Raw genomic sequence first — 54,478 nt, 5'->3', positions numbered from 1 at the left:
CGAGAATCCCTCGAGAAGCGCAAGCGGTGTCCGTACACACCGAGCATGACCCATTTTTCGGCATCAATCAAGGCGGCCGATTCGCATGCCCCGAAGTTGATTTCCGGTTGGCCGGATAGGCTGTGCGAAGGCGAATTACCGGGGAGGGGACAGTGCGGGCGTACGGGTTTGTCCGAGTCGGTGGACCGGAGCAGCAGGCGTTCCTGGACGTGGAGGTGCCGGAGCCCGGGCCGGGCGAGCTGCTGGTGCGGGTGCGGGCGGCCGGGGTCAACCCGGGCGACTGGCGGGTCCGGGAGGGCTCGTACGGCACCGCCGGGCCGGCCGTGCTGGGGCGCGAAGTGGCCGGCACGGTGGTCGCCCTCGGCGCCGGGGTGACCGGTTTCGCCCCCGGTGACGAGGTGTTCGGCGGTTGCCCCGGGATGGTCGGCGGCTGGGCGGAGCAGGCGCTGGTCACCGCGTCGTTCGCGGCGCATCGGCCGGACGGGGTGAGCCCCGAGTCCGCCGCCGTGCTCCCGGTGGCCGCCGGCACCGCCTACGACGCGCTGGACAACCTGGCCCTGCCCGCCGGCGCGACCCTGCTGGTCAACGGGGCCGGCGGCGGAGTGGGCGTCCCGATGCTGCAGCTCGCCCGGTCGCGCGGGCTAAGGGTGGTGGGCACGGCCAGCCCGGCCAAGCGGGACCTGGTCGCCGGCCTCGGAGCCGTGCCGGTGGCCTACGGCGAGGGTGTGGTGGAGCGCATCCGGGAGGCGGCGCCGGACGGGGTCGACGGGGCGTTGGACCTGGTCGGCGGGCCGTCGCTGCGGGCGGTCGCCGAGCTGGTGCCGGCCGACCGGCTGTTCTCGGTCGCGGACAAACCGCTGGTGAAGCAGCTCGGCGGGCGCGAGGTGGTGCGCAACCGCGACACGTCGGTGCTGGTCGAGCTGGCCCGGCTGGTCGCGGCCGGCCAGCTCGACCCCCACGTCAGCCGGGTGCGCGGCCTCGACGAGGCCGGCGAGGCCCTGGCCGAGGTGGAGAACGGGCACGCGCGGGGCAAGATCGTGCTGGTCCCCGGCGGCTGACCTCAGAGCGCGTCTGGGAACTCGGAGCGTAGCCGGCCGGCGCCGGCTTCTCGCGGCTTGCTTCGCCGAGTGGCAGCGCAGTCGCCCGAATCCATGATCAAAAGGCGGCTGAGCCGCCGCTCGGCGGGCGCGCCCCCTGAACCGCCGGCACGGACCGACCGATGCTCACCTTGAGTGACGACCCGTGTGACTGGTGGGATAAATGTGGCGGCGGCTCGGCGGTTCTGGATGGCCACACCCGTCGAGCGCAAGCTGAGTCCGGTTTCGATCAAGGAATGACCGGACTCACCTTGCGCTCGACGACCCGTAACGACCACATTCGGTAACCAGCGCCCGAACCGCGGCGGGCGCACTGAGCCGACTGTCCCTCGGCTCCCGGCCCCGCCACACCCGCATTCGCGGCCCGCCGAGGACGAGCACTCACGGGAAGGCGTTCACCGAAACAGGCCGGAGTTTCAGAACGCTCTCTCAGATCCGCCGGGTGGCGTCGCCGATCGCCTCGTCCAGGATGTCCAGGCCGAGCTGGAGGTCCTCCTCGGTGGCGGTCAGCGGCGGGGCGATCCGGAAGACCCCGCCCATGCCGGGCAGCTGCACGATGTTGACGTGCAGGCCCAGCTCCAGGCAGCGCCGGGTGACCAGTGCGCCCAGCTGGTCGGAGCTGCGCTTGGTGTCCCGGTCCAGCACCAGCTCCAGGCCGGCCAGCAGGCCGCGCCCCCGGATGTCGCCGACGGTCTCGTGCCGGTCGGCGAGCCGTTCCAGGCCGGCCCGCAGGACGCCCCCGAGTTGCGCGGTGCTCACGTCCATCCGGTCCCGTTGCAGCACGTCGAGCACGGTGTTGCCGACCGCCGCCGGCAGCGGGTCGGAGGCATGCGTGGTGAAGAACAGGAAGTCCCGCCGGTGCGCGGACTCCTCGATCTCCGCGCTGGTCACCAGGGCCGCCAGGGGCAGGCCGGCGCCGAGGGTCTTGGAGACGGTGAGGATGTCGGGGACGACGCCGTCGCGCTCGAAGGCATACCAGGTGCCGGTGCGGCACAGCCCGGTCTGGGCCTCGTCCAGGATCAGCAGCATGCCCCGTTCCCGGCACTTGTCCCGCAGCGCGGCGAGGTAGCCGGGCGGGGGTTCGAGGATCCCGCCGGAGCTGAGGATCGGCTCCACCAGGCAGGCGGCCAGGCTGCCCACCGACTGCGCGTCGACCATCTCGAACCCGAAGTCCAACTGCCGCCGCCAGTCCAGCTCGCCGTCGGCGGTGGTGAAGTCGGGGCGGTAGGTGTTGGGTGCGGGAATGGCGAAGTTTCCGGGCGCGGCCGGGCCGTAGCCCCTGCGGCCGGCGCTGTAGGTGGCGTTCGCCGCCGCCTGCGTCATGCCGTGCCAGGACCGGGCGAAGGACACGACCTCGTGCTTTCCGGTGACCAGCTTGGCCATCCGGATGGCCGCCTCGTTCGACTCGGCCCCGGTGGTCAGCAGCAGCACCTTCTCCAGCGGCTCCGGCAGCGTCCCGGCCAGCCGGCGGGCCAGGTCCACCACGGGGCGGCTGAGCATTCCGCTGAACAGGTGGTCCAGCGTGGCCACCTGCCGCGCCACGGTGTCCACGATCTCCGGGTGCCCGTGGCCGAGGATCGCGCTCATCTGGCCGGAGGTGAAGTCGAGGATCCTCCGGCCGTCCTCGGTGAACAGGTAGCTGCCCTCGGCGCGGTTGATGATCTCCGGGGTGAACGCGTTGGCGCCGATGTAACGGACCAGGTGACGGTCGGCATCGGTCCAGAACGCCTCGGCGGTGGGAGAGAGAACGGTGGCCATGGCTTCGACGGTAGGACCCGCCGATGCGACGCGTCCATCTCACAATTCCGGCTTTCCTGTTCGGTTCTATCGAACAAAGATGACAAGATGCTGAACCCGTGGCGGCTGCGGCTGCTGAGCCTGCTGGACACCCTCGGCACGGTTCGCGCGGTGGCGCAGGCGGCCCACCTGAGCGCGTCCACCGTGTCGCAGCAGCTCGCGGTGCTGGAGCGGGAGACCTCCGCGACGCTGCTCGAGCGCACCGGGCGGCGGGTGCGGCTCACCCCGGCCGGGCTGATCCTGGCGCAGCGGTCGCGGGCGATCCTGGACCACATGCAGGCCGTCGAGTCGGAGCTGCGCGACCTGGGTGAGGAGCCGGTCGGCCTGGTGCGGCTGGGGGCATTCCAGAGCGCGGTCCACACGCTGGCCGTGCCGGCGGTGGCCCGGCTGGCCGGGGAGTTCCCGCACCTCGACGTGGAGCTGCTCGAGCTGGAGCCGCACGAGAGCATCCCCGCCCTGCGCCGGGGTGACGCCGACATCATCATCACCACCACCGACCTGGTGGAGCTGCCGCTGGGCACCGACCTGGACGTGGTGGCGCTGACCCAGGACCCGATCCTGCTGATCGCGTCGCCCGAACATCCGGCGCCCCGGGGGCCGGCCGACCTGGCGAACTACGCCGACGAGCGGTGGGCGCTGGACCTGCCGCGCTCCTACATGGCCGACCTGACGCTGCGGCTGTGCCGGGAGTCGGGTTTCGAGCCGCGAGTGGCCGGCCGGTTCCGCAACTACCTGATGACGCTGCAGCACGTCGAGGCCGGCCTGTCCGTCGCGCTGCTGCCGGCGCTGGCGGTGGACCGGCGCTACCGGGTGGTGACCCGCGAGCTGGTGACGCCGGTGAACCGCACGGTGGCGGCCGTGGTGCGGCGCGGATCCCCGTCCCGGGCGGCGGTCAACGTGGTGCTCGACGCGCTGCGCCCTGAGCGCTAGCACGAAAAGTTCACCTTGCCCGGGACGCGTGAGCGGCCGCCGAGGGGGAAACTGCCTTGGATCGAAGGTGGCGGAGCGGGAGGACTTGTCGATGACGTCGGTTGAGCAGGCGGTGGAGCGGTTCCGGCACACGCCGCGCGCCGCGGGCCATTCCGAGAAGACCAGACACGAGCTGCGCGAGGCGTTGCGGCAGGTGGACCTGCTGGACAACGCCAGCGACTGGATGGTCAAGGAGCTGGACGCCGACGACGCGGTGCTGTTCAAGGGCCGGGAAGAGATCACCACCTGGCGGCAGGACTACCCGTACGACGAGCGGATGAGCCGCGACCAGTACGAGGAGATCAAGCGCGGCCTGCAGATCGAGCTGCTGAAGATGCAGTCCTGGGTGAAGGACACCGGGCAGCGGGTGGTGGTGCTCTTCGAGGGGCGGGACGCCGCCGGCAAGGGCGGCACGATCAAGCGGTTCACCGAGCACCTCAACCCGCGCGGCACCCGGGTGGTGGCGCTGGGCAAGCCGACCGAGCGCGAGCAGACCCAGTGGTACTTCCAGCGCTACTTCAGCCTGCTGCCGGCCGGTGGGGAGATCGTGCTGTTCGACCGGTCCTGGTACAACCGGGCGGTGGTGGAGCGGGTGATGGGCTTCTGCGACGACGCGCAGTACCAGGAGTTCATGACCCAGGTGCCCGGCCTGGAACGTGCGCTGGTGGACAACGGCGTGCACCTGATCAAGCTGTGGTTCTCCGTCTCGCGCGAGGAGCAGCGCACCCGGTTCCGGATCCGGGTGATCGACCCGCTCCGGCAGTGGAAGCTGAGCCCCATCGACCTCAACTCGCTGGACAAGTGGGACGACTACACCCGGGCCAAGGAGGCCATGTTCGCCGGGACCGACATCCCCGAGGCGCCGTGGACCGTGGTGAAGAGCAACGACAAGAAGCGCGGCCGGATCGCCGCGCTGCGCTGGGTGCTCTCCAACCTGGACTACCCGGCCAAGGACCCGGAGGTCGTCGGCATCCCCGATCCGCTGATCGTCGGACCGCCCTCGGAGGTCTACGAACAGAGCGAGCGCTCCTGAGCGTGTACCGCGATTTCACGTCGCGGTAACCGCCGGGTGACCGCCGCCGTTCTACAGTCCGGGCATTCTCACCGAGATTGATCCGTTCATCGGGACCGCCGCGACCAGCCTCCCGCCTCCGGCCGGTCTCGCCGCCACATGGTGGTGGCCGAAACCGCAGGTCGGGAACACCCACCCGGGCGCGACCTACCCGCTGGGCATGGTGTCGGCCTGCGCCTACTCGGGTGCCTACCCGACCGGCTACGGGCGCTACCGGAAGAACACCGAGGGCGTGCCCGAGGAACTGTTCGACACGCTGCAGGCCTCCGGCTTCACGCACTTCCAGCAGTCCGGTACCGGCGCGATCCGCAAGTACTACAACTACGTGCGGGTCACGCCGATGGTGCAGCCGCTGGACGAGCTCGGCGAGGCCTGGCCGCTGCGCGACGAGACGGCGTCGGCCGGGTACTACGCGGCCACCCTGGACACCGGCATCCGCTGCGAGATCACCGTCGGCGAGAAGGTCGCCGTGCACCGGTACACCTTCCCGGAGAGCTCGAGCGCGCGGGTGGTGGTGGACCTGTCCTGTGGCGGGCTGGCCATCGAGCACGGCCGGACCGTCCCGCTGCGCGCCCAGGTGGAGAGCATGGGGCGGGGCCACGCGCAGGGCACGGTGGTGCTGGAGGGCGTGCCGCTCTCGGTGTACCTGCAGGTGGACAGCCCCGGCTGGCGGCAGATGCTCTGGCACGACCGCCGGCTGATCGAGGGCGGCACCCGGCTGGACTTCGACAGCATCCGGCAGACCACGCTGCGCCCGTTCGGCCTGCTGTTCATGGGCTCCGCGCGGGCCGGCCGGACCATCGAGGTGCGGCTGGGCTTCTCGCTGCGCGGCTGTGACCAGGCCAGGGAGAACCTGGAGCGCGAGTGCGGGGAGGAAGGCCCGGTCTTCGACCTGGTCCGGGCGCGCACCTCGGGCCGGTGGGGCGACCACCTCAGCCGGGTCGAGGTGGATGGCGGCACACCGGCCCGCCGGCAGGTGATGGCCACCGCGCTCTACCACTCGCTGATCAAGCCCTGCTTCGGCGACGACGAGAGCCCGTTCTGGCCGGCTTCCGGGCCGTTCGCGTTCGACGTCTGCACCATGTGGGACATCTACAAGGCGCAGATCCCGCTGCTCATGGCGATCGTGCCGGACCGGGCGGCCGACCTGCTGGAGTCGCTGATCCGGGTGTGCGAGGAGGAGGGCAACTTCCCGATCGGCTACCGGATGGCCCGGGGGGCGGACCGCTTCTTCCGGCAGGGCAGCGCCCTCGCGCACACCGCGCTGGCCGACGCGCACGCGCTCGGGCTGGGCGGCCTGGACTGGAGCTGGGCACTGGTCCACATGGTGGATGACCTGCGCCGCCTCTACGGCGAGGACTTCCTGGAGCAGGGCCTGGTGCACCCGATCACCCACACGCTGGACCTGGCCTACGGCCACCACTGCACCGCCAAGGTGGCCCGGGCGCTGGGGGACAAGCGGCTGGCCGACGAGTTGGAGGAGCGGGCCCGGAACTGGGTGAACGCGTTCGAGCGGTCCACCGGGCTGCTGCGCGACTCCGAGTTCTACGAGGGCGGCAAGTGGAACTACTCGTTCCGGCTGCTGCACGACATGCGGGCGCGGATCGCGCTGGCCGGTGGCGAGGACGCCTTCGTCGCCATGCTGGACCGGTTCTTCGGGTTCGGCGGCAGTGTTCCCGTCGGGCGCCAAGCCGGCCGCCCGCCCGCGGCCGGCTTCGCCGGGGCCGTCACCCAGCCCGGGCGGCGGCCGTCGGCCGAGGAGATGGCGGCCGGCTACGCGCTGAACCGGTTCGAGGGGCTGAACAACGAGCCGGACATGGACGCGCCGTGGGCCTACCACTATGCCGGCCGCCCCGACCGCACGGCCGAGATCGTGCACGCGGCGCTCACCTGGCAGTTCGGCACCGGCGCCGGCGGGCTGCCGGGCAACGACGACTCGGGCGGGCTCAGCGCGTGGTACGTCTGGGCGTCGCTGGGGCTGTTCCCGGTCGCCGGGCAGGGCCGGTTCCTGGTCAACGCGCCGGCGTTCGCCCGGGCCGCCCTGCGGGTGGACGGCGGCGAGTTCGTCATCGAGGCCTCCGGGCACCGGGACGAACCGATCGGCGCGGACGGCGTCGAGCACACCCCGCCCACCCAGTACGTGCGGTCGGCCACACTGAACGGCCGGCCGCTCGAGACGACCCACATCAACGCGTCGGAGGTGCACCGAGGCGGCCTGCTGCGGCTGGAGCTCGGCCCGGAGCCGTCCCAGTGGGGGCGCTCGGCCCGCCCGCCCTCGGTGTCCGACGCCCGGCCCGGAGGGGGCACGACATGAGCTTCCCAGAACGCCGACTGGTCATCGTGGTGCGTGCCGACCCGGTGATCTGCGGCCACTCCGGCGAGGCGCGCAACCTGGCCGAGGTGGCCCTGACCAGGGGTTTCACCGACGTCCGGCTGCTGACCTGGCCCCTTGCCGCGCTGCAGGCGGCCGGCCTCCCGCTGAAGCCGCTGGACCGGCTCCAGCCCTACAGCCCGGGGATTACCGTGGAACGCCCCGAACCGGTCGGCGACTACCGCGTGCCGGACGGCCGCCACCTGGCCGGCCTCACCGGCCGGCTGGTCGAGCTGCTCGCCGACCCGGTGCCGACCGTCTGCCTGTCCATGTACCTGGCGCCGCACGCGAACGTCGTCGTCGACGCGGTGGCCTCGGCCCGCGCGGCCGGCTTCGCCCCGGACGTGCACACCATCGCCAAGGCGGTCGGCTCGGACGTCACCAACGTGATCCGGTCCTGCCTGCGCGAGGGCCGGTTCGGCGCCGCCGTGGCCACGTTCACCACGTATCTCGCGCACGACCAGGTGGTGGCGGTCTCCGAGTACACCCGGGACCAGATAGTGCTGGCCGCCGAGGCGGTGGACCGGCACACCGGCACCCGGTTCGCCGGCGAGTGCCGGGACCGGGTGACGGTCAGCTACCCGCCGATCGAGGCCGCCGCCTACCTCGACCCGGACCCGGCCGAGGTGGACGCCGCACTGGCCCGCCGGGGCCTGGTCCGGGACGGCTACCTGCTGTTCCTCTCCCGGGTGACCCGGGCCAAGGGCGTGCACGACCTGGTGGTGGCGTACGCCGGGAGCCGAGCCCGCGACCGGGTGAAGCTGGTCATCGCGGGCAACGGGACTTCACTGGCGGAGGTGCGCGAGCTGGCCGCTCCGCTCGGTGACCGGGTGGTTTTCCTGACCGACGTGGACGACGCGGAGAAACCCCGGCTCATGCGCGGCTGCGCGGGTTACGCGCTGCCGACCAAGGAGGAGCCCGACTTCGTGGAGACCTTCGGGATCGCGCTGGCCGAGAAGCTGCTCACCGGGGGCGGCCCGGTGATCACCGCGCTCACCGGCGGCACCGGCGAGGCGGTCGGCGATGCAGCGGTCATCGTGCCGGCCGGCGACGTCCCCGCGCTGGCGGCGGCGCTGGACCGGGTGGTGCTGGAGATGCCGGAGCACGAGCGGCGCTCGCTGGAGCGGCGCGGCCGCGAGCAGGCCATGGCCTTCGACCGCGCCCGGGTGTTCGACGACCTCTTCCGCGCCCGCCCCCAGGTACTCGCCAGCTAGATCGCGGAGGGGTGGGGGCACAGCGGCGTGACCTGGACGGTCATGTACTGGAAGAGGGGGAGGTTCCAGAGGATCTCGTGCAGCTCGTCGGTGGAGCCCACGTCGAAGATGCTCACGTTGGAGTACTTCCCGACCACCCGCCAGATGTGCCGCCACTTCCCCTGCCGCTGCAGGTCCTGCGCGTAGGCCTTCTCCCGGGCGAGGGTGTCGGCGCGGACGTCCGGGTCGAGGTCGTGCGGGATGTCGACGTCCATGGTGACGTGGAAGAGCACGGGTCAGTCCCTCCGGAACGCGCGGATCTTGTCGGGGTCGAGCTCCACGCCCAGCCCGGGGCCTTCGGGCAGGTGCAGGTGGCCGCCGGCGTAGCGCAGCGGTTCGGTGACCATCTCCTCGGCCATGAGCAGCGGTCCGAACAGCTCGCTGCCCCAGGTTACGCCGGGGGCCGCGCAGGCGAAATGGAGCGAGGCGGCGGTGCCGACCGGGGACTCGATCGAGGTCGCCCCGTGCGAGGGGATGCCGGCGGCCGCCCCGATCGCCGCGATCTCCATGCTGGCCCGCAGGCCGCCGCACTTGGTGGTCTTCACCGCGAAGATGTCCGCCGCGCGAAGCCGGGCGATGCGCACCGCGTCGCCCGGGGTGCGCAGGGTCTCGTCGGCCATGACCGGGATGGGCAGCGCCGCGCTGATCTCGGCCAGCGCCTCGATCTCGGCGCCGGGTACGGGTTGCTCCACCATCTCCACGCCGGCCTCGGCCAGCCGGGGCAGGTGGGTCAGCGCGGTGAGCCGGTCCCAGCGGGCGTTCAGGTCCACCCGGACGCCGGCCACCCCGGCCAGCTTCTCGGCGACGGAGCGGATGCGGGCGACGTCGTCGGCCGGGTCCTGGGCGCCCATCTTCAGCTTGAAGGTGTGGTGCAGGTTGGCGTCCAGCTTGCCGAGCGCCTCCTCGACCACCACGGGCGCGGGCTCGGTGCCCAGCGCCCAGGTGACCGGTACCGAGGTGCGGGCCAGCCCGCCGAGGAGGGTGTGCACGGGCACGCCGAGCGCGCGGGCCCACGCGTCGTGCACGGCCACCTCGACGGCGGCCTTGGCGAACAGGTTGTTGGCCACCACGTCGGTGACCTCGCGCAGGATGCCGTGGACGTCGTCCACCCGACGGCCGAGCACGACCGGCGCGATGTAGCGCTCCACCACCAGTTGCATGGTCTCCACCGACTCGCCGCCCCACCACGGCCCGGCCGGCACGACTCCCTCGCCCACGCCGGTGCTCCCGCCCCTGGTCCGGACGAAGACGTAGAGCACCGGCTGGGCGTCCATGCTCACGCGGGCGAAACGGTGCGGGCGGCGCAATGGGATGTCCACCAGCACCGTTTCGACGCGGTCGATCCGGAGGTCGTCGTCGCTCACGCCGGCTCGAGCACGAAGTCGTAGACCGCCGTGTAGCCGCCGTCGGCCTGCCGCTCCGGGTCCAGCACCAGCTCGTCCTTGGTCGCCGACGCGATGTCGGACCCGAGCCACTCGCCGCCGGCGAAGTAGAGCTGGGTGGTGATCTGGCGGTGGCCGTCCGCGCGCACCATCAGGTGCAGGTGGGCCGGGCGCCACGGGTGCCAGCCGGCCGCCGCGATCAGTGCGCCGGTCGGGCCGTCGGTCGGGATCTGGTAGGGCGCGGGCAGGACGGAGGTGATCTCGAACCGGCCCTGGTCGTCGGTGACGATCACGCCGCGCAGGTTGCCCTCGGGCAGGTCCGGGGCGAAACCGGAGTAGTAGCCGTCGGCGTCGGCCTGCCAGAAGTCGATCTCCGCACCGGCCAGCGCGGCGCCGTCCAGATCGCGGACCTGGCCGGAGAAGACCAACCGCGCCCCCTTCTCGTCCGGCCGCATCGGCAGTGTGGCGACCGAGCCCAACCGCCGCTGGCCGGGCAGGTAGTAGGGGCCCTCGATGCTGCCGACGCTGCCCCGCTGGGTGCGGGCGGCGACCTTCTCAACCTCGTGCTCGAAGAAGACGTCGAGGAACAGCGGCCATTCGCCGCCCTCCCCGACCTCCATCAGCCACCGCTTGACGGTCTGGAACTCCGGGTAGCTGACCTCCTCCTCGCGGATCACCTGGTGGATGGCGGCCAGGGTGCGGGAGAGCAGCCGGTCGGCGCGCTCCTGGGACGTGCCGGCGCTGCCCCGGCGTTCGGTGCTGGCCCGGAAGGCGTCCGAGGCGCTGGCGCCCGAGCCGGCGGCGGTGGGTGAGGGCTGTGTGGTGGTCATCGTGTCCTCCTGGTGTGCGTCAGTGCCGGTTGCGCAGGAAGCTGACGTCGTCGTTGTTGACGAGGTCGGGAACGGTCCAGCCGTCCAGGTCGTACTCCGCCAGGCACTGTTCGGCAAGGCCCTTCATGGCGGCGGTGTGGCCCTGGGCCTCGGCGGCGAACAGCAGCTCGGCCTTCACGTTCTCGTGGTTGCCGGAGTAGTTGCGCTCGTACAGCTCGTGGCGCCCGCCGAACTCGGACCCGACGGCGTCCCACAGCGCCTTCATGACCTTGACCCGGTCGACGGCCTCGTAGCCGTTCGAACCCCGGACGTAGCGGTCCAGGTAGGGCCGCACCTCGGGGGTCTTGAAATCGATCGAGTGCGAGTTGAGGTAGATCAGCCCGGACGCCACGTCGGACTCGATGATCTCCTTGATCCGCGGGTAGGCCTGGATCATCAGCATCCGGTAGGTCAGGCCGTAGTCCAGCTTGGGCAGCAGGGCGCCGCCCACCCACTCGTCGGGGTTGCTGGCCATCGCGTCGGCCAGGGCGAAGAAGGTGTTCCGCCAGCCGATCACCTCACCGACCCGGCTCTGTACGCCCCGGAAGTCCTTGCTGCCGGTGATCTCCAGGGCCTTGAGCAGCAGGCCGGCGATAAAATCGATCTTGGTGGCCAGCCGGATGCAGCCGTGGAAGGTGAACCGGGGGATGAACCCGGAGACCGGGAAGAAGCCGTTGATCTTCTCGATGTCGCCGTAGAGGAAGACGTTCTCCCAGGGCACCAGGACCTTGTCGAAGACGAAGATCGTGTCGTTCTCGTCCAGCCGGGAGGACAGCGGGTAGTCGAACGGGCTGCCCATCACGGCGGCCTGCTGGGTGTAGGAGGTGCGACAGATCAGCTTGATGCCCGGCGCGTCCATGGGCACCGTGCAGATCAGCGCGAACTCCTTCTTCTTGATCGGCAGCCCGTAGTGCGCGATGAAGTTGTAGTTGGTGATCGCCGACCCGGTGGCCACGACCTTCGCCCCGGACACGATCAGGCCGGCGTCGGTCTCCTTCTCCACCTTCATGAACACGTCGCCGACCTCGTCCGGCGGGAGGTTGCGGTCCACCGGCGGGTTGATGATGGCGTGGTTCCAGTAGAGGACCTTCTCCTGCGACTCGCGGTACCAGCGCTTCGCGTTGTCCTCGAACGGCGCGTAGAACTCGCTGTTCGCGCCGAGGGTGCCGAGGAAGCTGGCCTTGTAGTCGGGGGAGCGACCCATCCAGCCATAGCTCATCCGGGCCCAGGTCTCGATCGCCTTGCGGTCGGCGAGCAGGTCCTCGACCGTGTGCGGGCTGCGGAAGAACGGGTGCGTGACGCCGCCGTTGCCGGTGTCGGTCGGCACGGTGAGCGCATCCCGGGCGGCCGGGTCGTGCAGGGCGTCGTAGAGCCGGGCGGTCATCCGGACCGGGTTGCGGAAGGCCGGGTGGGTGGTCACGTCCCTGACCCGCTCGCCGTAGATCCACACCTCCCGGCCGTCCCGGATCGACTCGAGGTACTCGTCGCCGGTCATCGGGGCGGTGGCGGTCGGGGTCGCGGCGACGCGGTCCTGCTGGATCGTCATGGGTCTGGCCCTTCGGTTGCGAGTTCAGGCGGCGTGCGGGCGTAGTGGGGTGAAGGTGGTTGCGGCTCCGTCGACAATCCCGAACCAACCGGCCTCGGGGCAGTCGAGCGAGCCTCCCCAGTGCGTGCCGGTCTCCACCGGGCCGATGTCCCGGAACGAGCCCCGGTAGAACAGCAGCGGCTCGGCCTCGGTGACCTCGATGTGGGCGACCTCGCCGACGACGATCAGGTGGTCGCCCCCGTCGTAGGTGCGCCACGGGCGGCAGGAGTACACCGCCGCCGAACCCACCAGCACCGGCGCGGTGGGTCCCTCCGCCCACTCCGGCCCGGGGTCGGCGGGCCGGCCGGCGAAGTGCCAGGCGGTGTCGGCCTGGCCGGCACCCAGCACGTTGACCGCGAACGGTGCTCCGTCCAGGTAGCCGCAGGCCTTGGACCGGCGGGTGAGCGTGACCTGGCACAGCGCGGGCTCCAGCGACACGGCGGTGAACGCGTTCACCGTGGCGCCGTGCGGAGTGCCTTCGTTGTTGTGGCAGGTCACGACGGTAACGCCGGTGGCGAACCGGCCGAACGCGTTCCGCAGCTGACGGGGCTGGACGGTCATGTCGGCCGCACCTCCTTGTGCGTTGATGTACGCTATGCGTACTATACGAACGCTTTGCGTTCAACGCGGTTGAGACTGCCGCACCGGCCAAGGCCGGTCAAGGCCCGAGCGGGTATTCCGTTGCGGAAGGATGAGCGGATGGCTGTGGAGGGTGGCGACCGCGACTACGTGCAGAGCCTGGAGCGCGGCTTCGCCGTACTGCTCGCCTTCGACGAGGAACTGAGCAACCCGACGCTCGCCGAGCTGGCCTCGGCCACGGGGCTCTCCCGCCCGGCCGTGCGCCGGCTGCTGATCACCCTGCAGCGCCTGGGATACGTGGCCAACGAGGGCACGCGCTGGCGGCTGACGCCGAGGGTGCTCAGCATCGGCCAGCACTACACCGCCACCCGGGCAATGATCGAGATCGCCCAGCCGCACCTGCTGCACCTGGCCGAGCAAACCGGGGAGTCCGCCTCGCTGGCCGAGCTGGACGGCCATGACGCGGTCTACGTGGCCCGCGTGCCGGTCCGCCGGATCATGAGCATCAACGTCGCGGTCGGCACCCGGGTGCCGGCGTACGCCACGTCGATGGGAAGGGTGCTACTGGCCTGGGCCGGCCCCGAGCGGATCACCCGCTTCCTGGAGGAGAGCGACCTGCGCGCGCGGACGCCGTCCACGGTGACCGATCCCGCCGAGCTGCGCCTGGTCCTGGCCGGGGTGCGCGAGCGGGGATGGGCGATCGTGGACGGCGAGCTGGAGGAGGGCCTGATCTCGGCCGCCGCCCCGGTCAGGGACCGCACCGGCCGGGTGGTCGCGGCGCTCGCCTCGTCCACCTCGGCCGGTCGCCAGGCGCCGGAGAAGCTGGCCAACGAGACGGTGCCGATCCTGCTCGACGCGGCCCGGGACCTGGCCGCCGACCTCGGCCACGTCGAGCCGAGGGCGGCGGTGTCCCGAGACGGGTTCTACTGAGCGGCTTCTACCTGGTCGCGCAGTACCGCGAAGATCGCCTCGGCTTCGGCGGGAACGAACCGGCTGACTTCGATCCGGTCCCTGGTCGGCTCGCTCATGTCGGCCATCTCCGTGTGGGTTCCCGGAAGAGTGTCCCGAACAGCCTTGCCGGTCGCGCCGACGGGACACCACGGCGGTTGCCCCGCGCGGCCGGCGGCGATATTGTACGTACATTTGATGCGACTGGTTCGGGTCCGGCGGAAGGCGGCGAACCGATGATCGTGGAGCAGTTCTATCTGGGGTGCTTGTCGCAGGCGTCCTACCTGGTGGCGGACGAGGCCTCCGGCCGCGCGGCGGTGGTGGACCCGCGCCGGGACGTGCAGGAGTACCTGGACGCGGCCCGGCGGCTGGGTCTGCGCATCGAGCTGGTTCTGTTGACCCACGTGCACGCGGACTTCGTGCCGGGACACACCGAGCTGGCCGAGCGCACCGGGGCCACCGTGGCGATGAGTGAGCTGGCGCCGGTGGAGTTCGGCTTCCGGCACCTGCGGGACGGCGAGGTCCTGGAGCTGGGCGCACCGGGCACGGGCGTCAGCATCCAGGTGCTGGCCACCCCCGGCCACACGCCGGAGTCGCTCACCTTCGCGCTGCGCGAGCACGCGGCGGACCCGGCCCCAACGGCCATCCTGACCGGGGACACGCTGTTCCTCGGCGACGTGGGCCGGCCCGACCTGCTGGGTGCCGCCGGCCGGACCTCGGAGCAGATGGCGCGGGACCTGTACCGGTCGCTGCGGGAGAAGATCCTGCCGCTGCCGGACGAGGTCAGCGTGTACCCGGGGCACGGCGCGGGCAGTGCCTGCGGCAAGGCGCTCGCCGCGGAGACCGTGTCCACGCTCGGGGCCCAGCGGGCCACCAACTACGCCCTGGCGCCGATGACCGAGGACGAGTTCGTCGCCGTGGTGACCGAGGGGCTCGCCGCGCCGCCCAGCTACTTCGCCCAGGACGTGGCGATCAACCGCGCCGGGCACACCAGCTTCGACCCCTCGGCCGAGTTGCCCTGGCTGGCCGCGCCGGAGGCGGTGGCCCGGCAGCGGGCCGGCGCGCTGCTGCTGGACGTGCGGGACAACGAGGCGTTCGCGGAGGGACACCTGCGCGGCGCGGTGAACGTGGCGCTGCCCGGCCGGTTCGCCGAGTACGCCGCGGCCGTGCACCAGGCCGGGCAGGCCGTGCTGCTGGTCGGCTCATCGCCGGAGGTGCAAGAGGCGCGGATGCGGCTGGCCCGGGTGGGCGTCGACGAGGTCGCGGGCGCGGTGATCTGGCCGGTCACCGGGCACTCGGAGCTCGTGTCGGTGCCACAGCGGCTGACGCCGGAGCAGGCCCTGCGGCGCATCGCCTCGGAGCCGGGGTTGCAGGTGGTGGACGTGCGCGGGCCGGGGGAGCACGCCGACGGGGCGTTGCCCGGCGCGGTCAACCTGCCCCTGACCAGGCTTGGCGAGCTGCTCGGGCGGCTGGATCCGTCCCGCCCGGTGCTCACGCACTGCGCCGGCGGCTACCGCTCGCTGGCCGCCGCCAGCCTGCTGCGCTCGCGGGGGTTCACCGATGTGGCCGACCTGCTCGGCGGCTGGGGGGCGTGGCGCGAACACGTGCGGGCGTGAGGTCAGAACTGGCCCAGGCTCTGTACCGCGACCGCGGCACCGACCAGCGCCAGCAGCACCGCGAACGCACGGGTGAGCGTGTCGCCGGAGAGCGCGCCGGAGATCCGCTTGCCGGCCAGCGCGCCGGCGACGGCGGCCAGCGTGAAGGGCAGGATCACCCGCCACTCGAACTCGGCCACGCCGATCCGGGCGCCCAGCGCGGACACCGAGTTCACCGCGATGATCAGCAGGGAGGTACCGACCGCGCGGGACATCGGCATGCGCAGCCCGATCACCAGCGCGGGCACCACCAGGAACCCGCCGCCGACCCCGAGGAACCCGGTGAGGAACCCGATCACCAGCCCGCACCCGATCGCCTGGCCGATCAGCGCCGTCGCGCCTCGCCGGGCGTCGTCGGCGGACCGCGGCGCATCCGGCCGCCGGCCGTTGATCAGCATCGCGGCCGCCGCGAGCACGGTGAGCGCGGCGAACGCCAGCAGCAGCACGTGTTGCGACACCCGGTGGTTGGCCAGGGTGCCCAGGTAGGCGGCGGGCAGCCCGAAGACGCCGAACACCAGCCCGGTCCGCCAGTCGACCTGGCCGCCCCGCAGCCGGGCCAGCGTGCCGGTGACCGCGGTCAGGCCGACGATGATGATGCTGCTCGTGGTTGCCTGCTGGGCGCTCTGCCCGAGCGCGTAGACCAGGGCCGGCACCACGAGCACGCCGCCCCCGCCCCCGAGGGCGCCGAGGCACAGCCCGATGAGCACACCCAGACCGGCCGCCAGCAGCATCGGCTAGCTTCTCGGTGTGAGGCCGAGCCGGTAGGCGTCGTTGGGCGCCAGGTTCGCGGTGATCACGAACCGGTCGCCGCGCACGACGGTGTGCCGCCACTCCACGGGTTGGCCGCGCGAGCAGCCCAGCCGCTCGATGGCGAAGGCGGCGGCGTCCGGCGCGAGGTCCAGCAGCCACCGTTCACCCGGGTAGGGCAGCACGGCGCGGATGTGCTCCTGTCCGCCGGTGACCCGCACGCCGCACCGCCGGGCGTACTCGTCGTACAGCGCGGTGTGCCGGAAGTCCACCTCGAGCAGCGGCGCGGCCAGGTGTTCGGGCAGCCACACCCGGTCCAGCGCCAGCGGCGCGCTGCCGGCCATGCGCAGCCGCTCAAGGTAGACCAGCGGGGTCGACTCCTCGAGGCCCAGCCGGGCCGCGATGACCCCGTCCGCGCGCACGTCCAGCGTGCGCACCACGCTGCGCTGCTCCAACCCGGCCGCCTCCACCGAGTTGAACAGGCTGTACAGCACGCCCACGGGCTGCTCGATCTCGTCCGGCCCGACCACCCTGGGGCGGCGGCCCCGGTTGGCGGTGACCACGCCCTCGCCGCGCAGGCGGCGCAACGACTCGCGCACGGTGTGCCGGCTGACCCGGTACTCCTCGACCAGCGCGTGCTCGCCGGGGAACGCGTCGGCGAACTCGCCGTCGGCCAGCCGCCGGCGAAGGTCGGCGAGCACCTGCGCCCAGAGCGGCTCCTTCGCCTCCCGCTTCGGCGGCCGCGCCCCTCCGACACCGTTCACCGCGCCAAATGTACGGTCATTTACCGCCGGACGCCAGTGGTGGAGCGCTGGTTCGGCACCGCGGATTTCCGCCGCCAGAACCGCCCTGAGTGCCTGATGATCTTCGATTACCTGGTCAACATGACATGGCGGCCATTTCCCGCGCCTCCGAACGGCCACGTGTCATGGTGATCATGGATTCCAATGCCGCTCAGTTAAGGGTTCGCGCCGGTCGTTTCGGGCTGCCGGTTCGGCGTGGGTTGGGTACGGAAGATGGCCTGGACGGGAGCGCGGTGATCGCCCTGGCGCGGTTGCCGTCCAGGCCGCCGGCAGTGGTACGGGGTGTGACCGGTGTCGGTCGGGTTCGGCCCGCTCGGTTCATCGAAGTCGACACGAGTCTGGTTTTTTCAAGATCGAACCAGAATGGTGTCGCACTCGATGAGGTCCAGCCGTGGAATTGCCCGCGCGGACTCGGCGGTTGGCAACGCTGCGCGACGAAGGGCGCCACACATCAGCCGCTCGCCGTGCGCACGGGCGCGACCCGAGCCGTTCGCCTCACGGGCGTATCAGAGACATGCGTTTCCACGATCGCGGGAACCGCGACGGGCCGCACCCGGCCGCCGCGGACCGCCCGCGCCGTCCAAGCGATCTTTCAGCCGGCACCAGCCCCTAAAAGGGAACACCGGCCGCATGTGCCTCCCGCACGATCGCGGCAAACCTGGCAATGCGGCCCGGCTCCCGGTCCGGCTTCGTCGGAGTGGCCTCAGGCGCGGGCTCGGCCGGTCGGTCGGGCCGGTCGTTCGACGGGTCGTCGTGCGGTGCTGAGTTCACGGGTGGTCCTCGGGAGGTCGATCGACAGGGGCGCCGGGGCGCCCGGCGGTCAGCGGGCGCGGTTCACCCGGCGACACATGCGGTCGTCGATCGAGAGCTGATCGGTCGCGAGCAGGGACACCCGGAAGGGGGGTGTCGTCGCGGTACCGGAACCAGCCACCCAACCAGTGCACCACGCCGGCTCACGCGGTGCAATGTGGTGGCGGCCTCCGCGGTTCCGCCGCGCTCTGCCTACTGGGGGAAAGTTGATCTATCACATCGCCTACCGGGCCGACTGGGCCGCCGCCCGGGCGGCCGGCCGATACACCGTCTCCACCCGGGGAGTCAGCCTGGAGGAGCAGGGGTACATCCACGCCAGCGCCGCCGGCCAGGTCGCCGCCACCGCCAACCGGTTCTACGCCGGTGAGACCGGTCTGGTCGTGCTGGTCATCGACCCGGAGGCGCTGAGCTCCCCGGTGCGGTTCGAACCACCGGCGCCGGGCGTGGCGGAGCTGTTCCCGCACATCTACGGCCCGATCGAGGTGGCGGCCGTGGTCGAAACCGTCCCGCTCACCGCCGACGCCGAGGGACGGTTCCGGTTCAGTTGTTGAGCAGCGCGTTCGGCCGGGTCACGACCGAGACGCAGGCCGAGGACGACCAGACCCGCGATGGCCGCGAACGACCAGGCCAGCTCGGCCGGCGACGCGACGAACTGGTTCTGGGCGATCTGCAGCGCGGTGAGCGCGGCCGAGCCGGTCACGAACACCAGGGCGGTGGCGGCCAGCCCGGTCCGGCCCAGCCAGGGCCGGGTGCGGTCGCCGGCGAAGGTCTCCATCACCGCGATCGGCACGCAGATGCTCCACACGGTGTGCATGGTCAGCACGTCCTGGAGCAGTTGCACGCTGGTGCCCAGCACGGGGACGTAGGTCTCGGCGTAGGCGTCGGCGATGCTGAACCCGCCGTAGGACGGGTTCCACAGCATCATGTCGATCGGCCCCTCCTCGAGCAGCGCGTAGGCGGCGGCCAACGCGACCATGGTCGGCCAGCCGCGCCCGGTGCGGCGGGTGACCTCACGGATCAGCAGCGCCCCGCCCCCGTACATCGGGGCCAGCCCGAGCAGCGACTCGGGCTGGGTGATCGGGGTGTTGCCGAGCAGGTACTCGCCGACCAGCGGGGCGAGGAGGAACAGCCCGGCCGCCAGCCCCCGGCTCCGCGTATAGATCATGTACCGCAAGTTAGGACGGCGGAGGGGCGCGCCGCATCGGACCGAAGATCAGGACACCGGTTCTTTGGTATGCAGCTCCATGGTGAACAGCCCTCGGCACTCCAACTCGCGCAGGAATGACCCGGCCGGGAAGGCCTCGGCCGCGCTGAGCACCCCGGCCGCGCTGAGCACCCCGGCCGCGCTGAGCACCCCGGCCGCGCTGAGCACCCCGGCCGCGCTGAGCACTCCGGCGGCGTCGGGCACCCCGGCCGCCGGGGCGTCGCCACCGGCCAGTCGCAGGCCGGCCTGCACGGAGACCATGGCGCCCACCCGGTAGATGTCCCGGCCGCGCAGGTAGCCGCTCCGCCCGTTTTCCGCGCACACGGCGATGGTGAAGCTGGACCGCGCCCGGGTGGAAGCGTCGACGTCGTCGCTGGTGAACGCCGTGTCCTCGGCGAAGGTGTCCGTGGTCATGAGCGCCTGGACCGCGCGCGTGGCCACGTGCCGGGGGATGGTGACGACCTCGCCGGCCGGGTGGTCGGCCATCACCGCGCGGGCACCGACCGGCGGCGGGAACTCGAACGACGCCGGCGCCGTCCGGGCCGGTGCCACCCGGTGGACGCCGTCGGCGTAGAGCACCCGGTCGGCGCCGATCAACTCGGCCGCGGTGGCCTTCGACGCGGTGGTCAACCGCCAGCCAGTGATCGCGTAGGCCACCGTGACCGCGTCCAGGGGCGCGCCGTCGGCGAGCAGGTCGGCCAGCAGGTCGGCCAGCGCGCCGTAGAAGCTCATGCCCGGGATGACCACGAGGTTCGCCCCGCGCGCCCGGCCCTGGAAGGCGTCGAACAGGTGCTTGATGTGCAGGGGTTCGGCGGCGTGGTCGAGGTAGTGGCAGCCGGCGGCGAGCGCGGCCGATGCGACCGGTTCTCCGGAGCGGGAGAACGGCCCGGCACAGTTGATCAGCACGGCCGAGCCGTCGGCCGCCTTCCGCAGCGCCGCGTGGTCGTCCAGCCCGGCCACCCGGACCTGCGCCGAGCCGCCGAGCTCCCCGGCCAGGGCATCCAGCGAGGCGGAGTCGCGGCCGGCGAGCACCACGTCGTGGCCCCGGGCGGCGAGTTCGGTGGCGACCAGGCGGCCGGTGTGCCCGGTGGCGCCGTAGACCGATATCGGCAGCATGTCGCCCACTTTCATACTTAGGGTACGTAACCTTGGTACGCAAGTTACGTACTTCTGGTATGTTTTGTCAATGCCCCGTAGAACCCAGGCCGAACGGTCGGAGGAGACCACGCGCGCCCTGGTCGAGGCGGGGCTGACGCTGTTCGGCCGGGACGGCTACGCGGCAACCTCGATCGACGCCGTCGCGTCGTTGGCCGGGGTGACCAAGGGCGCGGCGTACCACCACTTCGAGGGCAAGATCGGGTTGTTCCGGACGGTGTTCGTCCGCCAGGAGGAGCGGCTGGCCGAGGCGTTGACCCGCGCCGGCGAGGGTGCCCCGGACAGCTGGTCGGCGGTGCGCGCGGGCTGCCACGAGTTCCTGCGCCGGTGCCTGGAACCGGGCACCCGGCAGATCGTGCTGCGCGACGGGCCGGCCGTGCTGGGCTGGGACACCGTGCGCGAGATCGAGTACCAGCACACCCTGCGGCTGCTCCGGGGCAGCCTGCGGGCCGCCCAGGCGGACGGACGGATCATCGAGGGCGACCTGGCGATCCGGAGCCAGCTGCTGTTCGGCGCGCTGTGCGAGGCCGGCATGCTGCTCGCCCGGACCGCCGACCCCGAGTCGGCCCTGCCCGCTGTCATCGCGGAGGCGGACCGCCTGCTGGACTCGCTGGCCCGCTGACCCGCCGGCGGCGGCTGGCGTTCACGTGTTCCCGGGCGAGGCGGCCGGCCGCGTCGGGGTCGCCGGCCCGGATAGCGTCCAGGATGGCCCGGTGCTCGTCCCGGGAGGTCGGCATCGCGCCCCGCCCGGACAGCCCGCGCAGCCGGAACAGGTGCAGCTCGTTCATCAGCCGCCGGTACAGCTCGGTGAGCTTGGGGTTGGCCGCGTACACCGCCAGCTGGTCGTGGAACCGCAGGTTGAGCGGGTAGTAGGCGACCAGGTCGCCGGCGTCGGCCGCCCGGTCCATGTCGTCGAGCAGGCCCTCCAGGGCGGCCAGGTGCTCGGGTGTTGCGTTGGCGGCGGCCTTGCGTGCGATCAGCTCGTCCAGCACCTCGCGCAGCTCGTAGATCTGGTCGGCCTCCTCCTCGGTGACCTCCCGGACGAACACGCCCCGGTTCTTCAGCTGCCGCACCAGCCCGAGCTCGGCCAACGAGCGGAACGCCTCGCGCACCGGCGCGCGGGACACCCCGAACCGCTCGGACAGCGCCGACTCGTTGAGCCATTCCCCGGCGCCGATCTCCCCGGTGAGGATCAGCTCGGTGATCTCCCGCTGTACCAGCGCGGCCAGCGAGTTGGTCTGCACCAGCTGCAACGCGTCCATATCTAGAAGCCGATCGGTCGGGTGAGGTGGAAGTTGTACTCGATCTCCCGTCCGGTGGCGGCGTCCACCGGACGGTTGTAGATGATCAGTGGCGCGATCGCCTCGGCGACGCCGCCGTGCGTCCGGAACTCGGCCGGCAGCTCCTCCTCGCCGGCGGGATCGTCCACCGGTCCGAACACGGTGTCGATGTCCCCGGTCACCACCAGGTCGCCGATCCGGTCCGGGTGCAGCAGGAACTCCTCGGCCGCGCGGAGGCGGTCGTGCACGCCGGCCACTCCGGGCAGCGAACGGCAGGCGTCGGCGACCCGCTCCAGGTCACCGGGCTCGCGCAGCCAGAGGAACGCGGTGCCACCGAAGTTGCGGTGGTGGCGCAGGTAGGGGTCCCGCTCGGCGGACATGGCGAAGAAGATATCGGCACCCCGGGCCGGTAGGACCGTGTTCAGGTCGTAGCAGCGGGACTTGAAGTTCATCCCGTGGTCGGCGGACAGGTACACCTCGAGGTCCGGGTGCTCGTCCAACAGCTCGCCGAGCAACTCGTCCCACCGGCTCAGGTGGAACCGGGACAGCTCGCCGGAGGGCGGCTCCATGTGCATCGGGTAGTCGGTGGTGTGGAAGTAGACCAGCCGGGCCGGCGTCTCGTTCAGCACCACGCGCACCGCCCGGAACAGCCAGTGGTTGATGTCGGCCGAGTAGATGTGCGGCGCCGGGCCGAGCCGGTCCACCCAGTCGATGTCCGCGCCCACCGCCGTTTCCGGCGCCTCGGCGGCCAGGCGAATGTCCGCGCCGGCGCACAGCAGCGACTGGGTCTTGCGCTTCGCGGTGAGCAGCGCCGAGGTGAACCCGTGCGGCGCGGCCCGCTGGAACAGCGTCGGCGTGAGCACCATGGACGCCTGGTCCATGTACCGCTCCTCGCGGGTTTCCAGGTCGAAGTAGGAGTTGCCGGTGATGCCGTGCTCGGCGGGGGAGACGCCGCAGCAGATCCCGGTGTTGTTCACGTTGGTCACGCTCGGCATGACCCCGCGCACGGTCTTGGCGAACCCCTCGGCCGCCAGCCGCTTGGTGTTCGGCATGTCGCTCGCCTCGAGGTAGGCCGGGTCGAACCCGTCCAGCATGACGACCAGAATCTTCCGCTCCATGCCGGCAACGCTACGGTCGCCTACCGTCGATCGTCAACTGTCGACAATCGACGAGACGACAGCGCATGAGTTCGAGCCACACACACATTCACTGTCTCGCCCCCGCGGCGGGAGACTGATCGTGCCGAGGAGAGGATTTCGAGATGCGCACGCTGTCACTGATGGTCGCGACGGTTTCCATGGCGCTAGGCGCCGGGGTCTTCCTGCTCTATGCCCACACGATCATGCCGGGGCTCGGGCACACCGATGACCGCACGTTCGTGGCGGCCTTCCAGGAGATCGACAGGTCCGTGCTGAACCCGTGGTTCATCGGCTTCAGCTTCTTCGGCGCACTGGTGTTCGGCATCCTGGCGGCGGTCCTGAACCGGGGCCGGCCGGCGCTGCGCTGGATCCTGCTCGCCCTGGCGCTGCACCTCGTGGTGGTGGTGCTGACCGTCTCGATCAACGTGCCGCTCAACGACGCCATCAAGGCCGCCGGCGACCCGGACCGGATCCCGGACCTGGCCGCCGTCCGGGCCGCGTTCGACGAGGCGAAGTGGCGGACGTGGAACGTGGTGCGCACGCTGCTCGACCTGGCCGCGTTCGTCAGCCTGGCCTGGGCGTTGGTGCTGCACGGCCGCTCCACTCCGGCTGTCCGACCCAAGGGGTAGCGTTCGGGGCGGTGGACGGAAGCGGGTTGGAGACGGTGGCGGAGGACTTCGCCGAGGCGCGGCCGAAGCTGTTCGGCATCGCCTACCGGATGCTCGGCAGCGTCGCCGACGCCGAGGACGTCCTGCAGGACGTCTGGGTCAAGTGGCAGGTGCAGGACCGCGCCCAGATCCGGGACGCCACCGCATTCCTGGTCACCATGACCACCCGGTTGGCCATCAACATGACCCGCACCGCCCGCGCCCGGCGGGAGACCTACGCCGGCCCCTGGCTGCCGGAACCGGTGGACACCTCGGCCGATCCCCAGCTCGGCGCCGAGCGGGGCGAGGCGCTGGAGACCGCGGTGCTGGTGCTGCTGGAGAAGCTCACGCCGACCGAGCGCGCGGCGTTCGTGCTGCGCGAGGCCTTCGACTATCCGTACAGCCGCATCGCCGAGGTGCTGCACAGCAAGGAACCCGCCGCGCGCAAGCTGTTCAGCCGGGCCAAGGCGCGCATCGCGGCCGAGCGGCAGCGGTCGGTGGACGAGGGCGAGCGGCGGAAGCTGCTCTCCGCGTTCCTCAGCGCCGCGCAGGCCGGGGACTTCCAGGAGTTGGAGTCGCTGCTCGCCGCCGAGGCGGCCAGCTACTCGGACGGCGGCGGCGCGGTGCGGGACGCGCTGCGGGTGCCGGTGGTCGGCCGGACCCGGGTGGCCCGGTTCGTCGCGGGGTTCGCCGCCCGGTTCTGGACGGATGTGCGGGTCGACTGGGTGGAGGCCAACGGCGGCCCCGCCGTGCTGGTCACCCTGGACGGGGCGCCGAGGGCGCTGCTCATGGTGAGTGGCACCGGCGACGGCATCGACCGCGTCTATTGGGTGATGAACCCGGCGAAGCTGGCGCACATCGCGGCGCGGGCCACGGTTGACGGCACGACGTGACGGTCGTCACGTCGGCCCTTCGCTAACAGCGGTCACAGATTTGAGTGCTGCCCTGTCCTCGCTTCTGACTTGGCGTTCTCGATGACGAAGGGGTTATCCCGTGAAGATCGTTGTGATCGGTGGGACGGGGCTCATCGGCTCGAAGCTGGTGGCCTGGCTGCGCGAGCGCGGTCACGAGGCGGTGCCGGCCGCCCCGAACACCGGCGTCAACACGCTGACCGGCGAGGGCCTGGCCGAGGCGCTCGAGGGCGCGGCGGTGGTGGTGGACGTCTCGAACTCGCCGGACTTCGCCGACGGCCCGGTGATGGAGTTCTTCCGCACCTCCACCACCAACCTGCTCGACCACTCGGCAAAGGCCGGGGTCGGGCACTACGTGGCGCTCTCCGTGGTCGGCACCGACCGGCTGCTGGAGTCGGGCTACTTCCGGGCCAAGCAGGCGCAGGAGGACCTGATCCGCGAATCGGGCCGCGACTACTCGATCGTGCACGCCACCCAGTTCTTCGAGTTCGTCAAGGCCATCGCCGACTTCAGCACCGTGGACGGCCAGGTCCGTCTCTCCACCGCGCTGATCCAGCCGATCTCCTCCGGCGACGTGGCCGCCGCCGTCGGCCGGGCCGCGGTGGGCGAGCCGCTGAACGGGATCCGGGAGATCGCCGGCCCGGAGGAGTTCCCGCTGGACGAGCTGGTGCGCCGGGGCCTCGCGGCCAAGAACGACCCCCGCGAGGTGGTCGCCGACGAGCAGGCGCTCTACTACGGCGCCCACTTCGGTGAGCGGACCCTGGTCCCCGGACCGGACGCGGAGCTCGGTGGGGACACCTTCGACAAGTGGTCGGCCGGGCAGTAGCCACCTGGTCCGGGCGGCCGTGCCGGTCTCGCGGTCGCCCGGATCTCCCGAGCCGCTAGGGTCCAGCCGCATGAGGCTTGGGATGAGGTTGCCGTTGGCTGCCGCCGTGGTGGCCGTGATGTTGGTCAGCGCCTGTGGCGGCCCGGCGGCGCCCCCCGAGGAGTCAAAGGGGGAGACCGACACCGGGGCCCGTTCGCCCAATCCGCCGGCGGCCTCGCTCGGCCCGGCGCCGGCGATGCGGGTGGTGGTCAGCGGCCTGGACCACCCCTGGGACCTGAACTGGGGTCCGGACAACTTCCTCTGGGTGGGCGAGAAGGAGGGGAAGCGGATCACCCGGGTCAACCCGGCCGACGGGGCGAAGTCGGTCGCGGTGACCATCCCGGACGTCGCCCCCGGTGACGGCCAGCAGGGCCTGCTCGGGTTCGCGTTCGCCGACCGCGCGGTGTTCGTGGCGTACAGCTACGGCACCCCGCCGGCCCAGATGCACGGCAAGATCGTGAAGTTCGCCTACGACAAGGCGGCCGGGACGCTGAGCAACCCCACCGAGGTGATCTCCAACCTGCCGGCCAGCGAGGACCACAACTCCGGCCGGCTGCTGGTCGGCCCGGACGGCAAGCTCTACTACTCGATCGGAGACCAGGGCAACAACCAGTTCGACCGGGCCTGCCAGCCGATCCGCGCGCAGGACCTGCCCACCGAGGCACAGGTCACGGCCAAGGACTGGAGCACCTATGTGGGCAAGACGCTCCGGCTGAACCAGGACGGCACGGTGCCGCCGGACAACCCGGTGATCAAGGGCGTGCGCAGCCACGTGTTCACCTACGGCCACCGCAACCCCCAAGGCCTGGCGTTCGGCCCGGGCGGGAAGCTCTACTCCGACGAGCACGGCCCGAAGAGCGACGACGAGATCAACCTGCTCAAGGCGGGCAAGAACTACGGCTGGCCGTTCGTGGCCGGGTTCAAGGACAGCCAGTCCTACCAGTACGCGAACTGGTCGGCGGCCTCCGGCTGTGCCGGCCTGGACTACGACGACTACGAGGTCCCGCCGTCGGTGCCGCGCGGCCCGCGCGAGGTGGACTGGTCCGCGCCGGACTACACCGAGCCGCTCAAGACCCTGTACACGGTGCCGACCGGGCAGAACTTCCAGGACAAGGCCTGCGGGGAGAACCTGGACCTGTGCTGGCCGTCCATCGCGCCGTCCAGCCTGGAGTACTCCCCGGCCGACCGGGCGCCCAACCCGCAGCTGGCCAACGCGCTGCTGGCGACCAGCCTGAAGAACGGCTCGCTGTACGTGCTCAAGCTCAGCCAGAACGGCGACTGGGCGCAGGGCGACGTGGTGCAGCTGTTCCGCACGCGCAACCGCTACCGCGACGTCGTGGTGAGCCCGGACCGCACCAAGGTCTACATCGCCACGGACAGTGAGGGCCTGGCCGGCCCGGGGTCCGGCTCGCAGTCCGGCGCGCTGGACAACCCGGGCTCGGTCCTCGAGTTCACCCTCACCGTGCCACGCTGACTCCCGGATCGGAGGCGTGGCCCCATGTATCGGCGGGGGCGTTGGGTTCGGAAGATCGGCCTGGACGGCCCGGGCTGGTTGGTCTGCCGCCGCTGCTGTCCTGGTTGCCGGCTTTGCTACGGGGTGTGACCGGTGCCGGTCGGGTTCGGCCCGTGCGGTTGGTCGAGGTCGACACGAGTCTGGATTTTTCAAGATCGAAGCAGACAGGTGTCGCACTCGACGCGGACCCGCTGCGAAATTGCCCGCGCGGGCTCGGCGGTTGACAACGCTGCGTGACGAAGGCCGCCACACGGGCGGCGGGCGGGCCGAGCCGCGGCAGACCGAGCGGCCTGGGCCGTCCAGGCCGATCTTTCGAACCCAACGCCCCCGCCGAACCGGCGGGCCCAAGACGATCGTCGCGGACCCTTGACTGAACGACATTGGGGTCGATGATCATCACTCGAACCCAACCCACTCCCTGACTAGTGCCCCGACACGAAACGTTCAGCACGTTTCTCGGCGGCCCAGACGCCGCCTGGCGGCGTTGTCGTCGTCGCACGTAGCTCCGCTACGCACTCCTCCTCCGCCTTGCCAGCCGACCTCTGGATCCACCGAATAAACATGCCAACGTTCCGTGTCGGGGCACTAGGTCACCTACCCCGAAGATGTGTTCGATCTAGTTGGGCAGCAGGTACAGCCCGGCGATCCGGCCGTTCGGGTGGAAGGTGATCTGGAAACGGCCGGGCTGGCGGGCCATGTGCAGCGGCACCTCGACCACCGACAGCTCGCCGCGCGGACTCGTGGACGGACGGCCCGGGAACAGGTAGTTCCCGTGTGACTGCTGCAGCTTCGACCAGGCGTCCGCGATGGTGTTGGGCGAGATCTTCCGCTGCAGGTCGGGGTCCAGTGCCGCGTGCACGGCGCCGTAGTTGCCGCGCGCGATGTTGTTGAGCTGTTCCAGCGCGCGCTGGTCGTAGCGCGCCTGCGTCGGGGCGGTGGCCACGGTCTCGGTGGCGCGGGCCTGCGGGGTGCCGCCGGCGACGCCGAGTGCCAGGTTGCCGGCGAGCGCGAGGCCGACGGCCAGCGTGACGGTCCCGACCAGGTGGTTGCGGCCATTCGTGATTCTCATCTTTATCTCCTTTACCAGGCGGCCGAAGTATTTGTCCCAACCAGGAACGAGGGAGTTGGCGCAGAGTTATGCATCCGTGATCGACGGCCCGAATTGCCGAATGACCTTGTGCTCGTCAGTCGGGTGGCCGATGATCACGGGCATGGGCAACCTGCGCACCCAACTGCTGCGGCGCAGGCCCGCCGCCGAGCTGGTCGCGGAGACCGGCGTGGACTCCGACACGGGCGAGCTCAGCCGCACCCTCGGTGTCTTCCAGCTGTCCATGATCGGCGTGGGCGCCACCATCGGCACCGGCATCTTCTTCGTGCTCTCCGAGGCGGTGCCGAAGGCCGGGCCGGCGGTGGTGTGGTCGTTCGTGCTGGCCGCCGTGGTCGCCGGGCTCACCGCGGTCTGCTATGCGGAGCTGGCCAGCGCGGTGCCGGTGTCCGGCTCGGCCTACACCTACGCCTACACCACGCTGGGCGAGCTGGCCGCGATGGTGGTGGCGGCCTGCCTGCTGCTGGAGTACGGGGTATCCGCGTCGGCGGTGGCGGTCGGCTGGTCGCAGTACCTGAACCAGCTGCTGGACAACGTGTTCGGCGTGCGCATCCCGCAGGCCCTGGCCGCCGCCCCGGAGGCCGGTGGCTGGGTGAACGTGCCGGCCGTGGTGCTGGTGGCGCTGTGCGCGCTGCTGCTGGTCCGGGGCACCGCCGAGTCGGCCCGGGCGAACGCGGCGATGGTGCTGGTGAAGCTGGCCGTGCTGGTGCTGTTCGTGGTCGTCGGGGTGCGCGGGTGGAACGCCGACCACCTGGCGCACTTCGCGCCGTACGGCGTGGCCGGGATCTACGGGGCCGCCGGGGTGATCTTCTTCAGCTTCGTCGGCCTGGACAACGTGGCCACCGCCGGCGAGGAGGTGAAGAACCCCAGGCGCACCATGCCGCTGGCCATCATGATCGCGCTGGCCGTGGTCACCCTGGTCTACGTGGCCGTCGCGCTGGTCGCCGTCGCCGCGCAGGAGCGCTCGAAGTTCGACGGGCAGGAGGCGGGACTGGCCGCGATCCTGCAGGACATCGTGGGGTCCACCTGGCCGGGCACCGTGCTGGCCGCCGGCGCGATCATCTCGATCTTCAGCGTGACGCTGACCGCGCTGTACTCGCAGACCCGGATCCTGTTCGCGATGAGCCGGGACGGGCTGCTGCCCCCGGTGTTCCGCCGGGTCAACCCGCGCACCCTCACCCCGGTGCGCAACACCGTCATCGTGGCCTCGGCCGCCGCGGTGCTGGCCGGGTTCCTACCTATCGAGTTCCTCGCCGAGATGACCAGCATCGGCACCCTGGTGGCGTTCATCGTGGTGTCCATCGGGGTGGTCGTGCTGCGCCGCACCGAGCCCGACCTGCCGAGGGGCTTCCGGGTGCCCGGCTACCCGGTGACCCCGATGCTGTCCGTGCTGGGCTGCCTGGTGATCATCACCAGCCTCCGCCCGGTGACCATCTTGGCCGCCGTGCTGTGGACCGGTGCGGCGCTGGTCTGGTACTTCGCCTGGAGCATCCGGCACTCCCGCCTGGCGCGGGAGCGGCGGTGAACTTCGGAGAGGCCGAGGCGTACGCCCTGACCCGCCCCGGTTTCGTCGGCGTGGTGGTGCGCGACCGGGAGGCCGGCACCGTCTGGCGCAACCCCAACGCCGGCACGCTGATCTGGGCCTGCTCCACGCCGAAGCTGGCCATGGTGGTGGATCTGCTGCTGCGCCAGGACGCCGGCACGGTCCGGCTGACCGCCGAGGACCGGGGCCTGATCTACGCCATGCTGCACACCAGCGACGACGCGGCGGCCACCACGCTGTGGGGGAGGTACGGGGGCGAGGCGGAGTTCGGCCGGCGCTTCCCCGGCTACGGGCTGGCCGACATGCGGTTCACCGACCGGCACCCGCATACCTGGGGGTGGATTCTCGCCACGGCGAACGACCTGGACCGGCTGATGAACTACGTGCTCGACGAGCTGCCCGCCGGGCACCGGGACTACATCGTGGGGGAGATGCGGTCCGTGCACGCCAACCAGCAATGGGGCGTGTGGGGCGCCGGCCCGGCCGCGCGCCCCGGCACCAAGGGCGGCTGGTCCGACGACAACGACGACGGTTCCTGGCTGATGAACTCGGTCGGGTTCGTCGGGCCGGCGGAGCGCTACACGGTGGCCATCATGAACAACACCCAGGTGGTCGCCGGCGGCTACGAGACCGGCCTGGAGACCATCACCCGCTACACCGAGATCCTGTTCCGGGTCCGGTAGCCGAGCCGCAGCAGGCGGACCCACCGGGACCAGGGGCGTGGGTCCGACAGTGCCGCCGCCTTGTCCAGCGCGTCCTCGATCAGCGCGTCGTGCATCGGCCGCCAGATCACCGGCCAGCTGAGTACGGCCAGGCCGGCGGCGTCCATCTCCAGCACGTGCCGCAGCTCGTGCCCGCCGGGCACCGGCCGCACCTCCCACTCGTGGTAGCCGTGGAAGCCGGCGGGCCGGGTGAACGCGAAGCGCACCCGCCGGGACGGTCGATACTCCGCCACCCGGTAGCCGATCGGCCCGTGCCCGCCGTCGGCACCGATGCCGAGCGGACGGTCGAACTCCATCGCCGGCCAGCGCTCGTGCGGCCACAGGCCGTCCTCGGCGGTGGCCAGGCTGTCGATCAACGCTCCGGCTCGTTCCGGACCGCCGGGGAACACCCGGACGTGCGTGTTGAGCACCTGCATGGCATCTCCCTCGAACTAGAGGAGCATCGCTAGTTGCGATCTGGAGAGTAATCTCTACTTTGTGCCGATGCCAAGCAGGTTCCGAACCGAGGATTTCGTGCACGCCGCCGTGCGCCTGATCGCGGAGGGCGGGCCGGGCGCGGCCACGGCCAGCGCGGTCGCCCGGGCCACCGGGGCGCCCAGCGGCTCGGTCTACCACCGGTTCCCCAGCAGTGGGGATCTGCTCGCGGCGGCCTGGCTGCGGCCGTTGCGTCGGTTCCAGGACGAGTTCCTGGCCGTGCTGGCCGGTGAGGCAGATCCGATCGCGGCGGGTGTGGCGGCCGCCCGGCAGGTGGTGCAGTGGAGCGCGGACCACCCGGACGACGCGGCGTTGCTGGCCCGGTACGGCCGGTCCGACTTCATCCGCTCGGACAGCTCCGCTTCGGTGCGCGCCGAGGCCGACGCCCTGGACGACCGGCTCAACCGGGCTCTGGCCGACTACCTGGCCGGGTTCCGGGCCGCGGACCGGGACCGGGTGCGGCTGGCCGTGGTGGACGGGCCGCTCGCGCTGGTCCGGCGCGGCCTGGGCGCCGGCGGGCCGGACGCCGCGACCGTCGATCTGGCCGCCGAGGCCGCCCGCCGGCTGCTCGCCCCGAGTGGTCCGCCGGTCGAGATGATCGATTCCATTTAAGTGGATTCTGGTCACCCGGGACCGCGTGGTTGGTCCGGTGGGGTGGTGGGCGGGGGTAATCCGTGTTCACCGACCGGCTCCTCGCCGAGTTCATCGCCAGAGACCTTTTCCCACGATCGAACGTCTCTTAGGGTGAACTCGGCGCGGGCTTGGTTCCCGGCGCAAGGCCCGGAACGGTCCCGAATGCCTCGGCGGGCTCCACGCGCGGCCCACTGGTCGCTTTCACCCCAGCTGTCACGACAAGTGAATTCCCATTAGCCGCCGTTGCGTATGTCCACGCAGAGCTGAAGGCGGCTCGCGTCAGGAGTCTTGAGCACAGGCCACGGTCAAGGAATCGATCATCCAGGCCGTGTTCCGAAGTCATGCGCCCGCTCGGCGAGCTCGGTGCCGGTTTAAAGATCAGCTCGGAGGAGGCCGCCGCGGTTGGTCTTCCGCGGCTTCGGGTGCCGGCCGTTGCGTTTCATGATCAACGGCCGGCAGAATCGCGCTGGATACCTGATGAGCATGGATTACATGGTCAACGGGACACCAGGGCCGCCTGACGGCCCCGAAAACGGCCACCATGCCCTGATGACCACGAAAGAACCGTCCTGGCCACACCATCCGTCACTCTGGTTGCGGGCGGGGGAACACCACAGGGATCTTGTCGCCATCCCCATGACGTTCCCCTCGCGCAACAGAAGTGACAGACGAGAAACGCAACCGGCTGCGCTAGATCAATCGCGGCCGGCCCGTCCGAGCTGATCTTTGAAACCGGCGCCGAGCTCTCGCCGGGTGGGCGAGCGGCTCGGAAACGCCGCCTAGCGGGCCGCCGGCGGGGTGAGGCCCGGCGGCAGGCCTTCCATCCGGTCCTGCACCACGTCCACGATGCTCGGCCCCGGATGCGCGAGGGCCTCGGCGATGGCCGGCTCCAGCTCGCCGTCCGCGGTGACGCGGACGCCGTGGGCGCCGAGCAGCCGGGCATACGCGGCAAAGTCCGGGTTGCCCAGGAAGACGCCGTGGTAGCGGCCGCCGTGCGCGGTGCGCTGGCGGTCCCGGGTGTTGCCGTACGCGTAGTTGTTGACGATCACGTTCAGCACCGGGATCCGTTCCCGCACGCAGGTCTCGAGATCCTGGGCGACCATCCAGAAGCTGCCGTCGCCGCTGATCGCCACCACCCGCTGGTCCGGCCGGGCCAGCGCCATTCCCATCGCGGCCGGGAAACCCCAGGCCATCGCGCCGCCGGCCGAGCCGTAGTAGCTGTCCGGGCGGTCCACGGCCACGTGCCGGGCCATCCACGGGCCGAACGTGTGCACGTCCTGGACCAGCACGATCCCCTGGCGCATGGCCAGGTTCCGCGCGGCCCGGGTGAGCGCGGGCGATGAGACCCCGCCGGCGCCCGATCCGTCCGGTTCGCTCGGGGGCAGCGCCGAGGCGTCCTCGTACTCCTTGCGCAGGGCCTCCCGGCGCTGCCGGCGCCGTTCGGCGCGACCGCCGTCGGCGGCGACCAGCCGGGGCAGGGCGGCGGTCAGGGCGTGCGCGGCGGCGGTCGCGTCGGAGACCAGCCCGACCCGGGGCGGGTACACCCGGCCCAGCTCGGCGGGGTCGACGTCCACGTGCACCAGCCGGGCCGACGGCGGGACCAGGGTCCAGCGCTTGGTGGTGAACTCGGAGAACCGGCAGCCCAGGGCGACGATCACGTCGGCGTCCCGGACCAGCTGGTCGGACACCTCGTGGGCGCCGTAGCCGAGCGGCCCGAGGTAGGCCGGGTGCCCGTTGGGCACCGCGTTCTTGCGCAGCCAGGTGCTGACCACCGGCGCGGATGCGGCGTCGGCCAGCTCCAGCAGCGCGGCCCGGTCGCGCGCCCCGCCGCCGGCGATGATCGCGGGGCGTTCGGCGGCGGCGAGCAGCGCGGCGGCCTCGGCGACCCCGGCGGGGTCGGGTGCCGGGGGGTGGAACCGCACCCGCGGCCCCGGCGTGACCTCCTCCGGGGCGGCGGCCTGCAGCACGTCCAGCGGCAGCGACACCACGACCGGCCCGGGGCGACCGGTGACGGCGGTGCGTACCGCGCGTTGCAGCAGCTCGGGGATGCGCTCGGGCCGGTGGATCTCCACCGCCCACTTGGTCATCGGGCGGAACGCGGCCACCACGTCCATCTCCTCGAACGACCGGCGTTCGGTGATCGACCCGGGCACCTGGCCGATCAGCACCAGCATCGGGACGGACTCGTCGTGCGCGTTCTGCACCGCGATGGCCAGGTTCGCCGCCCCCGGCCCCCGGGAGGCCAGGCACACGCCCGGCGCCCCGCCGGCCCGGGAGAAACCGTCGGCCATGAACCCGGCGACCTGTTCGTGCCGGGTGGACAGGTACCGGATGCGGCCGTCCCGGGCCAGGGCGTCGATCAGGTCCATCACCGTGGTCCCGGGCAGCCCGAACACGTGCGTGACGCCCTCGACGGCGAGCGACTCGACCACCAGGTCGGCGCCGATCCGGTCAGTCAACGACACCTCCGGGTTGACAGCGTCACGCCGGTCGCGTGATTCTCTGTTGCGGAGTTTAGCTCTGTACAGCAGAGAAAGCGAGTAACCCGATGACGACCGATCAGCGCCCCGTCCTGGATGAGGTCCGGCGGGGGATGATCCCGGCGCACATCTACCACGACGAGGAGATCTTCCGGCTGGAGCGCGAGCGGCTGTTCGGCCGCGCGTGGGTGTTCGTGGCGCACGAGTCGGAGGTCCCGGTACCCGGCGACTACGTGGTGCGGCGGGTGCTGGCCGACTCGTTCATCATCGCCAGGGGCGAGGACGGCCAGGTCCGGGCGCTGTTCAACATGTGCCTGCACCGGGGGATGCAGGTCTGCCGGGCGGAGCTGGGCAACGCCTCGCACTTCCGCTGCCCCTACCACGGCTGGTCCTACCGCAACGACGGGCGGCTGGCCGGGCTGCCGTTCCACCGGGACGCCTACGGCGGCGAGGCCGGGTTCCCGCGCAAGGGCCAGGCGCTGCTGCCCGCGCCATCGTTGGCCAGCCACAACGGCCTGATCTTCATCAGCCTGGACCCGGACGCGCCGCCGCTGCGCGACTACCTCGGCGACTTCACGTTCTACCTGGACTACTACACGAAGCAGTCGGCCGGCGGGATCGAGCTGCGCGGGCCGCAACGGTGGCGGATCAAGGCGAACTGGAAGATCGGCGCGGAGAACTTCGCCGGCGACATGTACCACACGCCGCACACCCACACCAGCGTGGTGGAGATCGGCCTGTTCCGCGAACCGAAGGCGGAGAAGCGCAAGGACGGGTGCACCTACTGGGCCGGCAACGGCGGCGGCACCACGTACAAGCTGCCGCCCGGGACGCTGGAGGAACGGCTGCGCTACGTGGGCTACCCGGACGTGATGATCGAGCGGATGAAGCGCGGCTGGTCGCGCGAGCAGCTCGACGTGGTCGGCCGGGACGGGTTCATGATCTCCGCGGCCTCCGTGTTCCCGAACCTCAGCCTGGTGCACAACTGGCCCCGGGTGGAGGACTCGGAGGACGTGCTGCCGTTCATCTCCATCCGCACCTGGCAGCCGGTGGGGCCGGACGAGACCGAGGTGCTGTCCTGGTTCGCGGTGGACGCCGAGGCGCCCGAGGAGTTCAAGGCGCTGTCCTACAAGGCGTACCTGATGTGCTTCGGCAGCACCGGAATGTTCGAGCAGGACGACGTGGAGAACTGGGTCTCCCTGACCAGCACCGCCGCCGGCACGATGGCCCGGCGGCTGCTGCTGAACAGCCGGATGGGCCTGCTGGGGGACGGCACCCCGGTGACGCCGGCGCTGGGACCCGACCGGTTCGCCGGTCCGGGCGAGGCGCACGTCGGTTACGGCGAGTACAACCAGCGCCAGCTGCTGGCCCGCTGGGCGGACTACCTGGAAGGGGCCGGGCGATGAACCACTCGGCGGAGTCGGTGCTCGGCGGGCACGCCTCCCGCATCCAGCGAACCGGGGCGTCCCTGCCGTTCTCCGACGAGCGGCACCTCGGGGCGCACCACTGGCTGGTCGAGGAGGCGTACCTGCTGGACGCGCAGGAGTACGACCGGTGGCTGGGCCTGCTCGCCGAGGACATCCACTACCTGATGCCGGTCCGGGTCACCACGGCGGTCGGTGCCCGGTCGGACACCTCGCCGGGCATGGCGCACTTCGACGAGAACAAGTACTCACTGTCCCGCCGGGTGGCCCGGTTCCGCACCGAGCACGCGTGGACCGAGGACCCGCCGTCCCGGCTGCGCCACTACGTGGCCAACGTGCGCACCTTCGCCACGGAGGACCCGGACCACCTGGTCGTCGAGTCCGCCGTGCTGCTCTACCGCAGCCGGGGCGACGTGCGCGAGGCGGCGGTCATCTCGGCCGGCCGCGAGGACCTGCTGCGCCGCGGCACCGACGGCGGCTGGCTGCTGGCCCGGCGAACCATCCTGGTGGACGACTCGGTGCTGCGCACCCAGAACCTGGCGATCTTCCTGTGAACGGGACGGAGCCCCCCGTGAGTGGCGAGTGTGGCTATAGCCACACTCGCCACTCACGGGTGCTGCCGGCTGGCCGGCAGCCCATCGTGATCGGCAACGAGTTCGCCGAGGTGCGGGTGTCCCTGGTAGAGACCCGCAACGGGTCGCGGCTGCTCATCGAGTCGCCGAAGTCCGGGCAGTGGGTGACGCTGTGCCCGCTCGAGGTGGAGGCGCTGACCTGGCAGAACCCGGACACGTTCGCCGCGATGATCGGCAACCCGTACGCCCCGCTGATCGAGGGGGAGACGTGACGGGCTGGCTGGAGGGCCGGCGCGCGCTGGTGGTCGGCGCCGGGTCCGGGATCGGGCGGGCCGTGCTGGATGCCTTCCTGGGCGAGGGTGCCCGGGTGGCGGTGCTGGAACGGGACCCGGCGAAGTGCGCGAAGCTGGCCGGCGAACTGCCCGGGACGCCGGTCGTCGCGGGCGATGCGGCGACCCGGGCGGCGAACGAGGAGGCGGTCGCGGCGGCGGTCGGGGCGTTCGGCGGGCTGGACGTGCTGGTCAACTGCGTCGGCGTGTTCGACTTCTACCTGGGCCTCGCCGACCTGGACGCGGACCGCATCGACGACGCCTTCGACGAGATGTTCACGGTCAACGTGCGCAGCCAGGTGCACGCGGTGAAGGCGGCCCTGCCCGCGCTGCGGGAGAGCCGGGGCGCCGTGGTGCTCACCGAGTCCACCTCGGCGTATTTCCCCGGCCGGGGCGGCGTGCTGTACGTGTCGTCCAAGTTCGCGGTGCGCGGCCTGGTGGTGTCCCTGGCCCACGAACTGGCTCCGGAAGTCCGGGTGAACGGGGTCGCCCCGGGCGGCACGGTCGGCACCGACCTGCGCGGCCCGAGCAGCCTGGGGCTGGACGACCGCAGCCTCGGGGCGACGCCGGACCGGGAGTCCGAGCTGGCCGCGCGGGTGCCGCTGAGGGTGGCGCTGTCCGCCGAGGACCACGCGTGGAGTTACGTGTTCCTGGCCTCCGAGCGGGCCAGGGGCATCACCGGCGACGTGGTGCACCCGGACGGCGGGATCGGGGTGAAGGCATGAGCGCGGAGCTGGCCCCGTTGCGGGAGCTGATCGCCGGCGCATGCCGGGTGCTTGCCGCGCGCGGGCTGGCGGACGGCATCCTCGGCCACATCAGCCTGCGGGTCGACCGGCACCGCCTGCTGGTGCGCTGCCGGGGCCCGGAGGAACGCGGGCTGGCCTTCACCACGGCGGAGGACGTCCGGCTGCTGGACCTGGACGGGCAGCCCGGCGCGCCGGGCGAGCTGGACGGCGGATACCAGGCACCCAACGAACTGCCGCTGCACACCGAGGTGCTCCGCCGCCGGAACGACGTGGCGGCGGTGGTGCACGCGCACCCGCCGGACGTGGTCGCCGCCGACCTCGCCGGCATGGCGATCCGGCCGATCGTGGGCGCCTTCGACATCCCCGGCACCCGCCTGGCCCAGGGAGGCGTGCCGGTGTACCCGCGCGGCGTGCTCATCCGCAACCGGGCACTGGCCGCCGAGATGGTGGCCTCGATGGGGGACCGCCCGGTGGTGTTGCTGCGTGCGCACGGCCTGACCAGCGCGGCCGACGGTGTGGAACGGGCGGTGCTGCAGGCGGTCGGTGTGGACCGGCTGGCGGGGTTGTCCCTGCGGGTGGTCAGCGCCGGCGGGACTCTGGTGGACCTCCCGCGCGAAGACCTGGCGGAGCTGCCGGACCTGGGCTCGGGGTTCAACACGTCGACCGCCTGGCGGCACGAGCTGGCCCGGCTCGGCTGAGGTTCGGTGCGGGTTTCAAAGGGCGCTTGGACAGGCGCGGTCGGGTGGTCTGGCGCGGCTGGGTCGGGCCGGTCGCGGTTGGTCAGGGCGTCTTCGGATACGGACCGTAGTCATTTGTGGGGCGTGGAACGGCGGCTCCGTCCCGAGATCTACCTCGTCGGGGTGCACCCCGGGCCTGGACCCCGCTCAGGTAGATCTCGACGAACCGCGGCGGAGTGGACCTAGCCGACCGCCCTCCGGACCGTCACTGTCCGTGACCAATGGCCGGGAACGGACGGGCCTCACCGGTCCTAGCGCAACGGGCCGCGCTCAAGCCGAGAATCACCCGGCCGCGGCCGTCCGAGCGATCTCTGAGCCCGCACCGCGCCGAAGTTCCGCTTGACACACTCGGAAGAGTGACAGAAAGTACTTCTGCACATTAGAAATGTGGTCGCGGCGCCGCCCGGTTCGGGGGCAGGCGCGCCTGCGCGCCGCTCCCTTCGAGCAGGCCCAGAGGAACCGCTATGTCCATCCACGTCATCGGCGTCGTGGCACTCGTCCTGATCTTCGTCCTGGGCACGTTGCGGCCGGTCAACATCGGCGCGCTGGCGCTGGTCGCCACCTTCCTGATCGGCACGCTGGTCGCGCACGAGAGCGTGAAGAAGCTGCTGTCCGGGTTCCCGCCGGAACTGTTCGTGCTGCTCGTCGGGGTCACCTACCTGTTCGGCCTGGCGGCGGCGAACGGGACGATCGAGTGGCTGATCGACCGGGTGGTGGTGCTGCTCGGCGACCGGCCGGTGCTGGTGCCCTGGCTCATCTTCGTGTTCTCGGCGGTGCCCACCACGGCCGGCGCGCTCGGCCCGGCGGGCGTGGCGATGCTGGCACCGCTGTGCCTGCGCCTGGGGGAGCGGTACGGGGTGGACCGGCGGATGTCCGCGCTGATGCTCATGCACGGGTCCTGCCTGGGGAACTTCTCCCCGCTCAACGGCCTGACCATCATCGTCCAGCAGGCGCTGCGCTCCAGCGGGCTGTCCGTGTCGTCCTCGGCGCTGTTCTTCGGCAACGCGGCGTACAACCTGGGGCTCGCCGTGGTGATCTACCTGTGCTTCGGCGGCCGCCAGTTGTGGCGCGAGCGCGGCCGCCAGGCGCCGGCCCAGGCCGAGGGCGAGGGAGAGCCCGGCGCCGGCCTGACGCCCGGTGGCGGGGGTGTGGCCGTGCTGGGTGCACCCGTGCGCACCCCGCTGCGGGTGGACCAGACGATCACCCTCGCCGTGATGGTCGCGGTGGGCGTCGGCGCGCTGGTGTTCGACCTGGAGATCGGCTTCCTGGCGCTGATCGCGGCGGTCCTGCTGCACCTGGTCTTCCCGGCGCGGTTCGCCGAGGCCGACAAACGGATCGTGTGGACGGTGGTGCTGCTGATCTGCGGCGTGGTCACACTGGTCGCCGCGCTCCAGCGCTACGGCACGGTGGACCTGATCGGGCACGGCATCGCGGGCCTGGGCGCGCCGCTGCTCACCGCGTTCCTGCTCTGCGTGGTCGGGGCTTTCACCTCGGCCTTCGCCTCCAGTGCCGGGCTGCTCGGCGTGCTCATCCCGCTGGCCGTGCCGTTCCTGGTGCAGGGCCAGATCGGGGTGACGGCGATGATCATCTCGCTGGCCATCTCGGCCACCGTGGTGGACTCCACCCCGTTCTCCTCGGTCGGTGCGCTGACCCTGGCCAACGCGCCGGAGGAGGAACGGCCCCCACTGTTCCGCACGATGCTCGCCTGGGGCATCGCCATGGCGGCGACCGCGCCGGTGCTGACCTGGCTGTTCTTCCTGCTGCCCAGCGCCCGCTGATGACGCCGGTGTTCACCATGGCCTGCCGGGCCTACGACCGGATGGAGCCGCTGCGCGACGGGACCGTCCGGCCGGGCGGGGCCGAGCTGAACTTCCTGGACCTGCCGGTGGAGGAGACCTTCTTCCGGATGCTCCGGTTCGGCGAGTTCGACATCGCCGAACTGTCCCTGTCCAGCTACGTACTGACCCTGGACCGCGGCGCGCCGTTCGTCGCGGTCCCGGTGTTCCCCTCCCGCGCCTTCCGGCACAGCGCGATCTACGTCCGCGCGGACTCGCCGCTCACCGACCCGGCCGAGCTGGCCGGCGGCACGGTGGGCGTGCCCGAGTACCAGATCACCGCCGCGGTGTGGATCAGGGGAATCCTGGCCGAGCACCACGGCCTGGGAGTCGCCGAGGTCCGCTACCGCACCGGCGGGCTGGACGGGCCGGGCCGGGTGGAGAAGCTCGCCCTGTCCCTGCCGCCGGACATAGAGGTGACCCCGATCGGCTCCGGCGAGACGCTGTCCCGGCTACTCCTCGACGGCGAGCTGGACGCGGTCTACAGCGCCCGCAACCCCGGCCCGTTCAACGCCCCGGACGGCGGCGGGATCCGCCGGCTGTTCCCGGACCCGGAGGCCGTCGAGCGCGCCTACCTGGCCCGCACCGGGATCTTCCCGATCATGCACACGCTGGTGATCCGGCGGGAGGTCTACCAGCGGAACCGCTGGCTGGCGCGGGAGCTGGTGAAGGCCTGCGAGCGGGCGAAGCGCGCCGGGCTGGCCGGGCTGGGGGAGACGGCGAGCCTGCGGTACGCGCTGCCCTGGCTGTGGGCCGAGGTCGAGCGCACCCGCCGCGCGATGGGTGAGGACTGGTGGCCGTACGGCCTGGAACCGAACCGGCCGACCCTGGAGACCTTCCTGCGCTACTCCCACGAGCAGGGCCTCGCGGCCCGCCGCTACGACCCGGAGGAACTGTTCGCGCCGGAGACCCTGGAGGAGGTGGTGGTGTGACCCCGCCGGCGGTCTCCGAAGGAGAGGCGTGGGCTACCGTTTCTGCTATGGAGAAATCCGCCGGCCCCGCCCCGGCCGGCCCGGTGCCGCAGTACCCGATCGAGTCGGTGGACAACGCCCTGAAGATCCTGCTGCTGATGGGCGAGCGCAGCGAGCTGCGGCTGACCGAGGTCGCCGACTACCTCGGCGTCGCCTCGTCGACCGCGCACCGGCTGCTGGCGATGCTGCAGTACCGGGGCTTCGTCCGCCAGGAGCGCCGGTCCAAGGCGTACCTGCCGGGCACCGCGATGACCGCCGTGGCCTACTCGATCCTGCAGCGCTTCGACGTGCGGCAGACGGTGCACCCGTTCCTCGAGGAGCTGAACCGGGAGACCACGGAGACGGTGCACATGGTGGTGATGGACGGGGCCACGGTCCGGTTCATCGACGCCATCGAGAGTCCGCGCGCGGTGCGAGTGGCGTCGCGGCTGGGGCAGTCGATGCCGGCGCACTGCACGTCCAGCGGCAAGGCGATGCTGGCCGCGCTGTCCACCGAGCAGCTGCGCCGGCTCTATCCCGAGGAGGAGCTGCCGGGGCTGACCTCCCGGTCGATCCGCAGCCGGGCCGCGCTGGAACAGGAGATCACCGGCGTCCGGCGCCGGGGCTACGCCACCAGCTCGGAGGAGAGCGAGGAGGGCGTCGCCTCGATCGCCGTGGCGTTCCCGATCGAGCGGTCCGGGTTGCGGATGGCCTTCAACACGGCCGTCCCGGTCGGGAGGCTCAACCGGGCGGACGTGAAGCGGATCGGCGAGTTGATGCGAACCACCGTGGACCGGGCCGCCGAACTCCTGCACTAGCGCCAGCACGCGCCGGCGCCGGCGATGGCCAGGCCCTGCCGGTCTCCCGGACCCAGCTCGGTCTGGCCGGTGTTCACCGGGGCCATCAGCTCGCGCGGGTCGGACACGTGGTCCAGTCCCACCACATGGCCCAGCTCGTGCATGATCACCGCCCTGGCGATGGGGGCGCCGCCCCGGCGGCCCAGGTGGTGCGCCATCGCCTGCCGGGACAGCAGGATCTCCCCGGTCACGAAGCGGGTCAGCTCCGGCCCGGCCGGGGTGACCGCGGTGCTGCCGCCCCTGCCCTCGACGTCGGCGTTCGGCACCGACTCGCCCCTGGGCACCTCCGCCTCGAGCTGGGCCTGGTCCACCCAGGCGATCAGCACCGGCGCCCACCCGCCGCCGTAGCGCTGGGGTTGCCTGGTGGGGCGGTCGGCGACGGGTGTCTCGTCGGTGGCGCCCGCGTAGCTGAAGGTGAGGCGGGAGGCCGAGGCGATCGCCCGCACCGACTCGTGGACCAGCTGCTCGGCTTCCGGCGGCATGCCGGCCGGGTTGATCACGTAGCGAATGGGCTGGCAGGGGTCGTAGGTGACCGGCCGGCCGTTGGGCAGCTGGGCCACGAACGCGTGCGCTCCGGACGAGCCCGCCGCCGGCTGCCGGTCCTGGAACATGCCCGTGGGCAGCAGCTCGTCCAGCGGGGAGCGCGGACCCGCGTGCAGCGTGTCCACCACCACGATCCCGCCGATGAGCAGCGCCAGCAGCAGCACGGAGAGCTTCGCCCGGCCGCCCAGCCGGTTCCGGGGCGGAGCGGGCAGGAGGTTCTCCCGGTCCAGGCGGTCCAGCTCGGCGAGGCGGCGCGACATGTACCGGTACCTGCGCCACGCCCGCAGCCTGCTTATGAGACGCACGACCCTCCCGACGGCGGCCTCCGGTCAGCGCGGGCCGTTGTGGGCAGTATCCCACCGAGGGGGCTAATTCTGCTCAACAGAATCTAACTTCTGGACAGAAGATACGGCCGGCTCCTAGTCTGCGTTCAGACGACGCCGGAGAGAGGGCTTGCCGCCGATGCCAGAATCCGCCCGCCAGCTGGTCGCGACCGCCTCCCGGGTGCTCGCCGCGCAGGGGCACGACGACCTGATCTGGGGCCACGCGTCCCTGCGCGACGACCGCGGCTGCTGGATCAAGTCCGCCGAGTGGGGGCTGGGGGAGGTCACCGAGGACCGGGTGCACCTGGTCGACCCGTCGGGCGCGGTGCTGGCGGGGGAGGGCACCCGGCACAGCGAGTACCCGATCCACATCGAGATCCTGGCCGCCCGGCCGGACGTCGGCGCGGTGGTGCACACCCACCCGCCGCACGCGGTGGCGCTGGCCGCCACCGGTCAGCCGCTGTTGCCGGTCAGTCACGCGGCCAACATGTTCGTGCCGCCCGCCGTGCCCCGGTTCACCGCCACCGCCGACCTGATCGTCACCGCCGAGCTGGGCAAGCAGGTGGCCGCCGAGCTGGGCGACGCGAGCGCGCTGTTCCTGGTCAACCACGGCATCGTGACCGTCGGCCCGGACCTGGAGACGGCGGTGGTGCGCGCCGTGGTCCTGGAGCGGGCCTGCCACCAGCAGATGCTCACCCATGCCTACGGTGGTTGGCCGAGCTGGTCGGACCCCGAGGAGTCGGCGGCCAAGCGTGCGCACATCTACCACGACGGCGCGGTGCGGGCCGTGTGGGATCACCTGGTCCGCCGGCTCCCGGCCTGACCCGCCGGCGTTACGCCCGGGTTCCCCGGTGCAGGGCCACCATCCCGCCGGAGAGCCGGCGCCAGGCCACCTCGTCCCAGCCGGCGCCCCGCATATCCGCGGCGAGGCCGGCCGGGTCGGGCCAGGCCAGGATCGAGTCCGCCAGGTAGACGTAGGCCTCGGGGTTGCTGCTCACCAGCCGGGCGATCAGCGGGCCGACCCGGCGCAGGTAGAAGTCGGCGGCCGCGCGGCCGGCCCGGCCCGGTGGGTGGCTGAACTCGCACACCGCCAGGTGCCCGCCGGGCCGCACGACCCGGCGCATCTCGGCCAGCGCGAGCGGGACGTCGGCCACGTTGCGCAGGCCGAACGAGATCGTCGCCGCGTCGAAGGTGCCCGACTCGAACGGGAGCTTGAGGGCGTCGCCGAGCACCAGTTCGATTCCGGGGGCGCGGGTGTGCGCCCGGGCCAGCATGGCCGGCGAGAAGTCGCAGCCGACCACTTTCGCCCCGGATCCGGCGAGCCAGCGCGACGAGGTGCCGGTCCCACAGGCCACGTCCAGGACCCGCTTGCCCGGGCCGAGGTCGAGGCAGTCGGTGGTGATGCGCCCCCAGCGCCCCATCTGGCCGAACCAGAGGATGGCGCGGGTCCGGTCGTATCCCTTGGCCACGTCGTCGAACATGGCGCTGACCTGGGTCGATTGCTTGTCGAGATCCGCTCTGCTCATGGTTGTGCGTCCCCCCAACGCTAGTTCAGATGCGCCCGCAGGGAACGCGCCGCCAGGGTGAGCTGGCGCGCCACCTGGGGCTCCGCCTCCGGCATCTGGGTTTCCAGTATCCGGGCGCCGTCGAGCCACTTGCCCTGGCCACCCAGTGCCTGGGCCAGTTCCAGTTGTTCGGCCAGTCCGGCGCCGGGCAGGTGTAACCGCATCCGCAGCACCCACTCACTGGCGGCCGGCCGCCGGAGCGTGCGGAACACGGTGCGCAGGTTCTCCAGCATCCGGGTCAGGATGGCCGTGGTCGGCGTGGCCGCGAGCAGGTGCGGGCCGAACGGCCCGGTGCCGCCCAGCTCGCGGAACCGCGCCTCGCAGGCCTCGGGGGTCAGCTCGGCGCCGCCGTCGAACACGTCGAGCAGGGTGTCACCGCCGACCGGCCGGACCAGGAAGTGGCCCGGCATGCCGACGCCCTCGATCGGCACCCCGGCGCGCCGCCCGACCTCCATGGTGACCACGGCCAGCGTGATCGGGATGCCCACGCGGCGGGTCAGCACGTGCGGGAGCAGGGAGTTCCTCGGGTCGTAGTAGTTCTCCCGGTTGCCGAGGAAGCGTTCCCGCACGAACAGCCGGTCCAGCAGCCCGGCCAGGTCGGTCACGCCCGAGGCCAGGCGGTCCAGCTCGGCCAGCCAGTGATCGACGTCCAGGTCGGGGTCGGCGCCGGCCGCCAGCGCCAGTGCGGCGCGGTCCAACGGCGGGTCGGGCTGACCGACCAGCTCGGCGAACCGGCGCACGGAGTCCATTCGTCCATCTAACGTGCTCCCGCTGCCGGGCGCAGCGGCCGTCCGGGCCTGAGCGGTTTCAGCCCGGGTCGACCAGCGCCTCGAACACCGGCCGCAGCCGCCGTTCCAGCGCGTCCGCGTCGGCGGTGGCCAGCGCCGGGCTGCCCAGCACCTGCTGCATGAGCCGCACCCCGGACAGCACGGAGAGGAACAACGCGGCCCGCTCCCGGGCGCCCGCGCCGGGCAGCAGTGCCTGGAGCGGGCGCTGGAAGTGCGCCTCGATCGCCGCGCGCAGGATTTCGGTGGCCCTCGGGTTGGCCACCGAGCGCAGCATCAGCAGGAAGCCGTCCACCGAGCGGGGTTCGGCCGCGACCAGTCCGGCGGCGGCGAACCGGGTCAGCGACTCGACGTCGTCGGCGATCAGCGTGCGTTCGGCGAACGCCACCTCGACGACCTCCGCGAACAGCCCTTCCTTGGTGCCGAAGTATCGGTTGACCAGCATCGCGGTCACCCCGGCCGCCCGGGCGATCTCCCGCACCCCCACGCCGTCGTAGCCGTGGCGGGTGAAGGCCACCAGCGCCGAGCGCAGGATCGCCTCCCGGGTGGCGGCGGCATCGCGCCGGTGGACCGGTCGTTCGCTCCGTGCGTCACCCATGTCTACGACTGTAGACTCTCGAGTGTCTACAGTCGTAGACAGGAGCCCGCCCGGCCGGGCGGAGGGGTGGATCAATGGCGAAGACATGGCTCATCACCGGCAGCTCGCGCGGTTTCGGCCGGGAGCTGGCGGATGCGGCGTTGGCGGCCGGGGAGAACGTGGTGGCCACCGCGCGCCGGCCGGCCGACCTGGAAGGGCTGGTGGCCAAGTACGGCGATCGGGCGCGGGCGGTGGCGCTGGACGTCACCGACGCGGCTGCGGCCCGGTCCGCCGTGGACATCGCGGTGCGGGAGTTCGGCCGGCTGGACGTGGTGGTGAACAACGCCGGCTACGCCAACAGCGCGCCGATCGAGGAGATGGCCGAGGACGACTTCCGGGCGCAGATCGAGGCCAACCTGTTCGGCGTCGTGAACGTCACCCGGGCGGCGCTCCCGGTGTTGCGCCAGCAGCGGTCCGGGCACATCCTGCAGTTCTCCTCGATCGGCGGGCGGGTCGGGGGCACGCCCGGCATGGGTGCGTACCAGACCGCCAAGTTCGCCGTCGAGGGCTTCTCCGAGGTGCTGAACGCCGAGGTCAAACCGCTCGGTATCAAGGTGGTCATCGTGGAGCCGGGGCCGTTCCGCACCGAGTGGAGCACCACCTCCATGGTCCGCGCCGAGGTTGGGCCGGACTACCGGGGCACGGTCGGCGAGGTGAACCGGATGCGCGAGGCCACCGCCGCCGGCTGGCCCGGGGACCCGGCCCGCGCGGCGAAGATCCTGCTCGACGTGGTGGCGATGGCGGAGCCGCCACTGCGGCTGCTGCTGGGCGCGAGTGCCGTCGAGCTGGCGGTGCGGTCGGGCGAAGAGCGGACCGCCGAGGCCCGGCGGTGGGCGGAGCTGAGCCGGTCCGCCGACTTCCCTTCGGACTGACGTGCTGCTTGGCTGCACCGGTGGTCCCCGTCGACGTCTTCCGTGACCAGCCCACCCTGACCGGCCCGAGCGTCCGGCTGGAGCCCATGACCGGCGAGCACTTCGACGGCCTCTGGCCGATGTTCGGCGAGCCGGAGGGCAGCCGGCTGACCGGCACCCACCAGCGGTTCACCCCGGACCAGATCCGGCGCTGGCTCGCCACCCGGGCGGACCACCACGACCGGGCCGACTGGACGATCGTGCGCCGCTCGGACGACGCGGTGCTCGGCGAGGCCGTGCTGAACGACCTGGACGACGGGAACGACTCGGCCAACTTCCGGATCGGCCTCACCGGCCCGCCGGTGTTCGGTCGCGGATACGGCACCGAGGCGACCCGGCTGGTCGTGGACTACGCGCTCGACGTGGCCGGCCTGCACCGGGTGCACCTGGAGGTCTACGACTTCAACCCGCGCGCCCTGCGGGTGTACCAGAAGTGCGGCTTCATCCAGGAGGGCGTGCACCGCGACGCGCTGCACTGGGACGGGGAGTGGCACGACGCGATCTCCATGGCGATCCTGGCCACCGACCCTCGGTGAGCTCTCAGCCGGTGAGGTCGTCGGAGCGGCCTTCGGCCAGGCGTGACCACTGCGCGGTGGGGCGGCCGTCGCGGCGGAACTGCTCGCCCCTGGTGGCGTACGGCTGGGGCCAGCCGGCGGGGGAGTCTTCCCAGGTCTCCTGCCGGCCGTACACGGTCAGGTCGAGCAGGTGGTAGCTGGTGGCGCCGGCCTCGGTGCCCCGGCCGGTGGTCCAGTAGGTCTCGAACACCCGGTCACCGTCGCGCAGGAAGCACAAGTAGCCGCCGAACCCGCGCCCGGCGAGCAGCGCGTCCAGCGAGCCGCGCGCGGAGTACCAGGGCATCTCCCAGCCCATGAAGTCCCGGTACCGGGCGCTCTCCGGGTAGGGGCCCTCGCAGAAGGTCGCGTAGGTGACGCCCCGGCTGTGCAGATAGGACAGCTCCCGGGCGTGCCCGGTGAAGAACGTGCAGCCCTCGCACTGGTTGGCGGCGTCGTTGCCGTCGTGCCACATGTGCAGGTACACGATGAGCTGCCGGCGCCCCTCGAACACGTCCAGCAGCGTCACCGGGCCGTCCGGGCCGACCAGGGTGGTGGTGGGGTCCACCTCGACCATCGGCAGGCGCCGGCGGGCGGCGGCGATCGCGTCGCCTTCGCGGGTGTGCGCCTTCTCCCGCTCCACCAGCCGGTCGATCTCGGCCTGCCAGCTGTCCCGGTCGACGATCTCGGGGTTCGGGTACGTCGTGGTCTGTACGTCCATGGGTCCGCCCTCCTCGTGTTTCGGCTTCCGGTACGTGTCGACCAGCCGAGCGGGCAAAACTCATCGCGAGCCGGGCCACGGCCACCCTGAAACCCGGGTGCGGCCGGGCGGGCCGGTGGGTACGGTCGCGCGCCATGGCAACCCCACGTCGAGGCTCGATCCTCACCCCGAGGGCGGACGACTTCCCCCGCTGGTACCAGGAAGTGCTGGACAAGGCCCAGCTGGCCGACAACGGCCCGGTGCGGGGCACCATGGTCATCCGACCGTACGGCTACTCGCTGTGGGAGCGCATCCAGTCGGAGATCGACACCCGGATCAAGCGGGCCGGCGCGGAGAACGTCTACCTGCCGCTGTTCATCCCCGAGGACTACCTCAAGCGCGAGGCCGAGCACGTCGAGGGGTTCAGCCCGGAGCTGGCCGTGGTCACCCACGCCGGGGGTAAGGAACTCACCGAACCCCTGGTCGTGCGCCCGACCAGCGAGACCGTGTTCGGCGAGCTGATGGCCAAGTGGGTGCAGAGCCACCGTGACCTGCCGCTGCTGCTGAACCAGTGGGCCAACGTGGTGCGCTGGGAGATGCGGCCGAGGCTGTTCCTGCGTACCAGCGAGTTCCTCTGGCAGGAGGGGCACACCGCGCACGCCACTTACGAGGACGCGGCCGCCTACGCGCGCCGGATCCATCTGGAGGTCTACCGGGACTTCCTGCGCTCGGTGCTGGCGTTGCCGGTGCTGGTCGGCGTGAAGACCGCCCGGGAACGGTTCGCCGGCGCGATCAACACGCTGACCTGCGAGGCCATGATGGGCGACGGCAAGGCGCTGCAGGTCGCCACCAGCCACGAGCTGGGGCAGAACTTCGCCAAGGCGTTCGACATGACGTTCAGCGACGCCGATGGCCAGCGCCGGCTGTGCTGGACCACGTCCTGGGGCAGCAGCACGCGGATCGTCGGCGGCCTGATCATGGGCCACGGGGACGACGGCGGTCTGGTGGTGCCGCCCCGGCTGGCGCCGGTCCAGGTGGTGCTGCTCGCGGTGAAGGACGACCCGGCGGTGCTCGCCGCCATCCGGGACCAGGCCGAGCGGCTGGAGCACGCCGGTGTGCGGGTGCGGGTGGACGACAACGCGGGCAAGGGGTTCGGCCGCCGGGTCACCGACTGGGAGCTGAAGGGCGTGCCGCTGCGCCTGGAGATCGGACCGCGGGACGTCGAGGCCGGCCGGTTCGACGTGGTGCGGCGGGACACCGGGGAGCGGGTGCCCACCGAGGCCGGCGCGACGGCCCGCGTCGTGCCCGAGCTGCTGGAAACCGTGCAGCGCGGCCTGCTGGCCTCGGCGCAGGACCGGCTGGCCGCCCGGACGGTGAGCACCGAGTCGATCGAGGAGGCCCGGGAGGCGGCGCGGCTCGGTTTCGCCCGGATCCCGTGGCGGATCCTCGGCGAGGAGGGGGAGCGGTCGCTGGCCACCGATGCGATCACGGTGCGCTGCCTGCAGACCGCCGACGGCCGGCTCCCGCCGGACACCGTGGCCGACGACGACCTCGTCGCCGTGGTGGGACGCAGCTACTGAGTCGGCCAGGTGCAGGGTGAACTCGTTCGACGGGTGCACTCGAGTTCGTTAGCTTTCCGCGCATGCTTACCGAGCTGAGGCAGGGTCTGACGGTCGCGCTGAAGAGCCGGGACCGGGTCGCCGCCGCCGCGCTGCGTTCGGCGCTGGCCGCGATCGAGAACGCCCAGGCGGTTCCGGTTGACACCGATGGCCCGACCAAGCCGGTGGGCAACGAACACGTGGCCGGCGCGGTGGCCGGCCTCGGCGCGGCCGAGGCCGAGCGCCGCCGGCTGACCGACGAGGACCTGCGCGCGATCCTGGCCAGGGAGGTCGGCGAGCGCCACGCCGCCGCCGAGGAGTACGAGGGGCTCAGACGGCGCGACGCCGCCGACCGGTTGCGCGCCGAGGCGGACGTGCTCGTCCGGTACCTGCACGCGCCCCAACCGCCCGGCGGCTGACCGGGTCCAGCCGGGTATGCGACTTCTGGAGCTCACCGATCTGGTCCGCCGCCGGGACCCGGCCGGGCACCGGCTGCCCGTCGAGGTCGAGGCGGTGGTCGAGCGGCTGCGGGCCTCCGGGCAGCACCGCGCGGCCCGCATCGCCCGGCGGCTGCCCGCCCGGGGCGGGGTGCTGGACGACGAGGCGATCGACCGGCTGCTGGTCCGGGTGCACTGTGAGCTGCAACGGCTGGCCGAGGAGCTCCAGCAGGGCCGGCGGGTCGCCGAGCAGCTGGCCGGTTGGGTGGACGAGCTGCGCCGCGCGGACCCCGGTCGGTCGGTGCGGGTGGTCGACGTCGGCTGCGGGATCGGCTACACGTTGCGCTGGCTGGCCGCCCACCGGGCGTTGGGGAAGGGCGTGGAGCTGGTCGGGGTGGACCTCGACCGGACGCTGGTGTCGGCGGCCGCCGAGCGCGCGGCGCGGGAAGGCCTGGACGTGCGGTTCCTGGTCGGCGACGCGTTCGACCCGGGGCGGGCGGTCACCGATCCCGGCCACACCATCGTGATCTCCAGCGGGCTGCTGCACCACCTGCCGGCGGAGGACCTGCCGGCCTTCTTCGGCCGGCATGGTGAACTGGGTGTTTTCGCCTTCTGCCACTGGGATCCGGTGCCCGGCGCCTGGTCCACGGCCGGGGCGTGGGTGTTTCACCGCGCCCGCATGCGCGAGCCGGTGTCCCGCCATGACGGGGTGCTGTCGGTGCGCCGCGCGCACCGGGCCGCCACGCTGCTGGCCGCCGCCCGGCCGGCACTCCCCGGGTACGAGGTCAGCTGCGTGGAGGGCTGGCCGCCCGCGCTCACCCAGGTGCTGCGCCCGGTGATCGGGGTGCGCCGGTGACCGGGCCGGTCGCGGCGGCCCTGGTGCTGCTCGCGCTGTGCGACGGGGCGTTCAGCGGGTTCCGCTCCGGAGCGGGGCGGACCGGGTTGATCCGGCAACGGGCGTGGGACGTGCGGGCGCAGCTGCGGGGGCTCGCGGTGGTTTCGGTCCTGCTGCTGCCGGCGTTGGGCTGCGTGGTGTCCGATCTGTGGCATGGCGGGGCCGCGCGCTGGTCGATGTGGGCGGGGGCGGGCACCTGGATGCTGGCGATCTACCTGCCTTACGGGGTGATGGTGCTGCTTGCGCTGGCCGCCTACGCCACCTTGCCCTGGCGGCTCCGGTTCTGGGCGACGGCGGTGATCCTGGGGCCGTTCACGCTGGCCCGGCCGTGGGTGGCGGTGGCCGGTGGCGCGCTCGCGGCGGTGGTCGATCCCCGGGCGGCGGTAGCGGTCGGGCTGTCGCTGGCCGGTGTGCTGCTGGTCGGCCCGGTATGCGACCGGCTGTGGTATTCGCCGCCCTGAATTACAACTGGATTTGTGGATTTTGCCCGATGGGGCGTGTTAGCGTCGCCGGTATGAGCGATCGCGGCACCTCCCTGCGCAGCCGCCGCCACGTGGATCTGTGTCGCACGGCCACCGCGCTCTGTCGGGGCTGACGCTCCCGCATCGAGTGTTCCCCCGTCCCGGTTCTTGTCGGGGCGTGTTGTCGTGCCGGTCGCCGATCGAGTTGGAGAACCCATGACCACGACCACGACCAGTGGGCGGGCCCGGCTGCGCGCCGTGCTGCCCGAGTTCGAGCTGTCCGGCGCCGTGCCGCAGGCCCCGCCGGTGCCCGGCCCCCGGTGGCTGCCGCTGACCCTGTCCACGATCGGGCTCGCGGCGCTGACCTGGTACGTCGGCGCGGCCCACGGGGCGAAGCCGGCCGTGCTGCTGTTGCTCGGCGCGGGTCTCGGCCTGGCGCTGTTCCACTCCCGGTTCGGGTTCACCTCGGCCTGGCGCCAGCTGGTGGCCGTGGGCAACGGCACCGGCCTGCGGGCGCACGCGCTGCTGCTGGGCACCACGGCGACCTTGTTCGCGCTGATCATCGGCACCGGCAGCGGGCTGTTCGGGTCCACCCCGACGCCCACGGCCGGGCCGATCGGGGTCGGCCTGCTGCTCGGCGCGTTCCTGTTCGGCATCGGCATGCAGCTGGGCGGGGCGTGCGCGTCCGGGACGCTGTTCGCGGTCGGCTCGGGGCAGTCGGCGATCGTGCTCACCCTGGGCGGTTTCATCGCCGGTTCGGTGCTCTACACCTGGTTGTACCCGCTGGTCGCGGACCTGCCCGCGCTGCCGCCGTTCCTCCTGGCCAACCACGTCGGCTGGTTCGGCTCCTGGCTGGTCACGATCGCGGTGCTGGCCGGCATCGTGTGGTTCACCAAGCTGGTCCAGTCCCGGCGGCGGCCGCCGCCGGTGGACGCGGTGCCGACCGCGCACGGGTTCGCCCGGGTGCTGCGCGGTTCGTGGCCGCTGGGCGTGGGTGCGCTGGTGCTCGCCGTGCTGGGTGCGGCGGTGCTGCTGGTCTCCGGCGGCGCGTGGGGAATCACCAGCGCGTTCGGGCTGTGGGGCGCGAAGGCGCTGCAGGTTATCGGCGCGCACCCGGAGAACTGGGAGTTCTGGCGCCAGCCGGCGCAGGCCAGGTCGCTGGCCGCGCCGGTGCTCACCGACAAGACCAGCCTGACCGACATCGGCATCATGCTGGGCGCCGCGCTGGCCGCCTCGGTCGGCGGGGTGTGGACGCTGCACCGGCGCATCCCGTGGCGGACCGCGCTGGCGGCGGTGCTCGGCGGCGTGGTGATGGGCATCGGCGCGCGACTGGCCAATGGCTGCAACATCGGCGCCTACCTGGCCGGCATCGCCTCGGGCAGCGCATCCGGCTGGCTGTGGGGGCTGGCCGCGCTCGGCGGCACCTGGGCCGGGCTGGCCGTGCGGCCGCTGTTCGGCCTGGCCAACCCGAAGCCCGGGGACAGCGTGTGCTGAAGCTGGCCAAGCGGCGGCGGCACATCGACCTGGTGCGCACCGGCAGCGCGCTGTGTCGGGTCACTGCTCGATCGACCCGACCAGCCACTGCCCACGAGGGAGACCGCCATGTCCATCCACACCGAACCCCGCCTTGAACCGGCCCGCCACCGCACCGACGACGGGCGGTTCCGCGCCGCGCTGGAGCGGGCCGACCTGGTCGCCGTGGAGCTGCGCGCCAGCGCGGCCGAGCGCGACCGGGGGAACCGCACGCCGAGGGCCGAGGTCGAGCTGCTGCGCGAGCGTGACCTGCTCCAGATCCAGGAACCCGTCGAGTACGGCGGGGACGGCCTGAACTACGCCCAGGCGGCCCAGCTCACCCGTCGGATCGCCCGGGGCGACACCTCGATCGCCCACCTGGTCGGCTACCACTACGCGCAGACCAGGATCGCGCCGCTGTTCGGCACCCCCGAGCAGGCCGACCGGCAGTCCCGCCACAACGGCGCGGACAAGCTGTTCTGGGGTGGCGTGCAGAACCCGAGGGGCGGGTCCGAGCTGTTGCTGACCCGCGACGGCGAGGGTTTCCGGCTGAACGGCCGGAGATCGTTCGCGTCGGGGGCGAGCCTCGGTGACCGGCTCTCGGTCACCGCCAGCTTCGAGGGGGAGCTGGTGTTCCTCTCCCTGCCCGCCGGCCGGGCCGGCTTCCACGCGCTGGAGGACTGGGACAACATCGGGCAGCGGCTCACCGACTCCGGCGGTGTGGTGTTCGAGAACGCGCGGGTGGAGCGGGCGGAGATCCTGGGCGCGGAGGCGCTCATCGGGCGCACCCCGACGCCTTACCAGACGCTGGTCACCCCGCACTGGCAGCTGGCCTTCGTGAACTTCTACATCGGCACGGCCGAGGGCGCGCTGGAGGAGGCGCTGGACTGGACGCGCCGGAACGCCAGCCCGTGGGAGACCTCGGGCGTGCCGAACGCCACCGACGACGCCTACGTGCTGCAGACGGTCGGCGAGCTGCACAGCGAGATCACGGCGGCGGCGCTGCTCGCGGACCGGGCCGGGGAGGCGCTGCAGGCGGCGCTCGACGTCGGCCCCACGCTGACCGATGAGCAGCGCGCCGATGCGGCGGTCGCGGTCTACCAGGCCAAGTACCTCACCACCAAGGTCGCCCTCGAGGCGGCCAGCCGGCTGTTCGAGATCCAGGGTGCCCGGGCCACCACCAGCGCGTACGGCTTTGACCGGCACTGGCGCAACCTGCGCACGCACACCCTGCACGACCCGGTCGCCTACAAGGCGCGCGAGGTCGGGGACTGGACGCTCAACCGGCGCGCGCCGGAGTTCTCGCTGTACCGATAGCCAATCCGGGAAGGACCCGCGCGGCGCCGGTGTGGACACGGCGCCGCGCGGTCGTTCCGGGACGCGGGTGTTGGTGGCCGTGACCGGGCATGATCGCCAGCCGTGGTGGTTCAGCCGCGAAAATCGAGGCTCAACCGCCAGTAACGGCGATCACCCATTTTCCACCACGCGACCGCTGTGGTAATGATCAGGCCGATCTCGCGCGGCGGCGAGTCCAAAGCGGTCTTGCTGAATCCGTGCTTCTTCCGTCAACGCTTTGTCAACAGCCGTCGACCGCGGTGGCGGTCAAGCGTAACCTTCAGCGGCCGACGAGCGTATGAGCCCCGGCAACCATGATCCGCCATCATTTTAGGGAGGGCACAACCATGCCTAAAGACTTGATTGATGAGGCGCAGTCATACAACGGTGAGACCGCTGAAGCCGAGGTCGTTGTGACCATACCCAAGCGAGACGAAGTTCTAAGCGCATCGACAGACGAACCGAAGCTGGAGGAAAAGCTAGATACCCGTGCCCTCCAAGCTGCCGACTTTATGTGGGGCGCCCCTCTCAGGAGTGGCGATTGCAAGCTGTCCGGCCTTATAAACGGCACCCTGGACAAGGGTCCAACCCTGAGACTTCGCTCCGACGGGACGGCAGAGTTGTTATCACGATTCTTCTCAACCGATGACGGAGATGCTTGGGTCGTCGTGCGTCTTGTTCTGTTCGACAGTAATGGAACGGCCCTCTTCACGTTTCCACGCTTTTCGAGCCCCGGGACTGTAACAGACAATCAAGTTATCAACTGGGTTGCCCGACTCAGCTTTCCGGCTGTCTTCTTCTCGTCAGTCACCGGAGCAAATATGACATACAGCTGCTGATCCCTACCGCCACAGATGCGACGTCGCCCGATGGCCCAGCCGCGCCGCCCGAGACCATGAGCATGGCTTCCGGGCCGCGCGGTCGTTCTCACTGGTACAGGACGTCCTTGATCTGTGGGGACTCGACGTTCTTGCTGTCGTACCAGAAGAAGCCGGTGTCGATCACCTTCGGCTGGGACTCGCCCTTGCTGGCCTTGATCGCCGCGCGGACCACCTCCTCGCCCATGCCGACCGGGTTCTGGGTGATCGCGCCCAGCATCTGGCCGCTGGCCACGGCGTCGACCTGGGCCTTGCCCGAGTCGAAGCCGACGATCTTGATGCCCTGCAC

56 protein-coding genes (2 of these 56 running past the window's edge) are annotated in these 54,478 nt (G+C 71.7%); 34 read left to right on the top strand and 22 right to left on the bottom strand.

The genetic code is table 11. From position 1 onward, the window contains the following. Position 1 carries a 1-nt sliver of a catalase/peroxidase HPI gene (gene katG, locus ABEB12_RS26910; RefSeq protein ID WP_345703169.1) on the bottom strand. Its footprint begins 2,231 nt before the window's first position, so only 1 of the gene's 2,232 nt is visible here; only part of the start codon is in view: it crosses the left edge, with 1 base visible at position 1; its stop codon lies off the left edge, out of view. Between the two features lie 151 nt (positions 2-152). Here katG and ABEB12_RS26905 point away from each other — a divergent pair, with 151 nt between their 5' ends. Then, positions 153-1,058 (top strand): alcohol dehydrogenase catalytic domain-containing protein, encoded by a 906-nt coding sequence (locus tag ABEB12_RS26905; protein WP_185062546.1) that lies wholly within the window; start codon positions 153-155, stop codon positions 1,056-1,058. 468 nt (positions 1,059-1,526) lie between these two features. Here the strand turns inward: ABEB12_RS26905 and ABEB12_RS26900 are convergent, their stop codons facing one another. Then, entirely contained in the window at positions 1,527-2,855 is a 1,329-nt protein-coding gene (locus tag ABEB12_RS26900) for an aminotransferase class III-fold pyridoxal phosphate-dependent enzyme (protein WP_185062545.1), read from the bottom strand. A gap of 87 nt (positions 2,856-2,942) precedes the next feature. Between ABEB12_RS26900 and ABEB12_RS26895 the strand changes: the two genes are divergently transcribed. The 4 genes from ABEB12_RS26895 (at position 2,943) to ABEB12_RS26880 (ending at position 8,520) form a co-directional block, all read left to right on the top strand. Then, positions 2,943-3,824: a LysR substrate-binding domain-containing protein gene (locus ABEB12_RS26895; RefSeq protein ID WP_185062544.1), complete on the top strand. Its 882-nt coding sequence runs from the start codon at positions 2,943-2,945 to the stop codon at positions 3,822-3,824. Between the two features lie 91 nt (positions 3,825-3,915). Next, entirely contained in the window at positions 3,916-4,896 is a 981-nt protein-coding gene (ppk2, locus tag ABEB12_RS26890; protein WP_185062543.1) for a polyphosphate kinase 2, read from the top strand. 64 nt (positions 4,897-4,960) lie between these two features. Further along, positions 4,961-7,249 (top strand): GH92 family glycosyl hydrolase, encoded by a 2,289-nt coding sequence (locus ABEB12_RS26885; protein ID WP_185063095.1) that lies wholly within the window; start codon positions 4,961-4,963, stop codon positions 7,247-7,249. Continuing rightward, positions 7,246-8,520 (top strand): glycosyltransferase, encoded by a 1,275-nt coding sequence (locus ABEB12_RS26880; RefSeq protein ID WP_185062542.1) that lies wholly within the window; start codon positions 7,246-7,248, stop codon positions 8,518-8,520. Before ABEB12_RS26885 ends, ABEB12_RS26880 begins: the two co-directional genes overlap by 4 nt. On the opposite strand, the gene catC is transcribed toward ABEB12_RS26880, so the two are convergent. The 5 genes from catC to ABEB12_RS26855 are packed head-to-tail and all read right to left on the bottom strand — an operon-like array spanning position 8,517 to position 12,956. Next, a complete protein-coding gene (gene catC / locus ABEB12_RS26875) occupies positions 8,517-8,792 on the bottom strand; it encodes a muconolactone Delta-isomerase (RefSeq protein WP_345703168.1) in 276 nt (91 codons plus the stop codon). The genes ABEB12_RS26880 and catC overlap by 4 nt on opposite strands. A gap of 3 nt (positions 8,793-8,795) precedes the next feature. Then, positions 8,796-9,923 carry a muconate/chloromuconate family cycloisomerase gene (locus ABEB12_RS26870; RefSeq protein WP_185062541.1) on the bottom strand — a complete coding sequence of 376 codons (1,128 nt, stop codon included), beginning with the start codon at positions 9,921-9,923 and terminating at the stop codon, positions 8,796-8,798. Next, a complete protein-coding gene (gene catA, locus ABEB12_RS26865; protein ID WP_185062540.1) occupies positions 9,920-10,771 on the bottom strand; it encodes a catechol 1,2-dioxygenase in 852 nt (283 codons plus the stop codon). The genes ABEB12_RS26870 and catA overlap by 4 nt, the downstream gene beginning before the upstream one ends. A gap of 19 nt (positions 10,772-10,790) precedes the next feature. Beyond that, on the bottom strand, positions 10,791-12,356 hold the full coding sequence (locus ABEB12_RS26860; protein ID WP_185062539.1) for a 4-hydroxyphenylacetate 3-hydroxylase N-terminal domain-containing protein: 1,566 nt from the start codon (positions 12,354-12,356) through the stop codon (positions 10,791-10,793). A 24-nt stretch (positions 12,357-12,380) separates the two neighbouring features. Then, the gene (locus ABEB12_RS26855; RefSeq protein WP_185062538.1) at positions 12,381-12,956 is read right to left on the bottom strand and encodes a flavin reductase; all 576 of its coding nucleotides are present in this window, start codon (positions 12,954-12,956) and stop codon (positions 12,381-12,383) included. Positions 12,957-13,094: 138 nt separating this feature from the next. Here ABEB12_RS26855 and ABEB12_RS26850 point away from each other — a divergent pair, with 138 nt between their 5' ends. Both ABEB12_RS26850 and ABEB12_RS26845 read left to right on the top strand, forming a co-directional pair. Continuing rightward, on the top strand, positions 13,095-13,904 hold the full coding sequence (locus tag ABEB12_RS26850; protein ID WP_185062537.1) for an IclR family transcriptional regulator domain-containing protein: 810 nt from the start codon (positions 13,095-13,097) through the stop codon (positions 13,902-13,904). A gap of 254 nt (positions 13,905-14,158) precedes the next feature. Further along, entirely contained in the window at positions 14,159-15,538 is a 1,380-nt protein-coding gene (locus tag ABEB12_RS26845) for a rhodanese-like domain-containing protein (protein WP_185062536.1), read from the top strand. 2 nt (positions 15,539-15,540) lie between these two features. On the opposite strand, the gene ABEB12_RS26840 is transcribed toward ABEB12_RS26845, so the two are convergent. Beyond that, positions 15,541-16,308 (bottom strand): TSUP family transporter, encoded by a 768-nt coding sequence (locus tag ABEB12_RS26840; RefSeq protein ID WP_185062535.1) that lies wholly within the window; start codon positions 16,306-16,308, stop codon positions 15,541-15,543. Positions 16,309-16,311: 3 nt separating this feature from the next. Next, a complete protein-coding gene (locus ABEB12_RS26835) occupies positions 16,312-17,088 on the bottom strand; it encodes a GntR family transcriptional regulator (protein ID WP_345703167.1) in 777 nt (258 codons plus the stop codon). A gap of 1,055 nt (positions 17,089-18,143) precedes the next feature. Here ABEB12_RS26835 and ABEB12_RS26830 point away from each other — a divergent pair. Beyond that, positions 18,144-18,488, top strand: coding sequence for a DUF952 domain-containing protein (locus ABEB12_RS26830; RefSeq protein ID WP_221498207.1), 345 nt, complete (start codon positions 18,144-18,146; stop codon positions 18,486-18,488). Here ABEB12_RS26830 and ABEB12_RS26825 read toward each other — a convergent pair. Continuing rightward, the gene (locus ABEB12_RS26825) at positions 18,404-19,102 is read right to left on the bottom strand and encodes a hypothetical protein (RefSeq protein WP_185062533.1); all 699 of its coding nucleotides are present in this window, start codon (positions 19,100-19,102) and stop codon (positions 18,404-18,406) included. The two genes, ABEB12_RS26830 and ABEB12_RS26825, sit on opposite strands and share 85 nt — an antisense overlap. 48 nt (positions 19,103-19,150) lie before the next feature. Next, on the bottom strand, positions 19,151-20,257 hold the full coding sequence (locus tag ABEB12_RS26820) for a saccharopine dehydrogenase NADP-binding domain-containing protein (protein WP_185062532.1): 1,107 nt from the start codon (positions 20,255-20,257) through the stop codon (positions 19,151-19,153). Between the two features lie 70 nt (positions 20,258-20,327). Between ABEB12_RS26820 and ABEB12_RS26815 the strand changes: the two genes are divergently transcribed. Beyond that, the gene (locus tag ABEB12_RS26815; RefSeq protein WP_185062531.1) at positions 20,328-20,918 is read left to right on the top strand and encodes a TetR family transcriptional regulator; all 591 of its coding nucleotides are present in this window, start codon (positions 20,328-20,330) and stop codon (positions 20,916-20,918) included. On the opposite strand, the gene ABEB12_RS26810 is transcribed toward ABEB12_RS26815, so the two are convergent. Next, positions 20,875-21,558 carry an FCD domain-containing protein gene (locus ABEB12_RS26810; protein ID WP_185062530.1) on the bottom strand — a complete coding sequence of 228 codons (684 nt, stop codon included), beginning with the start codon at positions 21,556-21,558 and terminating at the stop codon, positions 20,875-20,877. The genes ABEB12_RS26815 and ABEB12_RS26810 overlap by 44 nt on opposite strands. Positions 21,559-21,560: 2 nt before the next feature. Continuing rightward, the gene (locus ABEB12_RS26805) at positions 21,561-22,694 is read right to left on the bottom strand and encodes an alkaline phosphatase family protein (protein ID WP_185062529.1); all 1,134 of its coding nucleotides are present in this window, start codon (positions 22,692-22,694) and stop codon (positions 21,561-21,563) included. 143 nt (positions 22,695-22,837) lie between these two features. On the opposite strand from ABEB12_RS26805, the gene ABEB12_RS26800 reads away from it, so the two are divergent. The 4 genes from ABEB12_RS26800 to ABEB12_RS26785 all read left to right on the top strand — a co-directional run bounded on the left by ABEB12_RS26800 (position 22,838) and on the right by ABEB12_RS26785 (position 26,612). Next, a complete protein-coding gene (locus ABEB12_RS26800; RefSeq protein WP_185062528.1) occupies positions 22,838-23,344 on the top strand; it encodes an anthrone oxygenase family protein in 507 nt (168 codons plus the stop codon). Between the two features lie 11 nt (positions 23,345-23,355). Further along, positions 23,356-24,255, top strand: a complete 900-nt coding sequence (locus ABEB12_RS26795) for an RNA polymerase sigma-70 factor (protein ID WP_185062527.1) — start codon at positions 23,356-23,358, stop codon at positions 24,253-24,255. A gap of 100 nt (positions 24,256-24,355) precedes the next feature. Next, a complete protein-coding gene (locus tag ABEB12_RS26790) occupies positions 24,356-25,099 on the top strand; it encodes an NAD(P)H-binding protein (protein WP_185062526.1) in 744 nt (247 codons plus the stop codon). Between the two features lie 82 nt (positions 25,100-25,181). After that, positions 25,182-26,612, top strand: a complete 1,431-nt coding sequence (locus tag ABEB12_RS26785) for a glucose/sorbosone family PQQ-dependent dehydrogenase (RefSeq protein ID WP_221498206.1) — start codon at positions 25,182-25,184, stop codon at positions 26,610-26,612. 655 nt (positions 26,613-27,267) lie between these two features. On the opposite strand, the gene ABEB12_RS26780 is transcribed toward ABEB12_RS26785, so the two are convergent. Continuing rightward, entirely contained in the window at positions 27,268-27,720 is a 453-nt protein-coding gene (locus ABEB12_RS26780) for a DUF3887 domain-containing protein (RefSeq protein ID WP_185062525.1), read from the bottom strand. A 130-nt stretch (positions 27,721-27,850) separates the two neighbouring features. On the opposite strand from ABEB12_RS26780, the gene ABEB12_RS26775 reads away from it, so the two are divergent. Both ABEB12_RS26775 and ABEB12_RS26770 read left to right on the top strand, forming a co-directional pair. Next, complete coding sequence (locus tag ABEB12_RS26775; RefSeq protein WP_345703166.1) at positions 27,851-29,281, top strand: amino acid permease; 1,431 nt, start codon at positions 27,851-27,853, stop codon at positions 29,279-29,281. Continuing rightward, positions 29,206-29,982 carry a serine hydrolase gene (locus tag ABEB12_RS26770; protein ID WP_425572276.1) on the top strand — a complete coding sequence of 259 codons (777 nt, stop codon included), beginning with the start codon at positions 29,206-29,208 and terminating at the stop codon, positions 29,980-29,982. Before ABEB12_RS26775 ends, ABEB12_RS26770 begins: the two co-directional genes overlap by 76 nt. Here the strand turns inward: ABEB12_RS26770 and ABEB12_RS26765 are convergent. After that, on the bottom strand, positions 29,952-30,437 hold the full coding sequence (locus tag ABEB12_RS26765) for an SRPBCC family protein (RefSeq protein ID WP_185062523.1): 486 nt from the start codon (positions 30,435-30,437) through the stop codon (positions 29,952-29,954). The two genes, ABEB12_RS26770 and ABEB12_RS26765, sit on opposite strands and share 31 nt — an antisense overlap. 67 nt (positions 30,438-30,504) lie before the next feature. Here ABEB12_RS26765 and ABEB12_RS26760 point away from each other — a divergent pair, with 67 nt between their 5' ends. Next, positions 30,505-31,107, top strand: coding sequence for a TetR family transcriptional regulator (locus ABEB12_RS26760; protein WP_221498205.1), 603 nt, complete (start codon positions 30,505-30,507; stop codon positions 31,105-31,107). A gap of 800 nt (positions 31,108-31,907) precedes the next feature. Here ABEB12_RS26760 and ABEB12_RS26755 read toward each other — a convergent pair. Then, positions 31,908-33,587: a thiamine pyrophosphate-dependent enzyme gene (locus ABEB12_RS26755; protein WP_185062521.1), complete on the bottom strand. Its 1,680-nt coding sequence runs from the start codon at positions 33,585-33,587 to the stop codon at positions 31,908-31,910. Between the two features lie 89 nt (positions 33,588-33,676). Between ABEB12_RS26755 and ABEB12_RS26750 the strand changes: the two genes are divergently transcribed. The 8 genes from ABEB12_RS26750 to ABEB12_RS26715 all read left to right on the top strand — a co-directional run bounded on the left by ABEB12_RS26750 (position 33,677) and on the right by ABEB12_RS26715 (position 41,019). Then, complete coding sequence (locus ABEB12_RS26750; RefSeq protein WP_221498204.1) at positions 33,677-35,014, top strand: Rieske 2Fe-2S domain-containing protein; 1,338 nt, start codon at positions 33,677-33,679, stop codon at positions 35,012-35,014. Beyond that, positions 35,011-35,586 (top strand): 3-phenylpropionate/cinnamic acid dioxygenase subunit beta, encoded by a 576-nt coding sequence (locus ABEB12_RS26745; protein WP_185062520.1) that lies wholly within the window; start codon positions 35,011-35,013, stop codon positions 35,584-35,586. Before ABEB12_RS26750 ends, ABEB12_RS26745 begins: the two co-directional genes overlap by 4 nt. A 17-nt stretch (positions 35,587-35,603) precedes the next feature. Next, positions 35,604-35,876, top strand: coding sequence for a dihydrodiol dehydrogenase (locus tag ABEB12_RS26740; protein WP_345703165.1), 273 nt, complete (start codon positions 35,604-35,606; stop codon positions 35,874-35,876). Continuing rightward, positions 35,873-36,658 carry a 3-(cis-5,6-dihydroxycyclohexa-1,3-dien-1-yl)propanoate dehydrogenase gene (gene hcaB / locus ABEB12_RS26735; RefSeq protein ID WP_185062519.1) on the top strand — a complete coding sequence of 262 codons (786 nt, stop codon included), beginning with the start codon at positions 35,873-35,875 and terminating at the stop codon, positions 36,656-36,658. Before ABEB12_RS26740 ends, hcaB begins: the two co-directional genes overlap by 4 nt. Then, complete coding sequence (locus ABEB12_RS26730; protein WP_185062518.1) at positions 36,655-37,377, top strand: class II aldolase/adducin family protein; 723 nt, start codon at positions 36,655-36,657, stop codon at positions 37,375-37,377. The genes hcaB and ABEB12_RS26730 overlap by 4 nt, the downstream gene beginning before the upstream one ends. 503 nt (positions 37,378-37,880) lie before the next feature. After that, a complete protein-coding gene (locus ABEB12_RS26725; RefSeq protein WP_185062517.1) occupies positions 37,881-39,194 on the top strand; it encodes an SLC13 family permease in 1,314 nt (437 codons plus the stop codon). Then, positions 39,194-40,183 (top strand): substrate-binding domain-containing protein, encoded by a 990-nt coding sequence (locus ABEB12_RS26720; RefSeq protein ID WP_185062516.1) that lies wholly within the window; start codon positions 39,194-39,196, stop codon positions 40,181-40,183. The genes ABEB12_RS26725 and ABEB12_RS26720 overlap by 1 nt, the downstream gene beginning before the upstream one ends. A gap of 47 nt (positions 40,184-40,230) precedes the next feature. Beyond that, positions 40,231-41,019: an IclR family transcriptional regulator domain-containing protein gene (locus ABEB12_RS26715; RefSeq protein WP_185062515.1), complete on the top strand. Its 789-nt coding sequence runs from the start codon at positions 40,231-40,233 to the stop codon at positions 41,017-41,019. Here ABEB12_RS26715 and ABEB12_RS26710 read toward each other — a convergent pair. Next, positions 41,016-41,861, bottom strand: coding sequence for a matrixin family metalloprotease (locus tag ABEB12_RS26710; RefSeq protein WP_185062514.1), 846 nt, complete (start codon positions 41,859-41,861; stop codon positions 41,016-41,018). The genes ABEB12_RS26715 and ABEB12_RS26710 overlap by 4 nt on opposite strands. Before the next feature lie 202 nt (positions 41,862-42,063). Between ABEB12_RS26710 and ABEB12_RS26705 the strand changes: the two genes are divergently transcribed. Next, positions 42,064-42,747 carry a class II aldolase/adducin family protein gene (locus ABEB12_RS26705; RefSeq protein WP_185062513.1) on the top strand — a complete coding sequence of 228 codons (684 nt, stop codon included), beginning with the start codon at positions 42,064-42,066 and terminating at the stop codon, positions 42,745-42,747. Between the two features lie 10 nt (positions 42,748-42,757). Here ABEB12_RS26705 and ABEB12_RS26700 read toward each other — a convergent pair whose 3' ends face one another. The 3 genes from ABEB12_RS26700 to ABEB12_RS26690 are packed head-to-tail and all read right to left on the bottom strand — an operon-like array spanning position 42,758 to position 44,872. Next, positions 42,758-43,450, bottom strand: coding sequence for a ubiquinone/menaquinone biosynthesis methyltransferase (locus ABEB12_RS26700; protein ID WP_185062512.1), 693 nt, complete (start codon positions 43,448-43,450; stop codon positions 42,758-42,760). Positions 43,451-43,470: 20 nt separating this feature from the next. Continuing rightward, entirely contained in the window at positions 43,471-44,238 is a 768-nt protein-coding gene (locus ABEB12_RS26695; protein WP_185062511.1) for a transglutaminase family protein, read from the bottom strand. Between the two features lie 58 nt (positions 44,239-44,296). Further along, on the bottom strand, positions 44,297-44,872 hold the full coding sequence (locus tag ABEB12_RS26690) for a TetR family transcriptional regulator (RefSeq protein ID WP_185062510.1): 576 nt from the start codon (positions 44,870-44,872) through the stop codon (positions 44,297-44,299). A gap of 74 nt (positions 44,873-44,946) precedes the next feature. Here ABEB12_RS26690 and ABEB12_RS26685 point away from each other — a divergent pair, with 74 nt between their 5' ends. Further along, a complete protein-coding gene (locus tag ABEB12_RS26685; protein WP_185062509.1) occupies positions 44,947-45,783 on the top strand; it encodes an oxidoreductase in 837 nt (278 codons plus the stop codon). A 20-nt stretch (positions 45,784-45,803) separates the two neighbouring features. After that, positions 45,804-46,358 (top strand): GNAT family N-acetyltransferase, encoded by a 555-nt coding sequence (locus ABEB12_RS26680; protein WP_185062508.1) that lies wholly within the window; start codon positions 45,804-45,806, stop codon positions 46,356-46,358. Positions 46,359-46,362: 4 nt separating this feature from the next. On the opposite strand, the gene ABEB12_RS26675 is transcribed toward ABEB12_RS26680, so the two are convergent. Beyond that, positions 46,363-47,094 carry a DUF899 family protein gene (locus ABEB12_RS26675; RefSeq protein ID WP_185062507.1) on the bottom strand — a complete coding sequence of 244 codons (732 nt, stop codon included), beginning with the start codon at positions 47,092-47,094 and terminating at the stop codon, positions 46,363-46,365. 134 nt (positions 47,095-47,228) lie between these two features. Here ABEB12_RS26675 and proS point away from each other — a divergent pair, with 134 nt between their 5' ends. From proS to ABEB12_RS26640, 7 genes are all read left to right on the top strand, one after another. Next, entirely contained in the window at positions 47,229-48,653 is a 1,425-nt protein-coding gene (gene proS / locus ABEB12_RS26670; protein ID WP_185062506.1) for a proline--tRNA ligase, read from the top strand. 62 nt (positions 48,654-48,715) lie between these two features. Beyond that, complete coding sequence (locus ABEB12_RS26665; protein ID WP_185062505.1) at positions 48,716-49,090, top strand: GatB/YqeY domain-containing protein; 375 nt, start codon at positions 48,716-48,718, stop codon at positions 49,088-49,090. A 16-nt stretch (positions 49,091-49,106) separates the two neighbouring features. Beyond that, a complete protein-coding gene (locus ABEB12_RS26660) occupies positions 49,107-49,964 on the top strand; it encodes a methyltransferase domain-containing protein (RefSeq protein WP_185062504.1) in 858 nt (285 codons plus the stop codon). Beyond that, complete coding sequence (locus tag ABEB12_RS26655) at positions 49,961-50,464, top strand: hypothetical protein (RefSeq protein WP_185062503.1); 504 nt, start codon at positions 49,961-49,963, stop codon at positions 50,462-50,464. The genes ABEB12_RS26660 and ABEB12_RS26655 overlap by 4 nt, the downstream gene beginning before the upstream one ends. Positions 50,465-50,680: 216 nt before the next feature. Continuing rightward, positions 50,681-51,958, top strand: coding sequence for a YeeE/YedE thiosulfate transporter family protein (locus ABEB12_RS26650; RefSeq protein ID WP_185062502.1), 1,278 nt, complete (start codon positions 50,681-50,683; stop codon positions 51,956-51,958). Positions 51,959-52,066: 108 nt separating this feature from the next. Further along, positions 52,067-53,293, top strand: coding sequence for an acyl-CoA dehydrogenase family protein (locus tag ABEB12_RS26645; RefSeq protein WP_185062501.1), 1,227 nt, complete (start codon positions 52,067-52,069; stop codon positions 53,291-53,293). A 365-nt stretch (positions 53,294-53,658) separates the two neighbouring features. Beyond that, the gene (locus ABEB12_RS26640) at positions 53,659-54,150 is read left to right on the top strand and encodes a DUF6294 family protein (RefSeq protein WP_185062500.1); all 492 of its coding nucleotides are present in this window, start codon (positions 53,659-53,661) and stop codon (positions 54,148-54,150) included. Positions 54,151-54,238: 88 nt separating this feature from the next. On the opposite strand, the gene ABEB12_RS26635 is transcribed toward ABEB12_RS26640, so the two are convergent. Beyond that, positions 54,239-54,478 carry the 3' end of a substrate-binding domain-containing protein gene (locus ABEB12_RS26635; protein ID WP_185062499.1) on the bottom strand. The gene runs 714 nt beyond the window's last position, so only the last 240 of its 954 coding nucleotides appear in the window; its start codon lies off the right edge, out of view; the stop codon is at positions 54,239-54,241.

The organism is Actinospineispora eucalypti (genome assembly GCF_039543365.1).
GTDB lineage: Bacteria > Actinomycetota > Actinomycetes > Mycobacteriales > Pseudonocardiaceae > Pseudonocardia > Pseudonocardia eucalypti.
This window is presented reverse-complemented; position numbering and strand designations above follow the sequence as displayed.

What these genes read in the sequence shown, in the direction of transcription:
- ABEB12_RS26690 (WP_185062510.1), bottom strand. Translation starts at nt 44,872, where the DNA reads ATGGGTGACGCACGGAGCGAACGACCGGTCCACCGGCGCGATGCCGCC.
- ABEB12_RS26840 (WP_185062535.1), bottom strand. Translation starts at nt 16,308, where the DNA reads ATGCTGCTGGCGGCCGGTCTGGGTGTGCTCATCGGGCTGTGCCTCGGC.
- ABEB12_RS26805 (WP_185062529.1), bottom strand. Translation starts at nt 22,694, where the DNA reads ATGGAGCGGAAGATTCTGGTCGTCATGCTGGACGGGTTCGACCCGGCC.
- ABEB12_RS26900 (WP_185062545.1), bottom strand. Translation starts at nt 2,855, where the DNA reads ATGGCCACCGTTCTCTCTCCCACCGCCGAGGCGTTCTGGACCGATGCC.
- ABEB12_RS26660 (WP_185062504.1), top strand. Translation starts at nt 49,107, where the DNA reads ATGCGACTTCTGGAGCTCACCGATCTGGTCCGCCGCCGGGACCCGGCC.
- ABEB12_RS26785 (WP_221498206.1), top strand. Translation starts at nt 25,182, where the DNA reads ATGAGGTTGCCGTTGGCTGCCGCCGTGGTGGCCGTGATGTTGGTCAGC.
- ABEB12_RS26645 (WP_185062501.1), top strand. Translation starts at nt 52,067, where the DNA reads ATGTCCATCCACACCGAACCCCGCCTTGAACCGGCCCGCCACCGCACC.
- ABEB12_RS26880 (WP_185062542.1), top strand. Translation starts at nt 7,246, where the DNA reads ATGAGCTTCCCAGAACGCCGACTGGTCATCGTGGTGCGTGCCGACCCG.
- ABEB12_RS26720 (WP_185062516.1), top strand. Translation starts at nt 39,194, where the DNA reads ATGACGCCGGTGTTCACCATGGCCTGCCGGGCCTACGACCGGATGGAG.
- proS (WP_185062506.1), top strand. Translation starts at nt 47,229, where the DNA reads ATGGCAACCCCACGTCGAGGCTCGATCCTCACCCCGAGGGCGGACGAC.
- ABEB12_RS26650 (WP_185062502.1), top strand. Translation starts at nt 50,681, where the DNA reads ATGACCACGACCACGACCAGTGGGCGGGCCCGGCTGCGCGCCGTGCTG.
- ABEB12_RS26705 (WP_185062513.1), top strand. Translation starts at nt 42,064, where the DNA reads ATGCCAGAATCCGCCCGCCAGCTGGTCGCGACCGCCTCCCGGGTGCTC.
- ABEB12_RS26695 (WP_185062511.1), bottom strand. Translation starts at nt 44,238, where the DNA reads ATGGACTCCGTGCGCCGGTTCGCCGAGCTGGTCGGTCAGCCCGACCCG.
- ABEB12_RS26715 (WP_185062515.1), top strand. Translation starts at nt 40,231, where the DNA reads ATGGAGAAATCCGCCGGCCCCGCCCCGGCCGGCCCGGTGCCGCAGTAC.
- ABEB12_RS26765 (WP_185062523.1), bottom strand. Translation starts at nt 30,437, where the DNA reads ATGCAGGTGCTCAACACGCACGTCCGGGTGTTCCCCGGCGGTCCGGAA.
- ABEB12_RS26640 (WP_185062500.1), top strand. Translation starts at nt 53,659, where the DNA reads ATGCCTAAAGACTTGATTGATGAGGCGCAGTCATACAACGGTGAGACC.
- ppk2 (WP_185062543.1), top strand. Translation starts at nt 3,916, where the DNA reads ATGACGTCGGTTGAGCAGGCGGTGGAGCGGTTCCGGCACACGCCGCGC.
- catA (WP_185062540.1), bottom strand. Translation starts at nt 10,771, where the DNA reads ATGACCACCACACAGCCCTCACCCACCGCCGCCGGCTCGGGCGCCAGC.
- ABEB12_RS26760 (WP_221498205.1), top strand. Translation starts at nt 30,505, where the DNA reads ATGCCAAGCAGGTTCCGAACCGAGGATTTCGTGCACGCCGCCGTGCGC.
- ABEB12_RS26895 (WP_185062544.1), top strand. Translation starts at nt 2,943, where the DNA reads ATGCTGAACCCGTGGCGGCTGCGGCTGCTGAGCCTGCTGGACACCCTC.
- ABEB12_RS26855 (WP_185062538.1), bottom strand. Translation starts at nt 12,956, where the DNA reads ATGACCGTCCAGCCCCGTCAGCTGCGGAACGCGTTCGGCCGGTTCGCC.
- ABEB12_RS26745 (WP_185062520.1), top strand. Translation starts at nt 35,011, where the DNA reads ATGAACCACTCGGCGGAGTCGGTGCTCGGCGGGCACGCCTCCCGCATC.
- ABEB12_RS26815 (WP_185062531.1), top strand. Translation starts at nt 20,328, where the DNA reads ATGCCCCGTAGAACCCAGGCCGAACGGTCGGAGGAGACCACGCGCGCC.
- ABEB12_RS26725 (WP_185062517.1), top strand. Translation starts at nt 37,881, where the DNA reads ATGTCCATCCACGTCATCGGCGTCGTGGCACTCGTCCTGATCTTCGTC.
- ABEB12_RS26700 (WP_185062512.1), bottom strand. Translation starts at nt 43,450, where the DNA reads ATGAGCAGAGCGGATCTCGACAAGCAATCGACCCAGGTCAGCGCCATG.
- ABEB12_RS26730 (WP_185062518.1), top strand. Translation starts at nt 36,655, where the DNA reads ATGAGCGCGGAGCTGGCCCCGTTGCGGGAGCTGATCGCCGGCGCATGC.
- ABEB12_RS26800 (WP_185062528.1), top strand. Translation starts at nt 22,838, where the DNA reads ATGCGCACGCTGTCACTGATGGTCGCGACGGTTTCCATGGCGCTAGGC.
- ABEB12_RS26685 (WP_185062509.1), top strand. Translation starts at nt 44,947, where the DNA reads ATGGCGAAGACATGGCTCATCACCGGCAGCTCGCGCGGTTTCGGCCGG.
- ABEB12_RS26850 (WP_185062537.1), top strand. Translation starts at nt 13,095, where the DNA reads ATGGCTGTGGAGGGTGGCGACCGCGACTACGTGCAGAGCCTGGAGCGC.
- ABEB12_RS26665 (WP_185062505.1), top strand. Translation starts at nt 48,716, where the DNA reads ATGCTTACCGAGCTGAGGCAGGGTCTGACGGTCGCGCTGAAGAGCCGG.
- ABEB12_RS26710 (WP_185062514.1), bottom strand. Translation starts at nt 41,861, where the DNA reads ATGTCGCGCCGCCTCGCCGAGCTGGACCGCCTGGACCGGGAGAACCTC.
- ABEB12_RS26675 (WP_185062507.1), bottom strand. Translation starts at nt 47,094, where the DNA reads ATGGACGTACAGACCACGACGTACCCGAACCCCGAGATCGTCGACCGG.
- ABEB12_RS26775 (WP_345703166.1), top strand. Translation starts at nt 27,851, where the DNA reads ATGATCACGGGCATGGGCAACCTGCGCACCCAACTGCTGCGGCGCAGG.
- ABEB12_RS26750 (WP_221498204.1), top strand. Translation starts at nt 33,677, where the DNA reads ATGACGACCGATCAGCGCCCCGTCCTGGATGAGGTCCGGCGGGGGATG.
- ABEB12_RS26860 (WP_185062539.1), bottom strand. Translation starts at nt 12,356, where the DNA reads ATGACGATCCAGCAGGACCGCGTCGCCGCGACCCCGACCGCCACCGCC.
- ABEB12_RS26810 (WP_185062530.1), bottom strand. Translation starts at nt 21,558, where the DNA reads ATGGACGCGTTGCAGCTGGTGCAGACCAACTCGCTGGCCGCGCTGGTA.
- ABEB12_RS26845 (WP_185062536.1), top strand. Translation starts at nt 14,159, where the DNA reads ATGATCGTGGAGCAGTTCTATCTGGGGTGCTTGTCGCAGGCGTCCTAC.
- ABEB12_RS26780 (WP_185062525.1), bottom strand. Translation starts at nt 27,720, where the DNA reads ATGAGAATCACGAATGGCCGCAACCACCTGGTCGGGACCGTCACGCTG.
- ABEB12_RS26825 (WP_185062533.1), bottom strand. Translation starts at nt 19,102, where the DNA reads ATGATCTATACGCGGAGCCGGGGGCTGGCGGCCGGGCTGTTCCTCCTC.
- ABEB12_RS26820 (WP_185062532.1), bottom strand. Translation starts at nt 20,257, where the DNA reads ATGCTGCCGATATCGGTCTACGGCGCCACCGGGCACACCGGCCGCCTG.